Below are 55,155 nucleotides of genomic sequence, written 5' to 3'. Positions count from 1 at the left end.
AAGCAGCGGCAGGTTGGTTAAACAGCGATTCGAACTAGCGCATTGATAACAAGCAAGGGGCAGGTATGTATGCGAGGATAAAAAGCGCTGCCGGGGGAGCGTCGGCGATAGGGTTTTTGAGTATGCTAATGCTGCTCATACTTGCGATGGTCACTACTGCGCATGCCGACAACCCGCGCTATGCGGGTATTGTCGTTGATCTGGATAATGGCGAAGTGCTTTACGCCGAGAATATTGACGATCAGCGCTATCCTGCGTCGCTTACCAAAATGATGACGCTCTATCTAACCTTTGAAGCGTTAGAAGAGGGTACGCTGCGCTTGGACCAACCCTTGCCGGTTTCCCATTACGCTGCCGCCAAGCCTGCTGTCAAACTGTGGCTGGCGGCGGGCAGCTCAATTCCGGTGGATACCGCTATTCGCGCACTCGCGGTTCGCTCTGCCAATGATGTTGCCGCAGTGGTTGCCGAAGCCCTGGGCGGCAGCGAAGCCCACTTTGCCCAAATGATGACCACCAAGGCACGCGAGCTGGGCATGCATGCCACCACCTTTCGCAATGCCTCTGGCTTGCCGGATGACGGCCAAATCACCACCGCGCGGGATATGCTCACGCTTTCGGTACGCGTGATGCAGGACTTCCCCCAGTACTACCACTACTTCGGCCTGCAAGAGTTTACCTACCGCGGCACCCGGCACACCAGCCACAATCGATTGGTGCGTGACTACCCAGGTGCCGATGGCCTAAAAACGGGGTTCATTCGCGCCTCTGGCTTTAACGTGGCCACTACCGCAGTGCGCGGTGATCGGCGGCTGGTGGGCGTCGTCATGGGTGGTTTTTCATCCCAGTCCCGGGATACCCATATGGCCAATCTGCTGGATCGTAGCTTCTTGCGTGCGTCGCTACGCGACCAGCAAAGCTGGATGGGTGACACCAGCTTCTCGCGGGAATTTATGGCCTTTGCACCCCCTGCTCAGCCGGTGGCACCACAGCAGCCAGCGCCACGCCAACCCCTGCTGGCGGTGGTCGAAACGTCAACATTGTCACCATCGAGTAACTCTACCCCCTCAACGCCGGTTGTCGATCTTGAAGAACAGCTAGCCGATATCGTCACCATTCAGCGCCCCACGCCGGCAAGCGAAGATCCACAGCCCGACCCACTTCAAGCGTTCATTGAGCGTGAACGCAAGATGGCTTCTGTCACTGAAACGGGCGGTGGCTGGGGGGTGCAAGTGGGTGCTTTCAGTCGTGAAGCCCAGGCACGGCAATTGGCGCAGCAGGCGGCTCAGCGGATTGCTCAGACTTTAGGCGGACGCATTGCTGTAGACACGGTAGAGGGCCAAAACCCGGTTTATCGCGCCCGGCTAATGGCATTGGACGAGCAGCGCGCTCGCCAAGCGTGCCGTGAGCTGCACTCCCAAGGTATGGACTGTATGGTCGTTAACGCCAGCTTGTAAGGGGGGGGGGGCGTCATCACCCCGCCAATGGCTAATTGGCGGGGTTTTTCTTTTTTGGCACTTTGTATTGACCAGTGAACAGGGAGATCGCGGTGACAACCTCGCTGAAAGGCATACTCTGCATGTGTTTGGGCGTTCTTTTCCTCGCCCTAGGCGACGCTGTTTCCAAGTGGTTAGGTGAAGTGCACTCGCCACTGCAGATTATTTTCTTCCGTGCCTTGGTATCGCTACCGCTGATTGCGCTGCTTGCCCATTTTGCCGGTGGGTTACGCAAGCTGCGTACGAAACGGCCGGGTGTCCATTTGCTGCGCGGATTGATTTATACCGCCACCATGGTCTGTTTCGTATGGGGGCTAACGCTGCTCCCCCTGGCGGAGGCCACGGCGATTGCCTTTGTGGCGCCGCTGTTTGTGACCCTGCTTTCGGTGCCATTGTTGGGTGAGCGCATTGATCCACCGGTGCTGATCGCATCCTTGGTGGGGTTTGCGGGGGTGCTGATCGTGGTGCGGCCCAACGGCGATGCGTTTCAGATGGGCGCGCTGGTATTGGTGGGGGCGGCGCTATTCTATGCGCTGATGATGATTACCGCCCGGCGCTACGGCGCCCGCGAACACCTCTGGGCAATGCTGTTTTACATGACCTGTGTGCCGCTGGTGGTGACCGCGCTAACGCTGCCCTGGGTGTGGCAGACACCCCAGCCGTGGCACTGGGTAGGCTTTTTCGCCTCGGGAGTATTGGGCGTTGCGGCCACCGCTTTCATCACCTTGGCCTTTCGGTTTGCTCCTGCGGCCATCGCCGCCCCGTTTGATTACACCGCCATGCTCTGGGCGGTACTGCTGGGCTGGTGGTTCTGGGGTGAAATGCCGGATCTCTGGGTCTGGGTAGGCAGCGCCTTGATAATGGGCAGCGGGTTAGCGGTGGCGTATCACGACCGTAGGACAACCCTTAAACGTCGTCCTACCGCTTAACTGACGTCACTCTACCGCCACTTTTTGATCTAGGTCACGGAAGCGGTGAGCTTGCCAAAACGGCGGATTTGGGCTGGTTATAATCCTGGCCTTTCATCGCAGTCCGCTGCGAGCCATCGTCCTGATCACGGTGACTGTCTATGCAAGCCCCCGAACGACTGAAGCAAGCTCCCGAACTACTTTCCCCTGCGGGCACCTTCAAGAACATGCGTTACGCCTTTGCCTATGGGGCCGATGCGGTTTACGCGGGGCAGCCGCGCTACTCTCTCCGGGTGCGCAACAACGATTTTAAAATTGATAACTTACATCGTGGTATCGAGTATGCCCATGCCCGAGGCAAGCAGTTTTATGTTGCCTCCAACATTGCCCCTCACAACAGCAAACTGAAAACCTACCTCCAGGATATGGCGCCGGTGATCGAGGCAGGGCCCGATGCACTGATTATGTCGGATCCCGGTTTGATTATGATGGTTCGTGATCGCTGGCCGGATCAACCTATCCACCTCTCGGTGCAATCGAACGTCGTCAACTGGGCTGCCGCCCAATTCTGGCAGCGGCAGGGTATCAGCCGCATCATTTTGTCTAGGGAGCTATCACTGGAAGAGATCGGCGAAATACGCGAACAGTGCCCAGGCTTAGAGATCGAAACCTTTGTTCACGGCGCACTGTGTATCGCCTATTCAGGGCGTTGCCTACTGTCGGGTTATTTCAATCATCGCGACCCTAATCAAGGCACCTGTACCAACGCGTGTCGCTGGAAATACAACACCGTAGCAGCGACCCAGGATGACACGGGCGACTTAATAGCCGCCCAAGGAAGTGGCAGTGCAGCGGTCGGCAGCCCAGACGAGCTTTCGGCGCTGATTGAAGATGTTTCCCGCCCTGGCAAGCTGATGCCTGTGTATGAGGATGAACACGGCACCTACATCATGAACTCCAAGGATCTGCGCGCGGTGCAGCATGTCGCTCGGCTGACGCAAATGGGCGTGGCGTCACTAAAGATTGAAGGGCGCACCAAGTCCCATTATTACGTTGCGCGTACAGCGCAAGTCTATCGCCAAGCCATTGATGACGCAGTCGCTGGGCGCCCCTTCAATAAACGGCTAATGGATGAACTTGAGAACCTGGCGAATAGAGGGTACACCGAGGGCTTCTATCAACGCCATGTGCACGGTGAGTACCAAAGCTATGAGCAGGGGAACTCCATCGGCGTTCACCAGCAGTTCGTCGGTGAAGTGCTGGATTTCGATCCGGCTCGTGGCAGGTTGGAAGTCGAGGTTAAAAATCGCTTTGAAGTGGGGGATGGCATGGAGCTGATGCTGCCAGGTGGTAATCACCGCTTCGTGCTCGAGCATATCGAGAACTTGCGAGGTGAAGCGCAGAGCGCAGCACCTGGTTCTGGGCATCGCGTGCGAATCCCCGTTCCCAAGGTCAGCATTACCCCTGAACAGCTTGAGTTTGCGCTGTTAATGCGTGATCTCAAGCCTTCCAGAGCAGCACAACCTGAATCGTTAGGGGTAGCGATCAGCTAAACGCATAAACGTCCATCGCAAGCACACCGTGCTCTACGCTGTGGTGCAGCTGTTTTGCGTCGCCTCCTGCCCCCATGGCCACCAGCAATGGCTGAAAGTGTTCAGGGGTCGGGTGGTTCTCCTGCGCATAGGGTGCGCGCTCCCAGCTAAGCAGCGCTTCACGATCATTGGCGATAAGGCGCTCGCTTACCCAAGTGGCAAATTCATCTACCCAGGCGGGCACAGGGCTCTCCTGGGGCATGATTTCATACAGGTTATGGGTCAGGCTGCCCGAGCCGATCACCAAAATCCCCTCTTCCCGCAGAGCCGACAGGCGCTCGCCCAGCGTGGCCAGCTCCGCATTGCTCCAGCGCACCGGAAGCGACAGCGAGACAACCGGCACATTGGCGTCAGGAAACATCAGTGAAAGGGGCACCCAGGCGCCGTGATCCAGGCCGCGCTCTACCCGCTCGGCGCCCAGTAACACGGCCAGCCGTTCAGCCAGTTCCGGCTCACCCGGGGCAGGATACTGGCACTCGAAAAGCGCCTGTGGGAAGCCGCCAAAGTCGTGAATGGTTTCTGGTTTGGCGCTGATGCTGACCTTGAGCGCCAGGCTCTCCCAGTGCGCTGAGACTACCACCACCGCCTTGGGCGAAAGCTGCCTGCCCAGTTCGCGTAGAAAGGCATGAGCCGGGGTTTTATTGAGGGCCAGCATGGGCGAGCCATGGGAAATAAACAGACTAGGTAACATGAGTGAGTCTCCTCAGCAGCATGGCCAACGCTGGCGGTAAGCAAGCGCTGGCAATAGGGTTAGGCGATAGTTTTAGGCGATAGTTTTAGGCGATAGTTTTAGGCGATAGTTTTAGGTGTTAGGCGAATCGGTTGCTTAACACCCAGCGGCCGCTGCCCAGGCCCGCTTGCACGATTAACGCCAGCGTCCAGAACACCGGGAATTCCCAACCGCCGCCGGCATTTGAGAACATCCAGCCGTTGCCAAGATGCACCCAAGCAGCGCCGAGCAGTACCGGCACCAGTGCCAGGCTCACCCAGCGGGTGTAAACACCCAGAATCAGGGCGGCTCCACCGCCCACTTCCGCGGCAATGGTCAAGTAGGCCAGAAACCCTGGTAAACCCAGTGATTCAAAATAGCCGACGGTGCCCGGTAGGGTAAATACAAACACCTTGAGCAAACCGTGAGCAAGGGCCATCACACCCAGTGCGACGCGCAGTAGCGAGATGGCCTGGGGTTGTAAAGAGTGCTGTACAGAGGGCTGTAGAGAGGGGGCAGAGTGAGTATGCGTTGTCATCGTAGTAGCTTCCATCGAGTGGTTGATGACGCTACTTTACAGCCGGATCAGATCGAGATAATCAGCGAATTTTGCACATCACTGTTGCGTTATTGGCGATAATCCAATGTTTTGCTCCCAAATCGGCGGATCACCCCATGCCTCGGTGAGCAGGTCGATGAAGCGCTCCACCTTGGCGGGCAGGTAGCGCCGGGCGGGGTAGAGCGCGTGAACATCGAGCCGTACCGCTGGCTCATTAGTTAAGATGGGCACTAAATGCCCGCTGGCGATACTCTCTGTGACCAGAAAGCTGGGCTGCTGAGCGATGCCCAGGCCAGCTTCCGCGGCGTGGGTGAGTACATCGCCGTTATTGCTTTCCAGTGGGCCATTGACCGTCAATGACTGCGTGGCAATCTTCCAGTCAGCGCTCTGTTGGCCGCTGCGGTAGCGTAGGCAGTGGTGCTTGGCAAGGGCTTGAACGCTGTCGGGTTCACCGTGGTTGGCAAGATATTCAGGCGAGGCGCAAAACAGTAGGCGGCACCGCGTCAGTCGGCGCGCCACCAGGCTGGAGTCGGGCAGGCTGCCGATACGGATCGCTACGTCGTAACCCTCTTCCAGCAGGTCGACACGGCGGTCGTTCAAATCCAGGCGCACTTCCAGCGCCGGGTGAGTGTGCATAAATTGCGCGACGAGTGGCGCTAGGTAGCGGGTGCCAAAACTCATCGGCCCATTAACGCGCAGCCGCCCACGCACATCGCTGGTACCTTGGCCCACCTCGGCGGCGGCCTCATCGAGCGCTTGCAGTACCCCTTGGGCGCGTATCAGGTAGCGCTCCCCGGCCTCAGTGAGATGTAGCCGTCGTGTGGTGCGCTGTATCAGTCGCGCGCCCAATGTCTCTTCCAGTGCCATGACCTGGCGGGATACGCGAGTGCGGGAAATATCCAGCGCTTCAGCAGCACGGGTATAGCTACCCAACTCGGCTACCCGCACAAAAGCGACGATATGCTCTAACTGATTCATGACGCCGAATCGGCTTGGAAAATCTGAAAAGCGCGCGCTGCCTGGTAAGGGTCGGGCTGGCCACAAATGGCTGATATCACCGCTAAACCGTTCGCTCCCGCGCGCTGTACGCTAATCGCATGATCCGCTTTCAGCCCACCAATGGCCACGCTGGGCAGTGGGCACGCCTTGACCAGCGCCGCTAAACCGCCAAAGCCGATGGGCTGGGCGTGATCTTGTTTGCTCTCGGTGGCAAACACGGGGCCAATCCCGACATAATCGAGTAGCTCAAACGGAGAGACTTGCAGCTGGGCGATAGTATTGATCGACAGGCCGATAATCGCTTGATCACCTAGCACCCGGCGCGCTTGCTGAACGGCAGCGTCGCTCTGACCGACATGCAGGCCATCTGCCTGGCTTTCTAGTGCCACCTGCAAACGGTCGTTAATGATCAGCGGGACACCGGTGCCCGCCAGAAGCGCTTTTAACCGTTTGGCTTGGGCAATCATCTGTTCGTCGCTGGCATGCTTGTCACGCAACTGCACGATGGTGACGCCGCCTTTTACCGCTGCCTCAACCGTTTGTTCCAAACCATGCTCTCGGCAGAGCGTGGCATCGGTGACCAAGTAGAGCGATAGATCAAGCGGCATGGATTGCCTCCAGTTGGGCATAAGTAGTGAGGTCGTCAGGGGTGAGTTGATACAGCGCATCCAGTAGTGCCACTTGAAAACTACTAGGCCCGTTGGCGTGGCTTCCCGCACGCTCCCCTGTGACCGCAAAGCAGGCCAGCGCGGCTGCCGTTGCACCCAGTGGGGCGTCGCGGTTGGCAGCCACAAATCCCGCCACTAGCGCGCTCAGCCCACAGCCAAGCGTTGTTACGCGGGGCATCAAAGGATGGCCACCGTTAATGCGGTAGTGCTGTGTGCCGTCCGTCACCCAGTCGCTTTCACCGGTCATCGCGACAATACAGCCGTGTTTTTGCGCTAATGCTATTGCAGCGTCCACGGCTTGGTCGGTGGCGGCTGTGGCGTCCACGCCGCGGCCTTGGCTAGCTAAACCGTTAAGGGCAAGAATTTCAGACGCATTGCCACGGATCACGCTGGGTTTAGCGGCCAGCAGCTTCGCGCACAGCGTTTGGCGATAGCGCGTGGCGCCAACGGCGACGGGATCTAATACCCAGGGAATGGCATGCTGATCGGCAGTCGCTGTGGCGGTGAGCATAGCGTCAGCCCAGTGGGCAGAGATCGTACCGATATTAATCGACAGCCCCGCGGAGATAGCCGTGAATTCAGCCACTTCTTCAGGCGCATGCAGCATGGCGGGCGACGCGCCGGTGGCTAACAGCAGGTTGGCAGTGCTGTTCATGGCCACATAGTTGGTCATGCAGTGAACCAGCGGTGTCAATGAGCGCAGCGTCTCAAGGTAATCGCCAAGCGGGCGTAGGGTCATAGCATCCTCCCGGCAGGGAGGTGGTAAGCGTTACCACGACTCCCTACGCCGGTGTTATCCGGTTCAGGTTCAAAGGGTGCTTCTCAGCCCAACCGTAACGGAGGGCGCCCCTGTCGAGGGATTACTATCCTTGCCTGAAGTAGCCCTGTAAAGCCCCGGATGCGGACGATAGCAATCTAACGAAACGAAATACGCGTACCGTAGGTAAGCATTTCATCAGGTGTCATCGCTTTACCCTCGACCCCAATCATCTCGTCACCACACTGGTCGGCGAAGGTTAGCACGCCGTGGGTCAAGCCCAGTTGGCCCAGGGTATCGCGGATTTCGCCCGTGCCCAGAAAAGTACTGACGTGGCCCTTGTTATCGCTCAGCTCAGACACGCCGTTAGCATGGTGAAAACGCACTTTGTAGATTCCATCCATCGACTCGACTTCAACAATCGGCGAAAAACCGTTGTGAAGCGCATTGGAAAGCTGTTTTAGCGTCAGGTGGTCACCCAGCGTCATATCGATCGCACTCATGGAAAACTCCTGTGGACGCCTCAAAGGTGGGGCATCACTCATGTTGCGGGAACTGCTTTTTGTAAAGCTTATGAAGAATAAGTGTAGGGTTTTTGTTTAGTATTGCCAGTGCGCTTATCGGCACCTCGATACGACACTGCCTACGTGCTTGTAAGGGCTGTTATTATGGCCATAAAGCCCCCATGGTAAGCGGTACGTGAAGCTCAATGGATTCAATGATCAACATCAGCGATAGGAGAGCAAAATGAGTTTTCAAGGCGAGCAGCATCCCGGCGTCGTGGCTACGCCGCCCCAAACTCAAGGGTTTCGTTTAAACCACACCATGCTGCGGGTGAAAGACCCTGAGCAGGCATTGGCGTTCTACTCAAAAGTGTTTGGTATGCAGGTGATGCGGCGGCTGGATTTCGAAGAGATGCAGTTCTCGCTCTACTTCCTGGCCAACCTGGAACCCAGCGACAGCGTTCCGGACGATGCGCAAGCGCGTACCGCCTGGACGTTTAGCCAGAAAGGGCTGCTGGAGCTGACCCACAACTGGGGGACTGAAGACCAGGAAGATTTCGCCTATCACGATGGCAATGCCGAACCCCAGGGCTTTGGGCATATCTGCTTCAACGTACCGGATTTGGCAGCGGCCCAGGCGTGGTTCGACGAGCATGACGTCACCTTCGTCAAACGCTCCGATCAGGGCAAGATGAAAGATGTTATCTTCGTTAAAGACCCGGACGGCTACTGGATCGAAGTGATTCAGGCAGACCTGATGGTGGGGAAGAGCGACTCTTGAGGCACGCCAATGGCTGAACTACTGTTCCGGCTGCGCCATGTGACCGACGAAGAGGCCATGGAGGTGCGTGACCTGCTCGCTGCCCATGGCTTTGATACCTATGAAACCCAGGCGGGCTTTTTCCGCCTGGGCGTTGACGCGATTTGGCTGCGCAATCCACATCAGCACGACGCTGCCATCGCGGCGTTAGAGGCCTACCAGGCGGAGCGCCTTGAGCGCGCCCAACGCGAGCACCAGGCGGCGGTTGAGCGGGGTGACGCGGAGACGCTGTGGCGTCGTTTGGCCGCTCACCCGGTGCAGGTCGTGTTAGTACTGCTAGCAGTGGGGCTTATTGCCGCCCTTACGCTGCTGCCGTTCCTGGGTATGTCGCGAAGCTAAGCGGCTGGCAGATGGCCGCGTTTGAGGTACATCATGACGCCATCATCACCGGCGGTAAGTGCCGGAGCAGAACCGCTGGGGTAGCGGCACCAGGTGCCTGCCGTGTAACTCTGTTCGCTATCGCTCAGTGTGCCTTCCAGAATCAAAAACTCCAGCCCGCCCAGCAGCGTGGGGTAGGTAATGGAGGTGCCCGCCGACCAGCGCTCCAGGCTGGTGCGCTCCTGCTTGTAGGTGTGCAGCATTTTATAGGCAATGCGCGGGCGTCGATCAGGCTGCCAGGGCAGCCGATGCGCTGGCACTGCCAACTGTAGCGTGTCGTTGGGGTCAAACTGGTGCAGTTTGACAAATATCAGCGCGCCTTCCTCGCCAATTTGCGGGGTATGGCCGGTGCCAATGGGGTTTCTTAAGTAGCTGCCCGCCGCGTAGCGCCCATGCTCATCGGCGAACACGCCTTCCAATACCAGAATCTCTTCGCCGCCGCCGTGGGTATGCCGCTCAAACTTTGTATTGGGGGCGTAGCGCACAAGGCTGGTAGCGCGAGCAACTTCATCACCAATCCGGTCAAACATCATGCGCTCTACCCCCGCGCTGGGGGAATCGACCCACTGATACTCTTCCGGGGTAACACAGGCAAAGTGGCTAAAATCGGCGTTTAGACGCATGGGAAAGGGCTCTTCGCAGTGAAGGTAAGTGACGGGGGAGGGTGCTAGTCTCCTTATCGACAGCAAAAAATGCAACTTTCGGTTGTTTGATCTTCGTTATATCGCCATAAAAAACACCCCAACCATTGGACGAATATCCAACGATTGGGGTGCAGTTCACGAAGGCGGCATCAGGTTGTCTGGCTGCTTGCTTAGGGCGCTTCAGTCAGCTTGGTAAGAATATGGTGTGCAGCTTCGATGCGCGCCTGATTGGGGTAGTTGCGGTTAGCCAGCAGCACAATGCCGATTTGCTCGCTGGGTACAAAAGCCACGTAGCCGCCAAAGCCGTTGGTAGCGCCGGTTTTGTTATAGAGCGCTTCCTGCCTGGGGGCTAGCGGTGGGGTTAAGCGGTTGGCGGGGTTGGGCTGCAAAATCATCTCAAGCGAGTTGCCTACCAGCAACTGATCGAGCGCCACCGGGTAGGCATAGCTTTCCCACCCCAGTCCTTGGGTCATATTGCCGACCTCAAAGTACCCCGTGCGCGTAGCGGCCAAGGCTTGGCTTAGTGGTTCATTAAGCTCAGCACCACTCATATTGGCTTCCACCAGCGTTAGTACGTCTGCAGCAGTCGATTTCAATCCGTAGGCCTGGGCATCCAGCATGCCTGGGTTCACCCGAATGGGTTCATCCTCTTTAGAGTAACCGTAGGCATAGTTCGCCTGCTGCGCTTCAGGCACCTGAAAGTAGCTATGCTCAAGCCCTAACGGGGTAAACAGCGCTTCCTCCATCGCCATCTCGAAGGGCTGACCAAGGCTTTGTGCGGCGAGATAACCGAACAGGCCCAAGCTCGGGTTGGAGTAGAGCCGATGGCTGCCAGGGGCGGATTCAGGCTGCCACTGGCGGTAGTAGTCGATCATCGTCTCTTCGCTTTGAACCGACTCAGGGAACTGCAGCGGCAGCTCGCCCGCCGTGTAGGTTCCCAGTTCCAGCAGCGTGATCTCATCGAAGGCGCTGCCTTCAAGTTCAGGCAGGTAGCGGCTGGCCGGGTCGGAAAGCGAGAGGGCGCCACTAGTCTGGGCATAGCCAGCGAGTGCAGCCGTGAAAATCTTGCTGACAGAGCCGAGTTCGAACAGCGTCTCATCGGTGACTGGAATCCCCGCTTCTTGATTGGCGAGGCCATAATTAAAGTAGTGCTGTTGGCCGTTGAGGCTAAGCGCGACCGCCATGCCGGGGATACGGTGTTCGGCCATCAAAGGCGCGATAGTATCGTTCACCAGGGCCTCAATGTCGGCGCTTTCAGGCGTGCCGGAGGCCCAAGCAGAGCCGTTGAGTAGAAGCGAACCTGTCATGATAAGGCCGCAGTTTGCTGCTAACATCTTACGCATACCAAAATCCTGTTGTGAATAATGCCGAGAGAGGGCGGAGAGTTATTTCCAGTCGCAAAGCCCGTGACAGTGGTTAACTTACGGCGCGCTGCGGCAATTCACAAACAGCGATATTTTGCATAAGCCATTAGAAAAATTTGGGGGTCAAGGTGGTGCGTCCCTACCTGCCGTTGAAGGCGCTGCGCGCGTTTGAGGCGTCGGCCAGGCATTTAAGCTTTACCCGCGCGGCAGAAGAGCTTCATGTGACCCAAGCGGCGGTAAGCCATCAGGTTAAGCTGCTCGAAACGCTGTTGAAGGTGCCGCTGTTCAAGCGTTTGCCCAGGGGGCTAATGCTTACTCAGGAGGGCGAACTGCTGCTGCCGGTATTGAAGAGTTCATTCGACCAGATAGCCCACACGCTGGAGCGGGTGGGCGAGAGCAGCTATCGGGAGGTATTAAACGTCGGCGTGGTGGGGACTTTTGCCGTCGGCTGGTTGCTGCCGAGGCTGGGAGATTTTCAGCGCCAGTACCCTTACGTCGATTTACGGCTCTCCACCCATAACAACCGAGCGGATATTGCCGGCGAAGGGCTGGATTTTGCGATCCGCTTTGGCACGGGGGCCTGGCACGGTACCGCGGCACAGCCGCTACTACCGGCGTCACTCTCGGTAATGTGCATACCTGATATCGCCGCGCGGCTGAACACCCCAGCCGATGTGCTGGGGGAAACCTGGCTGCGCTCTTATCGCGCCGATGAGTGGACAGAGTGGCTATTGGCGGCAGGGCTACCACGCAGCTTTCCGATGACCAACAGCATTGTGTTTGACTCTTCCATCGCCATGGTGGAAGCAGCCCTACAAGGGGCAGGCGTGGCGCTGGCGCCACCGCTGATGTTTCCCCGCCAACTAAACAGCGGCGCACTGGTACAGCCTTTCGACACCGCTGTCAGTCTGGGCGGTTACTGGCTGACTCGCCTGCAGACACGCCCCGAAACCCACGCCATGGCGTCCTTCCGGGAGTGGCTGCTCACGGCCATTAATGCCTGAGCAGCACTATTGACGTTAACTGCTTAGTGGCTGTGACCATGATCATCGTGGTCGTTATGACCCGGCTGGGCCAACGCGTCGTGCAGCACATGGGCATTGTGGCGCATCATACCCAGATAAGTGCTCGCTTCACCCTCTGCTGCCAGCGCATCGGCGTAGAGCGTGCCCGCAATGGGCAGGCCGGTCTCTTCGGCGAGCTGGGTGATGATCGACTGGTTGGTCATGTTCTCGTGGAACAGCGCCTTCACGTTCTCCTGCTCAATCACATCCACTAGCGCCGCCATGCTGGCGCCACTGGGGTCGGCTTCCGTGGAAAGCCCTACTGGAGAGAGGAAGGTCACCCCGTAGGCGCTTGAGAAGTAGCCAAAGGAGTCGTGGCCGGTAATCACGCTGGTGGAGGCCGGGATCTCGTCAATCAGCGCACGAATCTCGTCGTCTACCTCGGCCATTTCCTGTAAATACTGCTCCGCATTGGCGCGGTAGGCATCGGCGTTATCGGCGTCGGCGGCGATTAAGCCATCGCGGATATTGGCGATATACACCTCGGCTTGATGCATATCCTGCCAAGCGTGAGGGTCTTGATTGCCATGGTCATGCCCCGCGTGCTCATCGGCATGCTCTTCGTGGTCATGGTCGTCGTGCCCATGGTCGTGCTCGTCATGATCATCATGGCCGTGCTCTTCATGTGCAGCGAAAGAGAGCGGTTCAATACCATCGGTCGCGGTGACCATCGGCCCGTTGTAGTCGCTGGCGCTAATCAGGCGCTCCATCCAGCCCTCAAACAGCAGACCGTTGAAAACGACTAAATCGGCATTGGCCAGGGAGCGTGCGTCGCCAGGGCTGGGGGAGTAAACGTGGGCATCGCCATCGGCAGCCACCAGCGGGGTCACCTCGACATGCTCGCCGCCTACGTTTTCCACCATATCCGCCAGGATAGAGAAACTGGTCACCACCTGAACGCGCTCATTAGCCATGGCAGCAGGCAGAGCCAGCATAGCGGAAACACCGACTAACCAGCGCGAAGGCCGAGATGATAAATAGGCAAGCGACATACAACACTCCTTACGATAAACATGAAGACTGATAATTAAGCCCCTTGCTCCACTTCAAGCGGCGTGGTTTTACGCCTCAGCTTGGCTGCCAAGCTGTGGTAGCGACCAAACAGGGCCGAAAAGAGATAACCGAACCCCGCCAGCAGAATAATGCTCGGGCCAGAGGGGATATCCAGATGAAAAGAGAGCAGCAGGCCACCGGTGCTCGCTACCATGGCCAGCACAATAGCGATGCCGATCAAGCCCTCCAGGCGTTTGCTCCAAAAGCGCGCCGAGGTGGCGGGCAGCATCATCAGTCCCACCGCCATTAGCGTACCCAGGGTTTGAAAGCCGGCGGTTAGGTTCAGCACCAGCAGGCCCAGGAAAACGCTGTGTACCCAACCGCTGCGGCGGCTTTGGCCACGTAAAAACAGCGGGTCCAAACACTCCACTACCAGGGCGCGAAACACCACTGCCAGGGTCAGCACAATCAACGTACTGATACCCGCGATTAGCAACAGCGCGGTGGAGTTGATCGCCAGAATCGAGCCGAACAGCACATGGGTAAGGTCAACGCTGCTACCGCCCAGCGAAATCAGCATCACGCCTGCGGCTAGCGAGATAATAAAAAAGCTCGCCATGGCGGCATCTTCGCGTTGGCCGCCCATTTTTGAGACCGCCCCCGCCAGCAGCGCGACCATTAAGCCAAATAGCACCCCGCCAATGCTCATAATCGGCAGCGAAAATCCCGCCAGCAGGAACCCCAGCGCGACACCGGGCAGAATCGCGTGGGCCATGGCATCGCCAATCAGGCTCATACCGCGTAGCACCAAAAACACACCCAGCGGCGGCGCGGCCAACGAAAGCGCCAAACCACCCACCACCGCGCGGCGCATAAAGCCGTAATCGAACGGGCTGACAAACCACGCATTAAGCAGATCCAGCATGGCGTCCTCCCATGGTAAACGGCACTACCTGAGCGGGTGCGTGTTGATGGGTCAGCGCACTGGGCGCGACCCAACGGCCATGGCCGCCGTTTAGCATCAGTACTTCATCGGCCAGGCGGCGCAGGTGATCCATATCGTGCAGCACGACAATGATCGTCGCGCCGTCGTCCGCCATTTGGCGCAGGATACGGATCAAAATATCCACGGTTTCGCTATCCACGTTGGCAAACGGCTCATCAAGCAGCAGTAGCTCGGCTTCCTGCATTAGCGTACGGCCGATCAGTGCACGCTGGCGCTGGCCACCGGAAAGTTCGCCCAGCGGGCGGTGGGCCAAGTGCGAAATACCCAGCCGCGCCATAATCTCGCGGCCTTTACGGTAGTGCCCTGCACAATAGCCGGTTAACGCGCCGTGGCTGGGCCAGCTGCCGGTCATGACTAACTCTTCCACACTCATCGGGAAGGTGAGATCCAGCGCCAACTGCTGTGGCAGCCACGCCCGGCGCTCTTTTGCGACGGTGCAGACCACTTCGCCGCTAATGGGCCGAAGTTCGCCCATAATGGCCTGAATCAGCGTGCTTTTACCGGCGCCGTTAGCGCCAATCAGCGCGGTAATCGCACCCGGCTTAAAGTCGCCCTCGATATGTTCCAGCACCGTGCGGCGCGCCTGGGCCAAATGCAGGTTGTGCAGCTGTAAGCGTGATAAAGAGCGTTGACTCATCCTAACCACCCGCTAGCCCAAACCACCAAACCCCACAGCGCCAATAGCGGCACGGCAACAAACAACAGCCGTTTAACAGCCGATAGCGACATCAAGGAGAAGTGACAAGGGCCCTCCTTGTTATGGCGGTGCGTATGCTCACTCATCAAGCGGCCTCGTATAATTTCAAATAGGTTATAACATAACGTTTGGCAAAGCCAAAAAATTGCTGAGTATTTTACTCGTTCACGCCGCGCTAGCAACGATAAAGCGCTAGCGGAAAACCGTCGCCAGCGCTTTAAGGGAATAACCGTAGGGTGTATCAATAGCGCCAGGTAGCACCTAGCTGCTGCGGCGCTACATGCAGCGCGTATTCACCGGGAATAGTGATCGGCCCCAGCGATAGATTAGCGGGTTGGAAGCGATTAATCGCAGAAGACGCCTGATTCGGCTGTGTCCAAATTTGTAGCTCATTCACCAGCATGCCGGTAGCAAAGTTGATAGCACCATCACTTTTTCTGCCATCGGCGGCAATCACTGCACCCGCCACGCCATTCACCACTAGCGAACTTATCTGGGCACCCCAGCCGCGGCGCTCACGCTCTGCCTGGGCGAGCTGCAAGCCTAGCGCCTGTACGCCGCTTAAATCGCCACTGGCTTTCAAACGCTCATATTCGGTCAGTGCCGCCGGGTGCGGCTGGCGGTCGGTCAGCATACCACCCAAGGCCAGCGCTGATTTCACCACACCCACCCGTGCATCAAAGCGGTCATCTGGATCGCTCGCCTCGCTGGATTGGTAAGCGTTCACCGCCAGGCTGGTGGCGTAAATGCCCGACCAACCCCATTGCCAAATATTAGCGTGGCGTGCGCCGTCCTCAAACACATCATCGTACTCACTCCACTGCTCGCTGGTTTGAGCTTGGGTCTGGGCTTGTGCTTGTAGCGAGACAGGCAGAGTGATTACCAAGGTGGTAACCAACGCGGCAACAAGACGAAAAGCATGCATGGTGAAGTGCCTATATAGGGGGAGCAGTCGCGCTAAGCGTAGCACGCAAAACAAATGAGACGTGGGGGGATTCAGGGGTGGCGAAGTATGACTAAGGTCAATGGTGCTGCAGGGTGAAGGATGGTTAGATGGGGGAAGACGATAATCAGGAGCACCGCATGGATGACTTTTCGCCCAGTGACCTAAAAACCATTCTTCATTCCAAGCGTGCCAACCTCTATTACCTGCAGCATTGTCGGGTGTTGGTGAACGGTGGCCGAGTGGAGTATGTCACCGATGAGGGCAGTAAATCCCGATACTGGAATATTCCCATTGCCAACACCACCTCGATACTGTTGGGTACTGGCACCTCGATTACCCAAGCGGCTATGCGCGAATTGGCGAAAGCTGGGGTGCTGGTGGGGTTTTGTGGTGGGGGCGGTACGCCGTTATTTGCCGCCAATGAGGTTGATGTGGATGTCGCCTGGCTGACCCCGCAAAGTGAGTATCGACCCACGGAGTATCTCCAATACTGGGTGCGCTTCTGGTTTGATGATGTAAAACGCCTAGATGCCGCCCGTGCATTTCAGCAGGCACGCTTGGCGTGTATTGAATCGCTGTGGACAAGCCGCGTGATGAAAGACGCTGGTTTTACTATTGCCACCGATCACCTGCATAGCGCGCTGAACCACCACCGTGAAGCAATCAACAAAGCCCCCAGCACCGTTGACCTACTGACCCTGGAAGCGCGTTTAACCAAAACGCTGTTTAAGCTGGCGGTTAATGCGGTCGACTACGGCGACTTCACCCGTGCCAAACGCGGTACCGGCACCGATCCTGCCAACCGCTTTCTCGATCACGGCAACTATCTTGCCTATGGTCTGGCGGCGACCGCCACTTGGGTGTTGGGAATACCCCATGGGCTTGCGGTGCTCCACGGTAAAACCCGCCGGGGCGGCCTAGTCTTTGATGTGGCGGACTTAGTGAAAGACGCGGTGATTCTGCCTCAGGCGTTTATTTCCGCCATGCGCGGTGATGAAGAGCAGGAGTTTCGTCAGGCCTGTATTGAGCGATTAACCCGCACCGAATCCCTCGATTTTATGATCGATACCCTCAAGGACGTCGCCCAAGCGCTGGGGAGTGGCGAAGCATGAACGTGCTGCTGATTTCCCAATGCAACAAAAACGCCCTGAAAGAGACGCGCCGCATCCTCGACCAGTTTGCCGAACGCCGCGGCGACCGCACCTGGCAAACACCGATCACCCAAGCCGGGCTGGATACACTGCGCAAACTGCTGCGTAAAAAAGCCCGCAAAAATACCGCCGTTGCTTGCCACTGGATTCGTGGCCACGACCACAGCGAGCTTGTGTGGGTGGTGGGGGATGCCTCGCGGTTTAATATCAATGGCGCGGTGCCCACCAATACCACTGCCCGAGATATCCTGCGCCGCCGTGATGAAAATGATTGGCACAACGGTGAAGATATTCTTTTGCTCACTGCCTTTGCTGCGTTACTACACGACCTGGGCAAAGCCTGCGACGCCTTTCAGCAGCGGCTTAAAGGCAAGTTGGAAGGGCGCAACTTATACCGCCATGAGTGGATATCGCTTCGTCTGTTCCAAGCGTTTGTAGGCAGTGACGACGACGCTACTTGGCTGGCGCGTCTGGCCGAAGGCAGCTATCAAGAGCAGGACTGGCTAGATGGATTAGAGCGCGACGGGATAGATGCCCCCACCTCATTGGTGTTTAGTCGCTTACCGCCGCTGGCTGCAGCGCTGGGTTGGCTGGTGCTTAGCCACCACCGGCTACCTTTAAAACCGCCGGAAAAAGTTGGCGAAAATGAAAGGCGCTGGGGCAGAGGAAACGCACCACTTCAGGCGGAACAACTGGGAGGATTGTTTGCTTCCATTCATGCCGAGTGGAACGAGATTCCTGAAACGCAAGACTCTAAACGCATCGCGCCCTACTGGCAGTTCAAGGCCGGATTGCCCGTTAGCACCCCACGTTGGCGTGATCGTGCTAAAAAGCTTGCCACGCGGTTACAGGCGCGACTGCAAAATGGCGGGCACTGGTTGGAAAGCCGTTACGTTATGCACTTAGCCCGGCTTAGCTTAATGCTGGCCGATCACCACTACTCCAGCCTTGAAGACCTTCAGCATCGCGTTCGCGGCGAGCCCAATTACCCGCTAATTGCCAATACCGTGCGCAAAACCGGCAAGCCCAATCAGCCGTTGGATGAGCATATTCTGGGGGTTGAAAAACATGCCGCCGCGGTCGCCCGTGCGCTGCCCAGTGTAGACAGTCACTTACCCCGTCTAGCGCGCCATAAAGGCTTCCGAAAACGCAGCAGCCACCCACGGTTTCGCTGGCAGGATAAAGCCTTTGATCTGGCACAGTCGCTTAGGGAACGTAGCCAGCGACAAGGCTTTTTTGGCATTAATATGGCGTCCACGGGCTGCGGTAAAACCCTAGCGAATGGGCGCATTATGTACGCTTTGGCCGACCCCCAGCAGGGCGCGCGCTTTAGCATAGCCCTAGGGCTGCGCACGCTCACTCTGCAAACTGGCCAAGCATTACGTGACCGTCTGCATCTGGGCGACGATGAGCTCGCCGTGCGGGTAGGTGGCAGTGCCAATAAAGCCCTATTTGAACACTACGAGCAGGAAGCCGAAGGCAGCGGCTCGGCATCCAAACAGGCACTGATTGAAGAAGATGCCCACGTGGTGTTTGACGGCAATTTTGATAGCCACCCGGTACTGCGCCGTTTGAGCGATGAGCCGGGCACCCGCGCGCTGATCGCCGCCCCCATTTTGGTATGTACCGTTGATCATCTTGTGCCTGCCACGGAGAGCACCCGTGGCGGGCGTCAAATCGTGCCCATGCTGCGCCTAATGAGCAGTGACCTGGTGCTGGATGAGATCGACGATTTCGATATCAACGACCTGCCTGCGCTTACCCGGCTCGTCAATTGGGCTGGGCTGCTAGGGTCACGGGTACTGCTTTCATCGGCCACCTTGCCGCCTGCGCTGGTGGAGGGTTTGTATGAAGCCTATCGCAGCGGTCGCGAAGCTTTTCAGCGTCACCGCGGCGAGCCGGGGTTAGCGACCGATATTTGCTGCGCCTGGTTCGACGAGCACGACCGACAGCATGAAAACTGCGCCAGTAGCGAGACCTTCAAGGCCGCGCATCACGCCTTTGCCAAGCGCCGGTTAGAGCGCCTATCTACTAGCCCGGTGCGCCGCCGTGGCGATATTTTGTCGTTGCCATCGCTGGGTAAGCGACCAGAAGAAATTAGGCCCGCGGTTTCAGCGCTGCTACGCGAGCATGCGCTGGCGCTTCACCAGCAGCACCACTCCGTTGATCCTCACACCAGCAAACGCGTCAGCTTTGGCCTTATTCGTATGGCCAATATCGACCCCTTAGTAGATGTGGCCAGGGCACTGTTTCAGCAGGGCGCCCCTGACGGAGTGCGTATTCATCTCTGCGTTTACCACTCCCGCCACCCGTTGGTCATGCGCTCTGAAATTGAGCGCCGGTTAGACAAAACGTTGCAACGGGCCGAACCCGAGCGCGTGTTTCAGCAGCCGGATATCCGCCGTCTGCTGGATAGCAGCGAAGAGAACGACCACCTGTTTATCGTGCTGGGTTCGCCGGTCACCGAAGTTGGCCGCGACCACGATTACGACTGGGCTATAGTAGAGCCTTCTTCCATGCGCTCAATTATCCAGCTAGCGGGCAGGGTGCGCCGCCACCGCGAACAAGCCTGCGAAGTGGCCAATATTTTGCTCTTAGAGACCAATCTAAAAGACCTTGAACGGCCGGGCGAACCTGCTTTTTATAGGCCAGGCTTTGAAACAAACGCTACTTGGCGTCTCAAAAACCACTCACTTAACACCTTGTTAACGCCGGATGAGTACCAGGTGATCGATGCCCGCCCCCGCGTGCTGGCGCGGGAAACGCTGCACGCCAAAGACAGCCTTGTCGATCTGGAGCATGAGCGGCTGCACCAGTTAATGATTGAACAGCCCGCCGAGCCGTTAACTAAAAAAGAGATAAGAATTGGTAAAACCCCCAAGCCGCCGCCCTTGGGAGCCTATAGCTGGCATGTGATGCCGCAACTGCATTTAACAGGTGTATTGATTCAGCGTGACCCATTTCGCAAGCAGTTTGAGCCTGAAATAACGCTCGCGCTGCTGCCCGATGAGGGCGGCGAAACCTGGACGCTGCACCGCGTAGACGACGGCGCAAGGCGAGGTGAAAAGCTCCACGTTCCGGTGGAGGAGAGCCTGCTGGTGCGGGTAGATCTAGCAAAAGAGCAGGGCGAGCGGATTCAACCCTGGGGAGCCAGCGACTATTTAACAGCGCTCGCCGACTTGGCGGAAGACTTGGATATCTCTCTTGATCGCGCCGCCCGTACCTTCGGCACGGTGACCGCCTCGGCTAGAAATCAGCGTTGGGGGTATCACCCGGTGTTGGGGTTTTGGCGGAGCAAATGAAGGCCGGTGATAGACACCGGCCCGCTGCCTGGGCGGCAGCGCACATTACTCTAATGAAGAAACTTTTCTAAGCTGCCTGGGCGGCAACGTAGATAGGGTAGCGATACAGACAGTCAAAGTCATTTTATCTTATAATTACTATAATGAATAAACTGGTTGATGATTTTAAAATGATGACCTAGTATCAAATTAGCCAAGGGGTGGTAGCACACCACCTTGGCTGGCTTGAAACATATTTATGCGTCGTTGTTACCCAAATCTGCAGGGTCAGAGCAGATAGGAGGGTTCTGAGCATGATTGGCTATCATGTAAACATAATATTTTGAGGCCGACTTTTAGATCGGCCTGCCAGATGCCCCGAGGCGTATTGCCTCGGGGCTTATTTTGGCACGAATTTCAGTGATTCCCAAATTCGTAAGGATAAATAATGCCTACCATTCCTAGCGGAAGTTGGCAGCAACTCCGAGCATTGATCGAAGTCTTTTTAAAAGAGCGCTTCGATACAAAAGCGGAAAAGCTAGCTCCCGACGATCCAAAATACCAGGCATTGGTTGAGCAATTTCAATTCGATACCTGGGTCAACGATGCGGCAAGGCGCGTTGGTCAACTGCAAGTCGTCACCCACTCGCTAAAACCTATCCACCCCGATGCCAAAGGCTCCAATCTTTACGCCCCACCCGAATCGCTACATGCCCACAACCTAGTGGGTAGTCATGTGCTACCCGCTGATTTTGCGGGCGATGTCGTGGGGAACGCCGCAGCCTTGGATGTATATAAGTTCTTGAAGCTGCAGTTCGAAGGAAAATCGCTGCTTGAGCATGCACTAGAAAACGATAGCGAGTTTGCCAAAGCTTTAAGCGATAATCCCGAACAAGCCCAGGCGTGGATCAATGCCTTTGCCGCGATTACCGAACCGCGTGGCGAGCACGCCTCACATACCCGCGGCAAACAGCTCTACTGGCTGGTGGGTGATGATGCCGCAGAGCTAGAAAATGACGCCGATAACTTCCGTTTGCTAGCCCCGCTCTATGCCACCTCGTTGGCCCATCGTGTATTTCAAACCATTAACCATGACCGCTTTAGCGAAGAGGCCAAAGACTCACGCAAAGCCAAGCGGGAAGGTAAATACGCTGAGCAACCTGTGCACAGCTACCCCAACCTAGCCGTACAAAAAATGGGCGGCACCAAGCCGCAAAATATCTCGCAACTTAATAGTGAGCGGGGTGGTAACAATTATTTATTGGCATCGCTTCCGCCTAGCTGGAATGTGAGTGATATTCGCCCGCCGCTAAAAGTAGCCTCTGTGTTTTCTCACCCTGGTGTATTTGGCAGCCGGTCAGAAGTGCGCTCCCTTGTTAAAGACTTCAAGCGCTTTCTGGAGACCGATCCCTCCACAGATATGCACACCCGAGACCTGCGCGATGATTACACGGCCATGCTGATGGACGAGCTAGCGCTGTTTGCCATGCAGATGCATAGCCTACCTGCGGGTTGGAGCGACGATGAAAAATGTGAATTGGTCGCCGAAGAAGCCTTCTGGCTAGATCCTGGCCGCGCTGAAGAGGATGTTCCTTTTCGTGAAGCTCGAAACAGCGTGGAGTGGGCAGAAGAGATTCGCCACCGTTTTGCTAACTGGCTCAATGCGGCGTTGGGTGAAAAGCTTCCATTAGGCGATGTGGAATTTCGCCACTGGCAGAAAACATTGGCGAAAGATGCTACCCATCAACGCCTGCAGGATCGTGACCGTCGATGGATGGAAAGCCTAATGGAAGACTTACACAACCTGCCAGGAGGTGATGACGATGAGTGAAGTGAAAAACCTCCTGGTTCTACCGCGCTTGCGGGTACAAAACGCCAACGCGATTTCCAGCCCAATGACCTGGGGCTTTCCTGCCATGAGTGCTTTTGTAGGTTTGATGCATGCTCTGGAGCGGAAGTTAGCAGAGGCGAGTCTTCCCGTTTCGTTAGGTCGCGTTGGGGTTATTTGCCACGACTTTGAAGCCCAGGCCACTGAAGGTGGTTACATTCGTGGCTTTCACCTGACGCGCAACCCGGTGGACAAAACCGGTGGTACGGCAGCGATTGTAGAAGAAGGGCGTATCCATCTGGATATCACGCTGATCTTCGCGATTGATACCGGCACTGCAGAAAGCGAGCATGAGGATATCGCCCACCAAATCAGTGAGACTGTATCGGGCATGCGTATTGCCGGTGGCAGTGTGGTGCCCAATCGCAACGTGCCGAGCCATAAGCAGCGCCCGCAATGGGTCATGCTTGATGACAACGAAGATGAACGCTACAAGCAGTTCGCTCGACTGAAGCGCCGCTGGCTGCCGGGCTTTGCGCTGACCCTGCGCGATGACTACCTCACCGAACACCTCACAACGCTGCAAAAACACAACCCTGAGGCCAGTTTGCTGGATGCGTGGTTAGACCTCTCTCGTCTTAACCATGTTTGCACGTTAGAGAATGAAGGTGAACCCAACAAGAAGCCCGTTTGGCAGGCGCAGCGGCCCTATCGCGGCTGGCTTGTGCCGATTCCAGTTGGTTATGGCGCTATTTCCGACCTTTTCCAGCCCGGAGAAGTGGCTAACGCCCGCGATACCATGACCCAGTTTCGCTTTGTCGAAAGCCTCTACTCCATTGGTGAATGGGTCAGCCCGCACCGCATGAAGCAACCTGAAGACCTGCTTTGGTACGTTGATAACGACGAAGAAGCGGGGCTTTACCGTCTCAATAACGATTACCACCTTCGCGCCTCAGCACAGTAAACAAGGAGCTTTATCATGGCTAAAAACGATACCCTTAAAACCGCTTCCGTCCTCGCTTTTGAGCGCAAGCTCGACCCTTCCGATGCGCTGCTATACGCCAGCAACTGGGATAAGCGGCAAGATGAACAGCAATGGCAGCCGGTCGTGGTGCGTGAAAAATCGGTTCGCGGCACTATTTCCAACCGCTTAAAAGCGAAAGACCAAGATCCCGCCAAGCTGGATGCACAGATTGAAACCCCCAACCTGCAAACGGTGGATGTCGCCACACTTCCCCACGATGCTGACACCCTGGTAGCTCGTTTCACCCTTCGAGTGCTAGCCGGTGCCGGGATGCCCTCCGCCTGCAATAACGCCGAATACCAAGCCAAGCTGGAACAAGCCGTCGCCGCATATAAGCAAGCGCAAGGCTTCGGCGAGCTGGCCCAGCGGTACGCCAATAATCTCGCCAATGGGCGTTTTTTGTGGCGCAACCGTATGGGGGCAGAGCAAGTAGAGGTAAGTATTCGCCAACTGGCACAGGGCAAAGCCACTAAAGAGTGGAACTTTGATGCACTGTCGCTCTCGTTGCGGGCTTTCGAGGACACTGCTGAGCTTAAAGAGCTTGCCAGTGTTATCGCAGCAGCGCTGGCGGGTGAACAGCACTTACTGCTTGAGGTGGTTGCCTATGTGCGTATGGGTAGCGGCCAAGAGGTGTTTCCGTCCCAAGAGCTGATTCTTGATCGGGGTCGTGGCGATAAGAGCAAAACGCTTTATCACGTCAGCGATATTGCCGGTATTCACTCGCAAAAGCTGGGTAATGCCATTCGCACCATCGACACTTGGTACCCCAATGAAAACGATGATGACCTCGGGCCTATTGCTGTCGAGCCTTATGGCTCAGTGACCACCCAGGGCAAAGCGTACCGCCAGCCCAAGCAGAAGGCCGATTTCTACTCACTGCTGGATAACTGGATGATCAAGGATCAAGTGCCTACGAAGGAAGATCAGCACTTTGTGATGGCAACACTGATCCGTGGCGGTGTCTTCGGCGAAGCGGGGTAAGCCATGGATCACTATATTGATATTCGGCTTAGGCCTGACCCTGACTTTGCCCCGGCGATGCTGATGGGTGCGCTTTACAACAAGTTGCACCGGGCGCTATTCGACCTACAGGCAACGGATTTAGGCGTTAGCTTTCCAGGCCATAAGCATGGAGTCCGTGCTCGTACATTAGGTGATCACCTGCGTTTGCATGGCACTCAGGCACGGCTGGGGCAATTGATGGGCGCTGACTGGCTAACCGGCATGCGTGATCACACCCAAGTCAGCGAGGTGCTTGCCGTGCCCGCCAATTCTCAGCACTTCAACGTGGCGCGCAAGCAGTTCAATACGGGCAGCCCAAGCCGTGCCAAACGCTATGCCAAGCGGCATGACATTTCGGAAGATGAAGCGCAGCAGATTTATGCCAAGCTAGCGGCGCGGCGCATTGAGCTACCCTTCGTGCAAATAAACAGCCGCTCCACCCAGCAGCGCTTTAGCCTGTTTATTGAACACGGCAAGCCTCAGGAAAAACCGGTGGCGGGTTCGTTTAATCACTATGGCTTAAGCCCTGACGCCACAGTGCCGTGGTTTTGACCCTTTTTTCTAACATGAAAATAGGCGACCAATAATCAATCACTTAGCGGTGTCGCTCGAAAAAGGGTGATACCGCTTTTTTTGGCTAAAGCTCTTTAACAATCAGCACATTAATTTTGATATGCTCTAGTGCGCTGCCGCCCAGGCAGCTCAGAAACAGAACCACGCCACCCAAACCGAGCGCATCCGGTGCGCTGCCGCCCAGGCAGCTCAGAAAAGCTACCGCAAAGCCAACGCCGCCCTGCGCACGTGCGCTGCCGCCCAGGCAGCTCAGAAATTAGTGGGTAGAGTTGCCATATGGCCTCCTGAGTGCGCTGCCGCCCAGGCAGCTCAGAAATAAAGAGGACGCAGAGTTTACCCGCATTCAGTGTGCGCTGCCGCCCAGGCAGCTCAGAAACTAAATCAAAGCCCTTTTTATAGATCGACTGGAGTGCGCTGCCGCCCAGGCAGCTCAGAAAAAGAACAACTTGGGCGAGTACCTGCAATTGGTGTGCGCTGCCGCCCAGGCAGCTCAGAAATATACTATCGGCACAGATCAAGCCAGTTAGATGTGCGCTGCCGCCCAGGCAGCTCAGAAAAGTCTGCCTCGGTTATAGGATATTCCCATGACGTGCGCTGCCGCCCAGGCAGCTCAGAAATTCATTGCGCGGGTGAAGCGCGATACGTCCGTGTGCGCTGCCGCCCAGGCAGCTCAGAAAACTAGCACGGTGTCGCCCTTGCGAACTACGTCGTTCGCTGCCGTGCAGGCAGCTCAGAAACAAAAACAAACCCTCGCTATAGCGCTTCCCATGTTCGCTGCCGTGCAGGCAGCTCAGAAAAGTTTGCAGTATGCACGCCGGAGGAAGAGGAGGTTAGCTGCCGCCCAGGCAGCTCAGAAAAGCCAATGCGGCGGGCGTCAGCATTGCCCAGGGTTCGCTGCCGTGCAGGCAGCTCAGAAAGTCGATCTCGCCGCTGGCGTCGTCACATGCACGCGCGCTGCCGCTCAGGCAGCTCAGAAATACGCAACGGCCGCCGCGCGGTATGATGAAAAGTTAGCTGCCGCCTAGGCAGCTCAGAAAAGGAGGCGGGATGTCTGAAGAAAATCCCGATAGTTTAGCTGCCGCCCAGGCGGCTCAGAAAGCCACACACCCTAAAGCCCTGCCGGTCACCCGGTTAGCTGCTGCCCAGGCAGCTCAGAAATCTAGCGCAGCAACTCGTGCGGTCAACTTTGCGTGCGCTGCCGCCCAGGCAGTATGGCTATAGATTTATTTAGTGTGCCCTTGGCACCGCTGCGCTTGAGGCTTATCACGCCTACTCGAAATGTGCATGAACCGTCATAAGTGGCGAGCATTGAGTCCTTCTGCCGGTTTCTGGTTATCTAATTGCAATTAATGGCAAAGATTACTTAGTTTTTGTGCAGCGTTGAGATATACTTATTTAGCTAGACGTCAAATTAAGCTATATCACTAACGTTAAAAGACATGGATCTTTCCCGCATGGACACTCATCACTTAGCGTCTGAACCGAAAAGCGTGGCCGCTCGTCAAGAGCCCGATAGTCTCTCGCTTTTCTTTCTGGTTTTTAAGACCGGCTTACTCACTATCCTTACTTTGGGGATTTACCGTTTCTGGCAAACGACTCGCATCCGTCAGTATCTTTGGGGCTCTACAAGCGCCAATGATTCTGCCTTGGAGTACACGGGAACAGGGCTTGAGAAGTTTATTGGCTTTCTCATTGCCCTGGTTATCCTGGCGTTGTATCTCGGCGTTTTTCAGATGTTGCTCTTCTACTTCGGCCTTTCGATGTTTAACGTCTCGTCGAGTGCTACTAATCCAACTGAGCAAGCTCGTTATCTGGTTGTTGTGTATATACACATTCTTGCTGTTTTGCCTCTTCTTTTTTATGCCAGTTATCAGAAACGCCGATACATGATGAGTCGAACGCGGTGGTGCGGCATTCGTTTTAGTATGGAAAAAGGCGCTTGGGGGTATGTGATCCGTGCCATCGGCTACAGGTTGCTGACGGTCGTAACATTGGGTGCGCTGGCCCCGCTGGCTACGTTCAAGTTAGAGCAGTATATGGCCGAGCGGAGTTACTATGGTGATGCTCGTATCAAGCAGGGTGGATCTTGGCCGCGTCTCTACTCGTCGCTAACGCATTTGTTTATTGGTATCGTCATTCTCTTGGTATGTTTAGGTATTTTTACATGGGGGTATAACGGTCTCGCGACAGCCCTGCTTTGTGTTGGCGGCGTCTGGGTGGCTATCGGTGTTGTGTATTACCAGGTTAAGAGTTTTGCTTATATGACTTCTCACAAGACGCTAGGCGAGGAGGTTAGCTTTAAGGCTGAGCCGCGCACGGGGGCTATTATCAGGATTTACTTTATTGCAGCTGTCGGGATGGGGGTAATGTCGTTATTTATAATATTTATAATAAGTGTTATGACGGCCATTTTTGATTTTGGTATCTCGTCAGTCACGGTTGGATTCATTGGTGCTGCGCTGAGCTATATCTTTTTATTCTTGCTGTTTCAGGCAATGAAAATGGTGATGATTACTCAGCCTATACTGGGGCATTATGTTCAGACGTTTAGTATCATAAATCCCGAGCCTTTACATCAAATCCAGCAGCGTCAGGCAGATGATGCCGTTGGTGCTGAGGGCGTGGCGGATGCACTCGATGTCGCTGGCGCATTTTAATGTTGCAGGCGCAATTCTTTGACGGCGTGACGGCCTATCGTCATGAGGTGTGCATTTCGGTGTTAGATGACCAGCAGGCGCTGGTCATCCACGCAGAATCGCTAGCTGACCCCGTTCGCTGGGAACTCGCCGATCTTCGTGCTCTTCGTGATAGCTCGAGTACAAAACAGCTGACCTTGACCCGTTATGTCTCGTCTGTTGACGAGAGAGATCCTGCACGGCTTATTGTCACTGATAACGACTTTATTGCTTGGTTGCGTGCCACACAGCCTGATCTTTTCCGCCGTGATGTCCGTAAAAGAACCTGGTTGCGCATGGCAGGATGGGGAACGGGCGCGGTGGTGGCCATTGCGCTGATGCTTTTCGTTATTTTGCCGGGCATGGCCAATATCCTGGCTCAGGCCATTCCTATCGAGCGCGAAGTTGCGTTTGGTAAAGCCGTTACCCAGCAAATCGAATGGGTGCTAAGTAGTTCAAACGCAGGCATGCAGCGCTGCGATTCTCCTGAGGGGGTGGCGGCGCTAGATACGATGCTGGAGAGGCTGACTGCAGGGCGTGATATGCACTACGCCATAGACATTCAGGTTTTCGGTCATTCTGAAGTCAATGCGTTTGCCGCTCCCGGCGGGCAGGTGGTTATTCTGAGTGCATTGCTGGAAGAGGCTGAGTCCCCCGAAGAGGTGGCGGGGGTACTGGCTCATGAAATTGGCCATGTGGAGCGGCGAGACCCAATGCGGCAAGCATTACGGGCGGCGGGGGCTGCGGGGCTGCTTAGCATGGTTTTTGGCGATCTTGCGGGTGCCGCGGTGGTGGGTGAGCATTTGCTTACTGCTTCTTATAGCCGGGAGGCTGAAGTCGAGGCAGACCGTTTTGCTCTCGAAATGCTCGCTACGGCGGAAGTTGATGCAGCTGGGTTTGCAAACTTTTTTACGCGGATCGAGGGGCTGGAGGACGGTGATATTGCTACCCCCGAGCATTTATCTACACACCCTGATTCCAGCTGGCGCGGTACCCAGGCCCAGCAATTAGCTGAAAGCCAAGGCGGTACTACTGCGATTCTAACGCCAGCTGAATGGGCTGCCTTGCAAGCGATCTGCGATTAAAGGCTGTTAACGCTGTATCGCGAACCGCGCCACTCTGCATGCTTATGTTTCGTTGTCACCCCATTTTTCCATGGCGCGTTTGCCATCGGGTACCCGGACGATATGGCCGACTTCCAGCTTGTTGTGGCTTTGATGGCGGCTGCCGTCGGTGTCGATGATGGCGGCGACTTCACCGATGCTGACGGCGTCATCTTCTCGGTAGGCTTCTACTTTAACGCGCACCATGGCGCCTTGGTAGCGTGCGGAAATGATGTCGCCCGGGTCGGGTTGGCTGCTTTGATCCGGGTGTTTTTTAAAGTACTGCATAACACTGGCGCTGCCGGGTTCGTCCCATTCGATATGCTGATGCATCGCTGTCTTCCTTGTCTTGTTGAATGACGTGATGAGTGTAGTTTCAGTGTAGTGCCTTCAATGGGGTTATGTATGCTGTTCATCCTCCGCCCTGTTGGTCTCCACCTCTGGGCTGTTTTCTTGTCCCACGTATTGAAAGAGAAAGTTTAGCGCTGCCGGTAGGCTGGCGCGCCATACTTTCCATGTATGGCCACCGGGGTAGAGGTCGAGGCGCACATCGTTGGGCTGGATGCGTTCCATGGCTTGGCGCAGTATGCGGGCGTGAAATTCTGCATCATAAACGTCGCTACGCCCGGCGCTGATATACAGCGGTACGGGGGAAAGGTCGCCCTCATCTTCGGTACCGCGGGGGGTTACGCGCAGGCGATACTCTTCCAAGTAGTTGGTGTAGTTAAGGTTTTGCCACAGCTCGCGATCAAATCGACCCTGGTCATTGATAAATGAGGGGTGGCGCCAGGCGGTGGAGTTACGCGGCGGCAGGGGGGCGTAGCTGGCGGGGCTTAGCGCGGCTACCGCGGCAAACAGTTCAGGCCGTTCCAGGGCAAAGTTGAGTGCGCCGTAACCGCCAGCGGAATAGCCTGCCACGCCACGCAGGTGGCGCTCTTGTCCCACGCGATAGGTTGCTTCCACATGTGGCATTAGGTCGTTAAAAAATGCGCTGCGGGCGGGTTCGTTGTGGCCATCTACCCACCAACTGCGACTGCCGGGCATAATGAAAACGGCCGGAGGAATATGCCCGGCAGCGATTAACCTATCCGCCACCTGCTGCAAGTTGCCGCGAGAAACCCAGTCGCGGTCAGTGTTAAATGAGCCGTGCAGCATATAAACGACCGGATACGCGTCTGTCGCTTGGGCGTCATAATTGTCGGGTAAATAAATACTGTAGGGGTAGTCGTAACCTAGCGTGGGCGAGAAAAACTGATGGTGTTCAACCTCGCTGGCTAGACTATGGCCACTGAACGTTAGCCAGCCAATAAATGCCGTAAGTAGGGAGTGAAATCGGTACGAGAATACTGGTGGCTTAGGGATGAACACGTTTCCTCCGGGAATTAAAACTGTTCAATGGGGTCGGACAGCGCGAAGGCTTTTATTGTTCATCATAGCCATATAAGACAGTCAGTTAGCATAGTCATTCATCATCGCCATGCAAAATGCCAGGGTAGGAGTAGGTCGAGGCGGGAGGCCCAATGCGCAAAATTGAAGAGATCTATTGGTTGCGTGCTTACGGCTGTATAGCCGTTTTTTTGTTTCACTTACTAGATCATGTCAATCAGCGCCTCGATAATGTTGCCACCGATTTGATGCGCATACCGCTGGTGTTGGGTACCCCGATTTTCCTGTTTATTGCGGTCTTTGTGTTTGCCGTTCGCTACGATAAATCCGTGCCGGAAGGATTCCTTGCCCAGCGCGTGAAGTATGTAATGGTGCCCTATTTTGTGTATGGCTTTATTTATTCGACGGCTGAATGGCTAAGCCAACAGCCATCGGATGAACCGGTGGGGTTCGTGGCCAACGCCATTGAGTATTATGTGTACGCGGGCTGGCATGGCTATTTTTTGATTATTGCGATGCAGTTTTATGTGGCCTATTGGCTGTTTACCCGTTGGCAGCTGTGGCGTTTGAACCCGGTGCCGTGGCTGTGGGGCGCTTGTGTGATCAGCATGGCGTATTGGGGGTTGGCTTACTGGTTTGAGGTTGACCTGCCCGGCTATCTGCTGTGGATTGCTCCACTGGGTTGGATCTATGTGTTTTTTCTTGCCCTGGTGCTGGTGCGCTACTACCCGCTACCCCCTGAGAGCGTGATGCTGGCGCGGCCTGCCTGGATGCAGCAAATGGCCCGCCCGGTCTGGTTGGTGCTAATGGTGGCGCTGATTATTGCCGCGACCTTTGCAGGTTGGCTGGCCTTCTCTTCCAAAGAGGTGTGGGTCATTCCTTTCTTCGTGCTGTTCACGCTGTGTGCCATGCGCTACTTGGCCGGGCGTCCTGCGCCTTTGTGGGTGCGCCACATTAATGCGTATTCGTTTGGCATTTACTTGGCTCACCCCATGTTCTTTGTGCTCGCTGATCTGGCTGTCGAGCCGTTGTCGTTGCCCATTGGCGTGTATGCACTGGCGCTTATGGCGGTTGGTGTGGTGGGGTCAGTGGGGCTTAATAAGCTCGCCAATACCACGACACTGGGCGCCATGCTGTTCGGCAAGCGATTAAAGGTAAGCTAGTCAGAGAGTGGCGGTGGATGGTATCTGTGGATAGCGGCAGAAAACGCATTATAGGCGTGGAGTGAAAGCCGTAGCCGGGGGGTTAGGTAGAAAAGGGTTTTCTGGCTCTTTCGTTAGTCTAAGCAGGTTTCCGTTGTAGGTTTTTAAACGCGTAGGGCAGGCGTGTAAACGTTGCAGAAAATCGTCGATCGCGCTGTTATCGTCCAGCTCAGGGTCAAACCCACCCAAGCGTTCTAGCCAGGCTCGCCTCACGGCAATGTAGGGCGGCAAAAGTAAAGCACTGGCCAATAAGCGCCGCAGGATGCGTTCCGACAGCGATGGCCGGGTGAGGCCAATAATCAAGGCGTCAAGGGTGTAAGTGTTGAGCTGTGAATAGAGTGCACACCAAAGCTCCGCAGGCAGTGGTTTTTTCTGTAGCGCAATGATGAGCCACTCTGCTTGGCTGGTAAACGCGGCTTTATTCAAGCGAGCCCCCAGCGGCCTTGATGGTGTAATCAGCGAATGAGCATGGTAGCGCTGTTCAATAGCACTCAGGCGTGCTTGCGCTTGAGTGGCTGTCACCAAAATGGGCAGCAAGTGGTCGGCGACACCGGATTCACGTATGGATTTTAAGTGGCGTGGCAACATTTCACCCGTCACCATGGCATCAACGATAAAGCAGACCGATCCCATTTGCCGACTCCGATTGTGAGCAAATCTATCAAATTGTAATTTATTGTAGTATCTGGTTTATTTGCGTAGCAAGTAAAAAAATTTGCGAGCTAAAAAACAGCGCTAAGTATGACTTGTGCACTTTGATGGGGCGCGCGGCATTATTTTTGTTCTATTTTGGTGCATAAGAGGTTTTTTAGACGGTTCAGAATAGCCTGTTGCGCCGTTATGCGTCATCAAGAGGCATTTGAAGCCATTTTTTAATGTTTATAAAACAGATAGTTGTTGTTTTTTTATGCCATATTGGTGCAGTGTTGGCATGTTCTCTGCATTGTATTTGCAAGCGGCTAGCGGGCCGTAGGCATAAGCCCTGCGGCGTGCTAAAACGATAGCCGGTCTGAAATGCTCGCTGAGCGATTTGTTAACCAATGTCAGGCAAACGTTGAGCGAACAAGAATGACAAACGTGCGGTTTAGCACGTATTTTGTCGAACAACACTTTTATCGGTAGCTTACTGTCGTTAGCTTTAAGCCACGCTCATACCGGAGGACACTATGTCAGCCAAGACTCTCGCGCTAATTGAAGAACACGATGTTAAATGGGTAGACCTGCGTTTCACCGACACTCGCGGTAAAGAACAGCACGTGACCGTGCCTGCGCGCGATGTAGACGAAGAATTCTTCGAGAATGGCCAAATGTTCGATGGCTCTTCTATTGAAGGTTGGAAGGGCATTAACGAATCCGACATGATTCTGCGCCCGGAAGATGGTACGGGCTACCTTGACCCCTTCACCGAAGATGCGACGCTGGTGCTGCGCTGTGACATCATCGAGCCGGCCACTATGCAGGGCTATGATCGTGACCCGCGCTCTATCGCTAAGCGCGCAGAAGCTTACCTGCAGTCTACTGGCCTGGGCGACACCGCGTTCTTCGGTCCTGAGCCTGAATTCTTTATCTTTGACGAAGTGCATTGGAAGTCTGATATCCAGGGCTCCATGTACAAAATCACCTCCGACGAAGGCGCTTGGGCAACCGACAGTGTCGTGGAAGGCGGCAACCTTGGCCACCGTCCGCGCGTTAAAGGCGGCTACTTCCCGGTTCCTCCGGTCGATAGCTTCCACGATATTCGTGGCGCAATGTGTAATACCCTGGAAGCGATTGGTCAGACCGTCGAGGTACACCACCACGAGGTTTCCAACGCAGGTCAGAACGAAATCGGCGTTAAGTTCAACACGCTGGTGAAGAAAGCTGACGAAGTTCAGGAAATGAAGTACGTGATCCACAACGTGGCCCACGCGTATGGCAAAACGGCCACCTTTATGCCGAAGCCGCTGGTCGGTGATAACGGTTCGGGTATGCACGTTCACCAGTCGTTCTGGAAAGATGGCAACAACCAGTTCGCCGGTGACGAGTACGCTGGTCTGTCTGAAATGGCGCTTTTCTACATCGGCGGCATCATCAAGCACGCCCGTGCCCTGAACGCCTTTACTAACGCTTCTACCAACTCGTACAAGCGTCTGGTGCCTGGCTTTGAAGCGCCGGTCATGCTGGCCTACAGTGCCCGCAACCGTTCGGCTTCAATCCGTATTCCTTACACCGCCAGCCCGAAAGGCAAGCGTGTGGAAGCGCGCTTCCCTGATCCGACTGCCAACCCTTACCTGGCGTTCTCTGCCATGTTGATGGCGGGTATCGACGGTATCAAAAACAAGATCCACCCTGGCGATGCCATGGACAAAAACCTGTACGACCTGCCGCCAGAAGAAGGCAAGTCAGTACCGACTGTGGCGCACAGCCTGGATCAAGCACTGGAAGCCCTCGACGCTGACCGTGCGTTCTTGACCGAAGGTGGCGTATTCACCGACGAAATGATCGATGCCTACATTGACCTCAAGATGGAAGAAGTGGAGCGTATTCGTATGACCACTCACCCCATCGAGTTTGATATGTACTATAGCTGTTAAGTACAGCTGCGAATCAGCGTTACTCGCCCTTGGCTGTTACTATCAGCCAGGCGGTGGTAACAATGATTGCCAATAGAACCCCGCTACGGCGGGGTTTTTTTATTGCTGGGAGGCTGAGAAGCGTGCCAGAGGGGCGATGAGCAGTGTGCTGGTAGCTCTCTTGGGCGTGGGGGAGTGGGTGGCACGGCGTTCGGGCAGGCGGTGTATCGGGTGACCGATCAGCACGGCAACGTTACCTTTACCGATAACCCAAGCAGCCCTTTATGCCCTGCGACCACTTTTCCATCGCTCTGCCCCAGCAAGGCACACAGGGGAAGAGGGGATGACCGTGGTGGAGGTGGTTATTGCGCCACCGTTGCGCGACGACAATCAGGTACGGCTGTTGGTGAATGGCGAGATTAGCCAGAAAGCGCTGCACAGCGATGTCTTCTGGTTAACGGGCCTGCCGCAAGGGGGCACGAGATCCAGGCAGAATGCTGGAGAGCAGCCAGCGTTTACAGCACCGCACGGCAGCGGTGACGATTACGGTTCCTTAAGAGCGCTTTAATAAACGCGATCAAAAAAACAGCCCTAAGTATTACCTACCAAAACCTGGGCGCACTAAAGTGGTGCATGAGCAGGAGCATTTGGCACGGCAAGTGCGCTAAAACGATTCGCGCTCTTTCGCTGCGATGCCCGCAAGCCGTGAAAATGGACATAAACGTATAGTTGGCGCGCTTTTTGCAGCTCCCTCATTGATCATCCACCTGTAGGTCTGTATCGGCGATGGAAGACGCGATTTTTCAGGACACCACCATGCATCAGCGTTTGCTTGAGCATCTCACCACAGCGGTATTGCTGCTAGACGGCGAACTGCGTGTGCGATGGATGAACCCTGCCGCTGAAGCGTTGTTAGCGGTCAGCCTTAGCCGTGTTCACGGCATCAGCCTGGATACGCTACTTGGCGGGGATGTAAGCATTGACGAAGTATTGGCCAAGGCGCGGGATGCGTTTCACCCCTATACCCAGCGTGAAGCACGCATTACCCCGTTGAATAGCGAACCGCTCACGGTGGACTACACGGTGACGCCCTTATCCGACGATGAGCTGCTACTGGAAGTAGAGCCGCGGGATCGGCTGATGCAGATCTCCCGGGAAGAGGCGCTAACCACACGCCAGGAGACCATCAAGGTGCTCGCCCGCGGGCTCGCCCATGAAGTCAAAAACCCGCTGGGTGGCATTCGCGGGGCAGCACAGCTACTAGAGCGTGATCTAGACGACCCGGCGCTGCGCGAATATACCCATATCATTGTTGAAGAGGTGGATCGGCTGCGCGACCTGGTCGACTCCATGCTCGGCCCTAACCGGATGCTTAAACACGAGCCAGTCAACATCCACAAGGTGCTGGAGCGAGTGCGGGCGCTGCTGATTGCCGAACACCCTAGTGTGACAATCAGCCGTGATTACGACCCCAGTTTGCCCGACCTTTCCGGCGATGAATCGCAAATGATTCAGGCGGTGCTCAATGTGGCGCGCAATGCGGTACAGGCCATGAGCGATGCACAAACGCCGGAGCCCACTTTAATACTACGCACCCGCGCCCGTCGCCAGTTTACGCTTGGCGCCGAACGTCACCGGCTGGTCAGTGAAGTCGCCGTGATCGATAACGGCCCCGGCATTCCCGATACGCTGCAGGAAACACTGTTTTACCCCATGGTGTCGGGACGCGCGGAAGGCAGCGGCCTTGGGCTCTCTATTGCCCAGTCGATTTTGCACCAGCATCAAGGATTGATTGAATGCGATTCACGTCCTGGACACACCGAATTTCGTTTACTGATTCCCATGGTTATTAATTTCACCGGAGAAGCGTCATGACTGAGGCTGCACGTAATGATGTTGCGCGGGTGGTCATTGTCGATGATGACCGCGCTATCCGCTGGGTGTTGGAGCGCGCCTTGGCGCAACCCGACCTTGACGTTGAGTGTATCGAGCGCGCCGACGTTGCCCTGACACGCTTGTTGGAAAACCCACCCGACGTGCTGGTCACCGATATTCGTATGCCGGGTATCGACGGGCTGGATCTAATGTCCCGGGTACGCGAAGCGCATCCTGACCTGCCGGTGATCGTGATGACCGCGCACTCCGACCTGGACAGCGCCGTGGCCTCGTACCAGGGCGGGGCATTTGAATACCTGCCCAAGCCGTTCGATGTTGACGAGGCCCTGGCGCTGGTGCGCCGCGCCGTGGCCCACGCCCGTGAACGCCAGCGTCCGGTGACTGTGCCGGAAGGCTTGAACGCCGAAATTATCGGCGAAGCCCCCGCCATGCAGGAGGTGTTCCGCGCCATTGGTCGCCTCTCTCACTCCCACATCACGGTGTTGATTAATGGGGAGTCGGGTACCGGCAAAGAGCGCGTTGCCCAGGCGCTCCATCAGCACAGCCCTCGTGAGGGCAAGCCGTTTATTGCCCTCAATATGGCGGCGATTCCCCGTGATTTGATTGAGTCTGAGCTGTTTGGTCACGAGAAGGGTGCGTTTACAGGGGCGACCCAGCAGCGCCAGGGGCGGTTTGAGCAAGCCAACGGCGGTACGCTATTTTTAGACGAAATAGGCGATATGCCCGCTGAAACCCAAACGCGGCTACTGCGCGTGCTGGCCGATGGAGAGTTCTATCGCGTTGGCGGGCATACGCCGGTCAAAGTGGATGTGCGCATTATTGCTGCCACCCACCAAAACCTAGAAGTGTTGGTGGATGACGGCCGCTTCCGGGAGGATTTGTTCCACCGCCTGAACGTGATCCGTATTCACCTGCCCAAGCTTGCCGAGCGCCGCGAAGATATCCCTCGTTTAACGCGGCACTTTTTAGCTGAAGCGGCGAAAGAGCTGACGACCGATATCAAGGTGCTGACCAGTGAAGCGGAAGCCCACCTAACGCGCTTGCCGTGGCCCGGTAACGTGCGGCAGTTAGAAAATATCTGCCGTTGGCTCACCGTGATGGCATCAGGGCGTGAAATTCTGGTTGAAGATCTACCGCCGGAGCTGCGTTCACCCAGCGCTTCTGAAAGCAGCGCCCACGGCGATTGGCGCACGGCGTTTCGTGACTGGGCGGATCATGCCCTGGCCGAAGGCCATACCCATCTACTGGAAGAAGCGGTGCCCGATTTTGAGCGGATTCTGATTGAGACAGCGCTAAAACATACTGGCGGGCGCAAAGGTGAAGCCGCCGAGCTGCTGGGCTGGGGGCGCAATACGCTCACGCGTAAACTGAAAACACTGCTACCGGCACTCGCTGACGAGTAAACGTTAGGAGCCTGTCTGGCTTAACACTGATCTACTGCGAATCCCGGTATTTTGGCCAACTTTATTCGATCGATTTCGTTAAATAGCACGCTATTCGCCTCAATCGATCGATAAATTTGGCTCAAAATTCGTGCTTCTCGCGACGATCGGCCAAGCCAGACAGGCTCCTAGTCGCCAGCGAGTATATATACCGCATCGGCTAGGGTGGTGGGGTTGGGCAAAGTGCAGTCGCTACTGGTGAGTGGCTGCTCATCCTGCCACCACTACCCTGGGCTTGGGTAGGCTGCCGAAGTGACGCTGGGCAGCAACAGCGTTGTCTATGGCAGTTATTGTGTCGCTTCAATGCGCCTGATCTCGGCAAGTAACGCTTCTGCTTCTTCAGTAAGCGTGGCATTGGCACGCATATCGCCATTGCGTGAAGCCTCCATAGCGGCTTGTAGTTTGCGCTCATACTCTTGTTGAAGCTTCTTTTTGGGGTCGCGCTTAAACATACCTAACATGAGCAATCTCCTCGCTATCGATGTTTTTTGTACACTATTTGTATAGGATTGAGGTGCTCGTGTCGAATGTTTGCTTTAACTAGCCTTGCTAATCGTAGGGATTAGGCGCGGCGCACTGGCATAAGAAGCGCTCAAAATCACATAAAATAGTTTCCAGGCTCGCGTGCAGGCGGTGATCGTCGTCAACCATCCGCAGCGATAGGCGCTGAAGACGAGCACGTTCGATCACCGATTCAGGGGCAACCACATCATCCCGCCAGCCGTGAATAATATGGGTGTGCTGCGCCTGAATAACCGGTGACGTTTCCGGGTAGTCGGCAAGCCCCAATGCAGGCGCCAGCAGAAAGCATCCCAACACCGGCTGCTGAGCGCTAACCGTCGCGCTTAACCAGCCTCCCAAGCTTGAGCCTGCCAGCACACACTGGGCAGGGTCGTCACCGCGCTCGGCTAATACTCCCAGCAGATGTTGAAGGCGCTGCTGTGGCTCTGCTATGCCTCGGTAGTCCATGACCACGGGCTCACAGTCATCCAGCTTTTGCGCAACACCTTTCATTGCCTGGGTTTTCAGTGCGCCTGGCCCGCTCTCAAGGCCATGGGATAGATAAACAGTCATCATAACGGTTAGCTCGCTGCACGCTGGATAGCTTCGCCACCCTGTTGAAGGTCTTCACCCGCACCGCGAATGGTATTACAGCCACTGACCAGCATCAGGGTCACCACCATCACGAAGCCGAGGGCGATAGTGCGTTTCATAAAAGCCTCCTTCGAAGGCATACCGTTAGTGAAAGGAGTAGAAAGCAAAAATACCCTCTGTCGTGACGATACGCTACGGTTTTCAATACGTTTAAACACAAGGAAGCATAGCAGTGTGCCTCGAAACCGTATGTTTATGTCGCATGTGCCACTTCTATACATGAAAAATAGAGGTGGAGAGTGCTTTGCCATTCACTTTTTATTGTTTTAAGTAGTTGTTTTTTAATGTTTATATTCGTTATTGGCATGGTTTGGCTCATTGCCTGCAGTTACTAAGTAGAATCCAGCAAGAAACCAAGTAAATACTCGCAAATGAATAAAGTAAGTCATTTTTAAATTCAGTCACTTAACGCTAGTCGAGTTAACATTTTTCACCAGTAACTGAGTGAGTGGGCTAACAGCAAAATGGAAGGCAGGAAGCCGAAAAATGAACAGGATGTTTAAGGGACAATTAGCCCACTCACTGGTTGCAGCGTAAGGAGGCGCTGTTCATCAAACCAGGGAGCGGACCGATGCGAATCAACCATCTCATGCAAGTGAGGTGGTTTTTTCGCATGTGTGATTTAAATAATCATTTGATAGATAAGTACTTTCTATAAGGCTCTGGTTTTTGCACAGCTTTTGTACAGAAAAAAGTGTGATTTTGGTCTATCCTTCGATGAAACCAAAATGCAGCGGTTAGAAAACGTCAACGTAACGACCGCGCACGATCAGGGACAAGATTATGGCGATGGCATTGATGTTATGCATGTTTGTTTTGTTCTTAGGGTTTTCAGGCGTGGGCGTGTATATGATGCTTAAGACATCGTTTACGGCCAGTATTGATGAACGCGATGACATGCCGCCCGACGTTTAACTATCTGCCTTGAAAGTAAAACGCCCGCTTATGCGGGCGTTTTTGCGCTGGTGTCTATCACGCGGCTGTCCATCAAAGGGTTGTCCATTGGGGGGGGCAGGACGCGCTTTACCCCATCCAATACAGGCTGGCCAAGGCAAAAGCGTAGCCCATCGCTGCCCCTGCCAGTACATCGCTGACATAGTGCAGCCCTAAGCCTACCCGTGAGACCGCTATTAGAAGCGTTAATGGCAATACCACCGGTAGTAGCCAGGGCGTGTGGGCGGCGACCAAGACGCTAAACATCACCGCGTGCATGGTGTGGCCGCTGGGAAAACTGTAACGGTCGCGGGCAGGTTCACAGCACTCGATGCCTTCACTATAGGTAATGAAGGGTCGTTCACGGCATAAGCGAGTTTTCACCAGTCGATAAACCGCCACGGCAAATAGAGCGATAACGCTGTACTGCAGTACGCGCCAGGCGCCATTGGGTTGAAGCCAGGGCTGGGCGAGAATCAGCAGCACCCAAATAGGCCAATCGCCTAAGCGGCTGGCGGCCTGAAGCGTGATTCGCCAGGGGCGGTAGATCGATAGCCGCGCAATGCGCTGGCAGAACTGCCACTCCAGCAGGTCAAGACGATCGAATACGACAAGCGGACGCGGGCGCATGATGAGCCTCCTGGGCTTGGTGTAAGTAACGCAAAAACTGCTCGGCAATACCTGTCCAACTCTGCTCAAGGGCGCGTAAACGCGCTACTCGGCCTAAACGAGCGTAGTCAGCTGGGTGTTGGCACAACTCAACTGCTGCCTGTTGAAAAGCGGTGCTATTGCCAGCGGGTACGGTGACACCGTTGTGGCCGCTGCTAATGAGCTCAGCGCTGGCTGCATGATCATAGGCCACCACGGCTAAGCCGCTGGCCATGGCTTCCGCCACCACATTGCCCCAGGTTTCTGAAAGCGAGGGGAAAATAAACAGGTCGGCGCTGGCATAGTGGCGAGCAAGCGATCCCTGCCCCACAAAGCCGGTGAAGTGGGCGTCGGGCAGCGCCTTTTCCAACTGTGCCCGTGCGGGGCCATCGCCGACGATCACTTGGGCGATATCGGGCCGCACCTCACGCATGGCTTGAAGGCTTTCATGGAGCAAGGTGAGATTTTTTTCTGCGGCTAGTCGGCCAACGTAAAGGGCCACCGGCTGATGCTCGCTAACTCCCCAGCGTTCGCGTAATGAAGGGTCACGGTGGGCAGGTGAAAAGCGCTCGCCATCCAGCCCGCGTGACAGCACATGAACCCCCCGAATCCCTTGACGCTGCAGTGCTTTAGCCTGCTGATGAGTAGGCACTAACGTTAGGTCACAGCCGTTATGGAAGTAGCGCAGGTAGCGGCGTGTGGTCGAGGCCAGCCAATTGACGCCATAATCTTCACAGTAGTGGTCAAAGTTGGTGTGCCAGCCCGCTACCAGGGGGATATTGAGTTGCCGTGCCGCTTGGCGTGCCGCCCAGCCGAGAGGGCCTTGGGTCGCTACATAGATGATATCGGGGCGATGTTGGCGCCAAAAGCGGCGCAGTGTAACGGGCCTAACCAGCCCTACCTGCACATCGGTGTAGCCAGGTAGGGCAAGGCGCTGCACCTGTAGCTCGCGGTTAATACCGGTTGCATTACCCGCAGATCGTGGCCGAGGGCGGATCACATCCACCGGCACTCCTTGCCGGTTAAGTTCATAGCTTAACCGGCTCAGCGTATGGGCAACGCCATTGATGTCCGGTGACCATGTCTCACTAACGATGCAGAGCCGCATGAGCGATTCATCCCTTTATCACGTTTTCGTACAGTGTGGGTGGGGTGAATGACACTGCCGAGACAAACAGGTGAATAAGTGATGACACGCTTAAATAAATAGGCTAGTAGACAAAGTGCTACAGCCATCTGTTCTAATATCAGTTCAATGTTAAATTTGGATGGCAGTTTTATTTAATAGCGCATAAAAAAATAAGTTCCCAAAAAATAAAACTTTAAGATTAATGAAACATAACTCCTTTAAGGTTCCCTGTGTTGAGGCGTTATTCGTCCTTCATTGTGCCTTCGCAAGCGCAAGCATTAACTACTTCAATGGGAACGATCATGTTTAAAAAAACGACACTGGCCCTAGCCGTTAGCGGTTTATTGGCAGCCTCTGCAGCACAAGCAGCAACCGTTTATGACCAAGACGGTACCGATCTCGAAATCTATGGTCGCATCGCTATGGGTCTTGAAGGCGGTGGTGTTGACAACGGTGTTGATAACGGCGAAGAGTTCCGTAATTTCGGCTCGCGTTTACGGATTACCGCTGGCCACCAGATTTCCTCTGACCTGCGTGCATTCGCCCGTGTAGAGTGGCGTTTTACGGGTGATGAGCGTAATACATCCTCTGGTTTCGATGAGGTACGTAACAGCTACCTAGGCCTGGAAAGCCAGCAGTTCGGTACCTTTATGGCCGGGAACTACAACAGTTTCTACGATAACTACGTGATGACGCCGTTCGATGTTTACGTTGAGCGCGGCTACGAGTTTGCGGGTGGTGGTACCCAGGCACGCGGCGACTCTATTGGCTATAAAACGCCTAAAATGAGTGGTTTTCAGGCGGTTATTTCTGCCAAGCACTTCTCTGAGCGTGGTTTGACTGAAGCCGAGCAGACTTCCGAAGGATCCGTTATCGCCACTCAGGGTGGTGTTGTCTACGAAACAGGCCCAGCTCGTTTAGCGCTTGGCTATGTGGAAGATACGGTACGTGGTGGCGGTAACGGTGAAGTGCGTTATGGCGCTACGGGCGAGTTTGCTGTTACAGATGCTTTCGCTGCTCGTGTAGGTTATGAAACCCGCGGTGATGACGATGTTAACGGTGGTGGTTTCGATAAAATCGGCGTTGGTGCTACGTACGCCATCGATTCCTGGAAGTTCTTCGCCGATTACTACAACATCGACGTAGACGGCGCTAGCGATGAGCGTAACGCTTGGGCGCTAGGGTCAATGTACAAGCTGTCTAGCAATTTCGATATGTTCCTTGAGCTGAACGATCGTAACCTGGATGCTGTTAATGACTTCGAAGAAGATATGTACTACGCATTAGGCGCTCGCTATCACTTCTAATTAATAGAGTGATGTTAGCGGTAGTGTTGCATTAGTTTTTTGCATTAGTTCTTTAGCTTTTAGTTAGCTCGCATGTTTCGATCTTTACCGGTGTGGATAATTCCACACCGGTTTTTAGCGTTTTTATATTTTATGCTTTACTTGCCTGCCTTAAAAGAGGCGCTCTTTTTCTCGGTGAGTTATTCCTCTCAATATAAATTTAGGGAGAGGGGGGTAAGGCAATACTTTTACCATGGAGACGAAATGTCGCTGGTAGGCTATCTTTGCTGCTAAAGTGTCTGAACACTGTTATGAAAGGAGTCATTTAAATGCGTTTTCACCGCTATGGCTTGGCGCTAGGGACAGCGCTATTTGCCACCGTTCCTCCTGCCTTTGCTGATAACTACACCCTGACGCTATTTCACACCAACGATCTACATGGGCGTACCGATCAGTACCCCTATCTAATTACCACGCTGAACGAGGCGCAGGAGCGCTTTGGCGAAGGGTTGCTGCTGGATGCCGGTGATATCTTTACAGGCACGCTCTACTTCACAGAGTTTCAAGGCCAGGATGCCCTCGAATTTATGAATTTAATGGGCTACGACGCCTTTGTGCCCGGCAACCATGAGTTCGATTTGGGTGACCCGGAACAGGGGCACCAAGCGCTAGCGGCGTTTTTCGCAGGCGCCGAGTTTCCTATTTTAGGGGCGAATCTGGACTTCTCCGCAGGCCCGGAGTTTGCTGACATGTTGGGTGATTCAGTCAGCGCTGAGCCGCAGGCGGGGACGCTTTATGACGGCATGATCGTTGAGCATAACGGCGAGCCAATCGGCATCTTTGGGTTAAACACTCAGGACAGTGAGACGATTTCCAGCCCTGGCCACGTCACCATCAGCGATTATCGCCAAGCGGCTGAAGCCATGGTGGCAAGCTTTGAAGAGCAGGGCGTTAACAAGATTATTGCCCTTACCCACTTGGGCTACGACAGTGACCCCAGCGTAGGTAATGACCTGCTGCTGGCAGAGCATGTCGAAGGCATCGACATTATTATTGGTGGCCACAGCCATACTCAAGTGTCGCCCCCCAGGCTGCTGAGCGAGAGCCGCACTGGTGAGAAGCTCCCATCACCGACGGTGATTGGCCAGGCAGGCGAGTATGGCCAGCACCTGGGCGTTATGCAGGTCACCTTCGACGAGAACGGTGTGGTGGTGGATGCCAGCGGTGAACTGCTCGCTGCCGACGATCGCGAAGCGGACGCTGATGCCGCCAAGCGGCTTGAATCCTACACCGCTGAGATTGAGACACTGCGCGATACCCAGGTCGGCGCCAAGGTAATCTCCACGCTACCCAACCCGCGCCATGGGCGTGGCGATGAACGGAGCGTGCGTGCCAATGAAACAGCGCTGGGCAATTTAATCGCCGATGCCCAGTTGCATGCTGCGCAGCAGGTGGCACCCGACACGGTTATGGCGATTCAGAATAGCGGCGGCATCCGTGAAGCGATTGAGAGTGGGGATGTGTCTGTGGGTGATTTGATCGCCGTGCAGCCATTTGGCAATCGCCTGACGCTGCTTGATGTCACCGGCGCCGAGCTGCTGGAAACCTTCGAGATCGCCCTGGCTAATGCACCCGGCGAAGACGGCGGTTTTCTGCAGGTGTCGGCAGGCGTAGAGTTGATATACGACAGCGGTGAGCCGTCGGGCGAGCGGCTGGTTAGCCTAAGCGTTGCCCAGGAAGGCGCAATGCAGGCGATTGACCCCGAGCGTACTTACACCATCGCCACCAATAACTTTACCGCTGCTGGCGGCGACGGTCATACGGTACTTGGCGCTGCCTATGAAGATGGGCGCAACACCATCGTCGGCAATACGGATTGGGAGATGCTGCGCGACTATATGGTGGAACGTAAAGAGGTGTTCTACCAGGTGGAAGGGCGGATTACTGATGTAGCTCAAGAAGGTGTGGTGCCAGAGGATGTGGCCCAGGAAGCGTCGTAGTGAGTTCCGGGCCACGGGTAGCGCTTACTCATCAATGATGCTTTCAAAGCCGCCAAAGATGAGCCGCTTGCCATCAAAGGGCATCGGGTTAACGTCCATCTGCAAGCGCGGGTCTTGCATGACTTTCGGCATGGCCTCATCGCGCACGCTGCGCGATGGCCACTCTATCCAGGAAAAGATGATGCTTTCGTCATCCTTGCGCTTGACCGCCATGGTGAAGGAGGTCACTTCCCCTTCGGGGACATCGTCTCCCCAGCACTCCACGACCCGCAGTGCGCCGTGTTCCTTGAAAACAACGGCCGCGGCACGGGCATGCTCAATAAACTCATCTTTATTAGCGCTGGGCACGGCAGCGACGAAACCATCTACATAAGGGTGTGTAAGCTTGCTCATGGCTGTTCTCCTATTACTGTTTTATTCTGCTTTAGGGGGGAGTTCTCGAACGGGGCGTATCTCAATGCTGCCCAGCCGGGCTGGTGGAATACGGCTAGCCAGCTGCAGTGCTTCATTCAAGTCGTGGGCTTCGAGCATGTAGAAACCGGCCAACTGCTCCTTGGTTTCCGCAAAGGGGCCATCGGAGATTAACGTCTCGCCATCGCGTACGCGCACGGTGGTGGCGGTCTCCGTCGGTTGTAACGGCTGCCCGGCCAGGTAGTGGCCGCTGGCGCTCAGGCGCTCAACCCCAGCAATACACTCCTGGTTGAGGTCGTGCCACTCCTGTTCGCTCATGGCGTTGATAATCTGTTCCTGGTAATAGACCAGCGCAACGTACTTCATGGGGAGTCTCCTTCTGTGGCCAAGGGGCAGTTGTCTGACGGAACGTTTACCATCCAGCCGACGCCAAAACGATCTACCGTCATGCCGAACCCTGGTGACCAGAAGGTCGCTTCGAACGGCATGATCATCTTTCCACCTTCCGCTAGTTGAGCAAAGGTTCGTGCGGCCTGCTCGATATCCTGATACTCCAATTGAACCTCTATCCCTTGCGGTGGTGTATAGCAGTCAGCCGCCATATCGGCACCCATCAAGCGGCGTCCACGCAGGTTCAGTGAGGCATGGATGATGCGGTCATGAAGGTCGGGCGGCGTGTGTTCAGCGGCGGGTGTGTCAGCATAGGTCAACAGGCACTCCAAATGCCCTCCGGTGACATCGGCATAGAACTGCATGGCCTCCCGACAGGTGCCGGGAAAGGCAACGTGCACGTTCATGGCATCCGGTATACGAGCAAGGTTACGGTGCTGCTCAATTCCGGCACCGGGCTCAAAATCCTCCAGCGAGAAGTAGCGCCGTAATTCAAGGGTCACGTTGCCATCGGCATCCTGGGTGGGCCACTGCTGGGCCCACTCAATGGCCGCCTGCAGGGAAGGGGCTTCGAGCACACTATAGCCAGCAATACGCTCACTGGCTGGAGACAAAGGCCCGGGGATGATGGTGGGCTCACCGTTTTTGAAACGGATCAGACACCCGTCACTGGTCGGATGTAAGCCATCGCCGCTCAAAAACACGCCTGCCTCGGTCATGCGCTGGTTATAAGCAGCCATGGCGGCAAACATTTCTTGGGATGGCATAGCACCATTCTCGGTGTTGGCATCGGCACGGCGTATCAGCATGAATTTCATTGAGAGCCTCCTGGTTGTTCAGGGTAGTGACTCTCTGTAGTCGTTTGACGTGCTCACGGATCGACACAGCCTAGATATTATTTTTGGTAATCGGAATATCTGGTTGATTTCCTTCTGCTATCGGATGCAGGTTAAATGATCTTATTACGTAGCAACGACTTTCCGACGGCGCGCCATGACATGATCGAGAAACGCCCGAAGTTGCGGAGTGACTAGTCGGTTGCCTGGGTAGTAGAGGTAGAACCCTGGCTCCCTTGGACACCAAGACTCCAGCACCTCAACGGCATCGCCGGCCGATAGCAAGCCCCTCACCTCCGGCTCAAGGAAATAACCAATACCAAGTCCATCCTTGACCGCACGCAGTCGCGTTGCCACATCGTTGGTACACAGCGGGCCGGTCACAGCCACCCGAACGGACTGACCTTCGCACTCGAATTCCCAATGGAACAGATGTCCTCCGCTGGGCCAGCGCATATTGATACAGGTGTGTTCCTTCAAAGCAGCGGGATGCTCCGGTGTCCCTGCCCGAGCCAGATAGAGCGGCGATGCCACCGCAATCCAACGTAGCGGCTCGCTCATTGGCACTCCCACCATATCCTGTTCCAGGCTCTCACCGAGCCGCAGTCCGGCATCACACTCACTAGCCACCACATTTTCCAAACGATCAGAGACGACGATCTCGACTTCAATTCCAGGGTAAGTCTCGGCAAAGCTAGCCAGATGTGGTGCCAGCGCATAAGCAGCCCCAGCGCGCGACGCATTGATCCGCAACCGTCCGCCAAGCTCGTCCTGTTGCTCCAGCAACTGCGCTTGAGCCGCTGAAATCTCCTTCAGAGCGGGCCGAACTCGCTCATACAACTGTTGGCCCGCCTCCGTTGGCCGCGTGGTTCGAGTGGTTCGGTTCAAAAGGCGCTGTCCTAAGCGTGCCTCTAACCGCTGGATCGTCTGGCTGAGTGCCGAGGGCGAAACACCGAGCCATCCCGCCGCTCGTGCGAAATTGCCATGTTCAACGATTGCCACGAAGGCACCCAATTCCGCCACATCGCTACCTTTCATTGTTCATTTCAGCTTCATAGTCCATGAATATATCGGTGTATTCTGTCAGTTTAAGAACAAGCCCACCATTGCGGAAACCAACAGCTTAGGGAGAATCCCATGCAGCTCGACCATTACCGCTTGCTGGGCCGTTCTGGCCTGAAAATATCGCCTATGGCGCTAGGCACCATGACTTTCGGCACGAAATGGAGCTTCGGCGCCGACGAGTCGACCTCCCGCGCGCTCTTTGATCGCTACGTCGATCACGGCGGCAACTTCATTGATACGGCGAATTACTATACGGGTGGCACTTCCGAGTCCTTTGTCGGCCGTTTCGCCCAGGGGAAACGGGATCGCCTGGTCATTGCCACAAAATACACCTTGCCGATGCGCGGTGATGACCCCAACTCTGGAGGCAACAGCCGACGTAGCATGGTTCGTTCGGTAGAAGACAGCCTGACGCGCCTGGGCAGCGACTATATCGACCTGCTGTATCTGCACGCCTGGGATTTCACCACTCCCGTGGAAGAGATTCTGCGCGCCATGGATGATTTGGTGGCAGCAGGAAAGGTCGTTTATCTGGGGCTGTCGGATATCCCTTCCTGGCAGGCTTCACGGATGCAGGCTATCGCCGATCTCCGGGGCTGGTCGCCAATGGTTGCAATGCAGCTGGAATACAATCTGATTGAGCGCAGCGTGGAAGGTGACTTGGTTCCGATGGCGCGTGAAATGGGGATGGGTATCATGCCCTGGTCACCGCTGGCGAGTGGACTCCTGACGGGGAAGTACAATCGTGCTGCACTCGTACCCGAAAACGTGGTCAGCGGCAGCCGTGCCGCCATCGTGACCGAGGCGGGGCCCGTCCCCGAACGCAGCTTTCGCATTATTGACGAAGTGAAACAGGTCGCTACGGAACAAAATACATCACCTGCCACTGTGGCTTTAGCATGGCTGCTCACCCGTCCTGGTATGGCTGCACCGCTCATTGGAGCGCGATCGATAAGTCAGCTTGAAGCCAATCTGGCTGCACTCGAACTGGAACTGACAGGTGACCAATTGGCACGGCTCGACGAGGTCAGCGCGGTGCCTTTAGGATTTCCCCATGAGTACCTGCGGCGCCCGACGGTTCAGGCAAATATCTATGGCGACATGTCGATCTCTATGCGGGGCTAACGAATGTTTATGGAGCTGGCTCTAGTTCGTTTAACCGCTTTAGCAAAAAGCGTTTTTCTGGATCCAGGGTGACCAATAGTAGCGCCTGTTGATAGGCGCTGCGCGCGGCCTCATGCTGGCCTTGGCGACGCAGTAAATCCGCTTTGGCGGCATGAAATAGATAATAGCGGTTGATTTGCGGGTGTTGAGCGATGTCGTCGAGTAACTTCAGGCCGGTATCGGGTGCACCATTCATGGCAATGGCGACCGCACGGTTCAGCGCCAGGATGGGTGATGGAAAACGTCGGCAGAGGGCGTCGTAGAGCCTGACGATGCGCCCCCAATCAGTCAGCTCGGCGCGGCTAGCCTGGGCATGTACGGCGGCAATCGACGCCTGAAGGGTGTAGTACCCGGTGGGGGTGAGCGCCAGCGCCTGTTCCAGCCATGCAATGCCGGTCTGGATATCCTCTTGGCGCCATAGGCGTCTGTCCTGAGCATCCAGGGTGACCAGTTCCCCGTCGCTATCCTGACGCGCATCCCGGCGGGCATCATTAAGCAGCATTAAGGCCATCAGCCCAAATACCTCCCCCTGGGGCAGTAGCCGTGCCAGCTCATTGCCCAGTCGCATGGCTTCTTTTGTTAGGCTGATATCGACCACGCTGGCGCCCGTGCTGCGCGAGTAGCCTTCGTTGAAGACCAGATAGATGACTTGGAGCACATCGGGTAAACGCTCGGGCAGCTCTTCCTGGGTAGGCACGGCATAAGGGATATGCGCATCGCGAATTTTGCGTTTGGCTCGTACGATACGCTGTGCCAGCGTCGTAGGCTTCATCAGTAGCGCGCTGGCTACTTGCTCAGTGGTCAAACCGCACATCTCGCGAAGCGTCAGGGCAATCCGTGCTTCCATGCTCAAACTTGGGTGGCAGCAGGTGAATAGCAGCCGCAAGGCGTCATCTTCGATGGTGGTGGGCTCAAGATCCAGCGCTTCATCTGTGGGTAATAGCAAGTGAGCCCGACGGCGAGCAGTACTGCGTTGGCGAATTTGGTCTATTCCGCAGTGGTAGCCGGTGCGAATTAGCCATGCCGTGGGGTTGTCAGGTTTGCCGTTAACCGGCCACTGTTGAACCGCCGCCACAAAGGCATCCTGCATGGCTTCTTCGGCTAGTTCAAAATCCCCCAGCAGGCGTATCAGCGTCGCCTGCACGCGCCGGGAGTGCTCACGATACAGGTCATCGACGTATGAAGGTTCAGTACTCATCAAGGGAGATCCGTAAGCTTTATCTCAAACGTAGCGCATGGTTTCTCCGTTGACTTGTTTTTCTTGTTTTTCTTGTTTTGTCTTTCGGGGGATAGGTATTCAATCCCCGGTGCGTTTTCCCGTGGCGCTGTTGAAAGGATGCAGAGCGTCGCGGGTCACAAAAAATCGCAGGGTTTCGCCTTCGGCAACGGGCGGCTGCCCCGAAACGCGGATGACTGTAGGCTGGTCGCTATCGGCGAGGGTCACATATAGGTGGCTTTCGGCCCCCGCGGCTTCAAACAGCGCCAGCGTTGAGTCGACAATTAGGTGAGGCGCGGTCGGCGGCGTTAGATGCATATCATCCGGTCGAATGCCGACGACATCGGTGCCGTCGGGCAGGTTATCCAGCAGGCCATTGGCGCCTTGTTCGTTCAAGTAATCCACCGGCAGCATGTTCATGGCGGGGGAGCCGATAAACCCGGCGACAAACATGCTGGCGGGGCGGGCGTAGATATCCATGGGTGTGCCCACTTGCTCAATCTGCCCGGCGTTAAGAACCACTAAACGGTCACCCAGTGTCATGGCTTCCAGCTGGTCGTGGGTCACATACAGGCTGGTAGTCTTCAGGCGCCGCTGCAGCTGTTTGATCTCCACGCGCATCTGCACGCGCAGTTTGGCATCCAGGTTGGAAAGTGGCTCATCGAATAGAAAGGCTGCCGGGTCGCGCACCAACGCGCGGCCCATGGCGACGCGCTGGCGCTGACCACCAGAGAGCTTGCGCGGTTTGCGCTCCAGAAACTCTTCGATCTCGAGCATTTTGGCGGCAATTCGCACGCGCTTTTCAATGTCTTCTTTGTTAAACCCGCGGTTCTTGAGGCCGTAAGCTAGGTTGTTGTACACCGTCATATGCGGGTAGAGCGCGTAGTTCTGGAACACCATGGCGATATCGCGCTCGGCGGGCTCTAGCTTATTGACCACCCGGTCACCGATTTTGAGCGTGCCTTCGGTAATGGTTTCAAGCCCCGCCACCATGCGGAGTAGGGTAGATTTGCCGCAGCCGGAAGGCCCCACCAGCACCACAAACTCGCCATCTTCAATCTGTAAGTCGATGCCTTTGACGGCATGAACATCGCCGCTATAGGTTTTCTTTAGCCCTTCCAAGGTAATGCTGGCCATCTTATTTCTCCGTCTCGGTCAGGCCTTTCACAAATAGGCGTTGCATAAACAGAATCACTAATACAGGCGGCAGCGCTGCCATGACCACCGCGGCCATCACTAATTGCCACTGTGGGTTCTCTTCAGAAGTCATGCGCTGAATGCCCATTACGATGGTGTAATAATCAGGGTCGGTAGTGATAATTAACGGCCAGAGGTACTGGTTCCAGCCGTAGATAAACATGATCACAAACAGCGCGGCGATATTGGTCACCGACAGCGGCATTAAGATGTCTTTAAAAAACTTCAGTGGCCCGGCGCCATCGACTCGGGCGGCTTCGAGCATCTCTTCGGGAATGGTCATAAAGAACTGGCGGAACAAGAAGGTTGCGGTAGCCGAGGCAATCAGCGGGATCGATAGCCCGGCAAAGCTATTGAGCATTTTAAGATCCGCAACGACCTTAAAAGTCGGAATAATGCGCACTTCCACCGGCAGCATCAACGTGACGAAGATCACCCAGAAGAAGAACATCCGGAAGCGGAAACGGAAGTAGACGATGGCAAAGGCGGAAAGCAGCGAAATAGACAGCTTACCCACCGTGATCGCCATGGCCATGATAAAACTGTTCCACAGCATCAGGGCGGCCGGCGGTGCGCCGGCATTGGAGACGCCCGACTGCCACATGCGCGTGTAGTTTTCGATCCCGTGACCACCGGGCAGCAGTGGCAGCGTACCCTGCAGCAAACCCGATAGGGAATGGGTAGAGGCGATGATCGCGACATACACCGGAAAAACCACCAGCGCGACACCAGAGATCAAAACAATATGGGCTATCAGGTTAGCCCAAGGGCGGTTTTCAACCATTAACGTTCTCCCAAAGGCTTAGTAATTGACGCGGCGCTCAATAAAGCGGAACTGAATCATCGTTAATGCCACCACAATCACCATCAGAATCACCGACTGAGCAGCAGATGAACCAAGGTTGAGCCCTACAAAACCGTCGGCATACACTTTGTAAACCAAGATGTTGGTCGCCTGGGCCGGGCCGCCTGCGGTGGTGGCGTGGATGATCGCGAAGGTGTCGAACATGGCATACACCACATTAACCACCAGCAAGAAGAAAGTGGTCGGCGTGAGCAGCGGGAAAATAATCGTCCAGAAGCGCTTAGTCGGGCTGGCGCCGTCAATGGAGGCGGCTTCAATCAGCGATTGCGGGATTGACTGTAAGCCCGCCAGGAAAAACAAAAAGTTATAGGATATCTGCTTCCAGGCGGCGGCAAAAATCACCAGCAGCATGGCGTCACTGCCCGAGTTACGGTGGTTCCACTGGTAACCCACCATTTCCAGCATATAGGGCACAATGCCGATAGAGGGGTTGAAGATAAACCACCACAACACGCCCGCAAGCGCGGGGGCGATGGCGTAGGGCCACACCAGTAGCGTGGTGTAGGTGCTGCGTGAGCGAATCATCCGGTTGACGGTACTGGCCAATAAAAGCGCCACTGTCATCGATAGCAGGGTAGTGCCCACGGCGAATACCACCGTCACCGATAGCGAATTGACATAACTGCCGTCACGAAATAGACGGGCAAAGTTCTCAAGACCCACAAACGTTGAGCGCAGCCCAAAGGCGTCTTCGCGCAACAGCGACTGATACAGCGCCTGGCCCGCAGGCCAGATAAAGAAAATCAGTGTCACAATCACCTGGGGCGCCAGCAGCGCGTAGGGCAAAAAGCGACCAGGGTAGGTCATGCGTTTGGTTTGCATGGGCAGCTCTGCAAATGGTTAGTAAATATAAGCATCAACAAACAAAATCGCCGCCTACCCCATAGGGAAGGCGGCGAAGTGAGAGCTTATTTACTGGTTGGCAGCTTCAAAATCACGGAGCAGATCATTGCCGCGTGCTACTGCTTCATCCGCTGCTTCCTGACCCGATTTGTCACCGGTCATCACCGCTTCCATCTCTTCGGAGATGATGTCGCGAATCTGCACGAAGTTACCAAAGCGTAGGCCTTTGGAGTTCTCGGTCGGCTCGTTGAGAGTCATCTGTTTCAGCGAAATATCCGCGCCTGGATTCTCTTCGTAGTAGCCCTGTTCTTGGCTCAGATCCCAAGCGGCCTGAGTGATGGGCAGGTAGCCAGTTTGCTGGTGCCACTGTGCCTGTACTTCGGGCTGGGAGAGGTACTCAAAGAACGCCGCAACGGCTTCGTATTCGTCATCGCTATGGCCCTGCAGTGCCCACAGAGTGGCGCCACCGATAATTGAGTTCTGCGGTGCGCCTTCTACGTCGTCGTAGTAGGGCTGCATGCCAAAGCCAACTTCAAATTCTGAATTGGCGGCGACATCCGCACGTGAAGCAGAAGAGCCGAAGAAAATCGCGCAGTCCTGGGAGTAGAACATCGGCTCAGAGTCGGGGCCGGAGCCGGGGCCACCCCATTTAAAGACACCTTCTTCCTGCCAGTCGTGGAGGTTGTCCCAGTGGCGAGCGACCAGCTCATTGTTGAAGGTAAACTCGGTTTCCATACCGCCAAAGCCGTTTTCCAGTGTACCTAGCGGCACGTTATGCCAAGCGGAGAAGTTTTCCAGCATGACCCAGCTAGGCCAGGAGGTGGTAAAGCCACAGCTGGCCGCACCAGAGTCGACAATTTGGCGTGAAAAATCGGCCACTTCGTCCCATGTTTGTGGGGGTTGCTCGGGATCCAGGCCTGCTTCTTCAAACATGTCCCGGTTGTAGTACATGATTGGCGTAGAGGAGTTAAACGGGAAAGAAAGCATATTGCCGTTGGTGTCGGTGTAATAACCCACGACGGCGGGCAGGAAGACTTCTTTATCGAAAGCGCGGCCATGCTCTTCCATCAGCTCGTACACTGGGTAGATGGCGCCTTTGGCGTTCATCATGGTGCCAGTGCCGACTTCAAACACCTGCAGGATATGCGGCTGCTCGTTGGCACGGAAGGCGGCGATCGCGCCCGTCATCGTTTCGGTATAGGTGCCGCGATAGCTGGGGGTAACGTGGTAGTCGTCTTGAGACTCGTTGAAGTCTTGGGTCATCTCTTCGAGAATTTCGCCCAGTTGGCCGCCCATGGCGTGCCACCAGCTAATCTCTGTTGTCGCCTGAGCAGACAGGCTTAGGCTGGCCGTCGCCACCCCTACGGCAAGCGCGTGCAGTGTGAAACGAGACATAACAAGCTCCTTATAGGCCTGAACTTAGTCAGGCGTGCAATGCGTTTGTTGAGATTTTTAGATGCACTGAACATTAAGAAGTGTAGATGACGTTTTAGTGAATGCACGATGAACCTGCCGTGACAGTCAACATTGCGCTGCCAGCAGGCCTACTGAGTAGGAAAAGGAAGAGGGCGATGATAGTGTGATAGGAAGAGTCCAACTAACGAGAGCAGTATGACTGACGTGACCACTTTACTGACGAAGCTGGTGTCATTCGATACCACTTCCAGTGAATCCAATCTGGCGCTGATTGAGTATGTGGAAGGCTATTTGGCAGAGTATGGCGTTAGCGCCGAGCGGGTGATGAGCCCCTGCGGTACCAAAGCCAACCTGATCGCAAGAATTGGCCCAGAGGCGCCGGGCGGTGTGATGCTTTCCGGGCATACCGATGTGGTACCGGTGGCGGGGCAGCCCTGGTCGAGCGATCCGTTCACCCTGCGTGATGGTGGCGGTGGGCGCCTTTATGGGCGTGGCACCTGCGATATGAAAGGTTTTATCGCCTGCGTATTGTCGATGGTGCCCACTTGGACGAAAGCGCCTCTGCAGCAGCCGATTTATCTGGGTTTCTCCTATGACGAAGAGATCGGCTGCGTGGGTGCGCCAAGCCTCATTAAGCGCTTTTACGAACACTACTCCACCACCGCCCATGTGATTGTCGGCGAGCCCACCAGCATGCAGCCAGTGGTAGCGCAGAAAGGGGCGACCAATCTGCGTACCACCGTGATTGGTCAGGAAGCTCACAGCAGCCAGGTCAATCAAGGCACCTCAGCCATCCACGTAGCGGCAAGGTTGGTGACCTTTATTGAGGACACCATGGCGGCGTTGGTGGAAGAGGGCCGCATCGATGAGGCCTTTAACGTGCCGCACACCAGCCTGCACGTTGGCAAAATAAAAGGCGGTACGGCGATCAATATCATGGCCAGGGAGTGCCAGTTCGAATGGGAGATTCGCCATCTGCCCACGGACACTTTCGACGAAATATACGCGCGCTTTGAGACCTATTGCGCCCAGCTAAGCGCTGAGCTGCAGGCCAAAGGCAAGCACGTTGAAATCACCACTGAGCCGCTAAACGTGACAGTGCCAGGCTTGGCCGACCGCGAAAACGACCAGGTACTTCGCTTAGCCAAAGACCATTTGCCCGCAGGGTGCTGCAACCACGCGGTGGCCTATGCAACCGAGGCTGGGCAGTTCCAGGGCCAGGGCCTGCAAACCATTATTCTGGGCCCCGGCAGCATCGCCCAGGCGCATCAGCCCGATGAATATATTGATATTGAGCAGCTTGAAGCGTGTGAGGATTTCCTAACGAAGATGGGTAAAGCGTTAGAGAAGACTGTCTAACTAGCTAATAACTGCCCAAAAAANACT

General features: G+C 55.6%; 56 protein-coding genes and 1 riboswitch. Of the genes, 25 read left to right on the top strand and 31 right to left on the bottom strand.

The window, feature by feature from the left end; genetic code table 11:
* The first annotated feature begins 122 nt into the window (after positions 1-122).
* The 3 genes from HALTITAN_RS19630 to trhP all read left to right on the top strand — a co-directional run bounded on the left by HALTITAN_RS19630 (position 123) and on the right by trhP (position 3,954).
* A complete protein-coding gene (locus HALTITAN_RS19630) occupies positions 123-1,454 on the top strand; it encodes a D-alanyl-D-alanine carboxypeptidase family protein (RefSeq protein ID WP_039860215.1) in 1,332 nt (443 codons plus the stop codon).
* Between the two features lie 92 nt (positions 1,455-1,546).
* Positions 1,547-2,422: a DMT family transporter gene (locus HALTITAN_RS19625; RefSeq protein ID WP_027958798.1), complete on the top strand. Its 876-nt coding sequence runs from the start codon at positions 1,547-1,549 to the stop codon at positions 2,420-2,422.
* Positions 2,423-2,562: 140 nt separating this feature from the next.
* Entirely contained in the window at positions 2,563-3,954 is a 1,392-nt protein-coding gene (trhP, locus tag HALTITAN_RS19620) for a prephenate-dependent tRNA uridine(34) hydroxylase TrhP (protein WP_009288135.1), read from the top strand.
* Here the strand turns inward: trhP and HALTITAN_RS19615 are convergent.
* The 6 genes from HALTITAN_RS19615 to HALTITAN_RS19590 all read right to left on the bottom strand — a co-directional run bounded on the left by HALTITAN_RS19615 (position 3,947) and on the right by HALTITAN_RS19590 (position 8,188).
* Positions 3,947-4,684: a DODA-type extradiol aromatic ring-opening family dioxygenase gene (locus tag HALTITAN_RS19615; RefSeq protein ID WP_009288134.1), complete on the bottom strand. Its 738-nt coding sequence runs from the start codon at positions 4,682-4,684 to the stop codon at positions 3,947-3,949. The two genes, trhP and HALTITAN_RS19615, sit on opposite strands and share 8 nt — an antisense overlap.
* Before the next feature lie 118 nt (positions 4,685-4,802).
* Positions 4,803-5,240, bottom strand: a complete 438-nt coding sequence (locus HALTITAN_RS19610; protein WP_051052153.1) for a DoxX family protein — start codon at positions 5,238-5,240, stop codon at positions 4,803-4,805.
* 78 nt (positions 5,241-5,318) lie between these two features.
* Positions 5,319-6,239 carry a LysR family transcriptional regulator gene (locus HALTITAN_RS19605; RefSeq protein ID WP_039860214.1) on the bottom strand — a complete coding sequence of 307 codons (921 nt, stop codon included), beginning with the start codon at positions 6,237-6,239 and terminating at the stop codon, positions 5,319-5,321.
* Entirely contained in the window at positions 6,236-6,868 is a 633-nt protein-coding gene (gene thiE, locus HALTITAN_RS19600; protein WP_039860212.1) for a thiamine phosphate synthase, read from the bottom strand. The genes HALTITAN_RS19605 and thiE overlap by 4 nt, the downstream gene beginning before the upstream one ends.
* Complete coding sequence (gene thiM / locus HALTITAN_RS19595; RefSeq protein WP_039860211.1) at positions 6,858-7,667, bottom strand: hydroxyethylthiazole kinase; 810 nt, start codon at positions 7,665-7,667, stop codon at positions 6,858-6,860. Before thiM ends, thiE begins: the two co-directional genes overlap by 11 nt.
* Before the next feature lie 23 nt (positions 7,668-7,690).
* Positions 7,691-7,789, bottom strand: a riboswitch (TPP riboswitch).
* A gap of 54 nt (positions 7,790-7,843) precedes the next feature.
* Positions 7,844-8,188 (bottom strand): hypothetical protein, encoded by a 345-nt coding sequence (locus HALTITAN_RS19590; RefSeq protein WP_022520854.1) that lies wholly within the window; start codon positions 8,186-8,188, stop codon positions 7,844-7,846.
* 244 nt (positions 8,189-8,432) lie between these two features.
* Between HALTITAN_RS19590 and gloA the strand changes: the two genes are divergently transcribed.
* Complete coding sequence (gene gloA / locus HALTITAN_RS19585; protein WP_009288132.1) at positions 8,433-8,969, top strand: lactoylglutathione lyase; 537 nt, start codon at positions 8,433-8,435, stop codon at positions 8,967-8,969.
* Between the two features lie 9 nt (positions 8,970-8,978).
* Positions 8,979-9,347: a DUF6164 family protein gene (locus HALTITAN_RS19580; protein WP_022520853.1), complete on the top strand. Its 369-nt coding sequence runs from the start codon at positions 8,979-8,981 to the stop codon at positions 9,345-9,347.
* Here the strand turns inward: HALTITAN_RS19580 and HALTITAN_RS19575 are convergent.
* Positions 9,344-10,009, bottom strand: a complete 666-nt coding sequence (locus HALTITAN_RS19575; protein ID WP_022520852.1) for a cupin domain-containing protein — start codon at positions 10,007-10,009, stop codon at positions 9,344-9,346. The two genes, HALTITAN_RS19580 and HALTITAN_RS19575, sit on opposite strands and share 4 nt — an antisense overlap.
* Before the next feature lie 191 nt (positions 10,010-10,200).
* A complete protein-coding gene (ampC, locus tag HALTITAN_RS19570) occupies positions 10,201-11,373 on the bottom strand; it encodes a class C beta-lactamase (RefSeq protein WP_039860210.1) in 1,173 nt (390 codons plus the stop codon).
* A 149-nt stretch (positions 11,374-11,522) separates the two neighbouring features.
* Here ampC and HALTITAN_RS19565 point away from each other — a divergent pair, with 149 nt between their 5' ends.
* Positions 11,523-12,398 (top strand): LysR family transcriptional regulator, encoded by an 876-nt coding sequence (locus HALTITAN_RS19565; protein ID WP_039860208.1) that lies wholly within the window; start codon positions 11,523-11,525, stop codon positions 12,396-12,398.
* Positions 12,399-12,421: 23 nt separating this feature from the next.
* Here the strand turns inward: HALTITAN_RS19565 and HALTITAN_RS19560 are convergent, their stop codons facing one another.
* The 5 genes from HALTITAN_RS19560 to HALTITAN_RS19545 all read right to left on the bottom strand — a co-directional run bounded on the left by HALTITAN_RS19560 (position 12,422) and on the right by HALTITAN_RS19545 (position 16,079).
* On the bottom strand, positions 12,422-13,450 hold the full coding sequence (locus HALTITAN_RS19560) for a metal ABC transporter solute-binding protein, Zn/Mn family (RefSeq protein WP_009288131.1): 1,029 nt from the start codon (positions 13,448-13,450) through the stop codon (positions 12,422-12,424).
* Positions 13,451-13,485: 35 nt separating this feature from the next.
* The gene (locus tag HALTITAN_RS19555) at positions 13,486-14,376 is read right to left on the bottom strand and encodes a metal ABC transporter permease (protein WP_009288130.1); all 891 of its coding nucleotides are present in this window, start codon (positions 14,374-14,376) and stop codon (positions 13,486-13,488) included.
* Complete coding sequence (locus HALTITAN_RS19550; protein WP_035539377.1) at positions 14,360-15,094, bottom strand: metal ABC transporter ATP-binding protein; 735 nt, start codon at positions 15,092-15,094, stop codon at positions 14,360-14,362. Before HALTITAN_RS19550 ends, HALTITAN_RS19555 begins: the two co-directional genes overlap by 17 nt.
* A complete protein-coding gene (locus tag HALTITAN_RS25775) occupies positions 15,091-15,240 on the bottom strand; it encodes a hypothetical protein (RefSeq protein ID WP_162836274.1) in 150 nt (49 codons plus the stop codon). The genes HALTITAN_RS19550 and HALTITAN_RS25775 overlap by 4 nt, the downstream gene beginning before the upstream one ends.
* 155 nt (positions 15,241-15,395) lie before the next feature.
* Positions 15,396-16,079 carry a hypothetical protein gene (locus HALTITAN_RS19545; protein ID WP_039860207.1) on the bottom strand — a complete coding sequence of 228 codons (684 nt, stop codon included), beginning with the start codon at positions 16,077-16,079 and terminating at the stop codon, positions 15,396-15,398.
* 158 nt (positions 16,080-16,237) lie between these two features.
* Here HALTITAN_RS19545 and cas1f point away from each other — a divergent pair, with 158 nt between their 5' ends.
* The 9 genes from cas1f to HALTITAN_RS19505 all read left to right on the top strand — a co-directional run bounded on the left by cas1f (position 16,238) and on the right by HALTITAN_RS19505 (position 28,719).
* Positions 16,238-17,212 (top strand): type I-F CRISPR-associated endonuclease Cas1f, encoded by a 975-nt coding sequence (cas1f, locus tag HALTITAN_RS19540; protein ID WP_039860232.1) that lies wholly within the window; start codon positions 16,238-16,240, stop codon positions 17,210-17,212.
* The gene (cas3f, locus tag HALTITAN_RS19535) at positions 17,209-20,553 is read left to right on the top strand and encodes a type I-F CRISPR-associated helicase Cas3f (protein WP_009288127.1); all 3,345 of its coding nucleotides are present in this window, start codon (positions 17,209-17,211) and stop codon (positions 20,551-20,553) included. Before cas1f ends, cas3f begins: the two co-directional genes overlap by 4 nt.
* A 427-nt stretch (positions 20,554-20,980) precedes the next feature.
* Positions 20,981-22,363, top strand: coding sequence for a type I-F CRISPR-associated protein Csy1 (gene csy1 / locus HALTITAN_RS19530; protein WP_009288126.1), 1,383 nt, complete (start codon positions 20,981-20,983; stop codon positions 22,361-22,363).
* Positions 22,356-23,324: a type I-F CRISPR-associated protein Csy2 gene (gene csy2 / locus HALTITAN_RS19525; RefSeq protein ID WP_039860206.1), complete on the top strand. Its 969-nt coding sequence runs from the start codon at positions 22,356-22,358 to the stop codon at positions 23,322-23,324. Before csy1 ends, csy2 begins: the two co-directional genes overlap by 8 nt.
* A gap of 15 nt (positions 23,325-23,339) precedes the next feature.
* Entirely contained in the window at positions 23,340-24,365 is a 1,026-nt protein-coding gene (csy3, locus tag HALTITAN_RS19520; protein ID WP_039860204.1) for a type I-F CRISPR-associated protein Csy3, read from the top strand.
* A gap of 3 nt (positions 24,366-24,368) precedes the next feature.
* Positions 24,369-24,938, top strand: a complete 570-nt coding sequence (gene cas6f, locus HALTITAN_RS19515) for a type I-F CRISPR-associated endoribonuclease Cas6/Csy4 (RefSeq protein ID WP_009288124.1) — start codon at positions 24,369-24,371, stop codon at positions 24,936-24,938.
* Between the two features lie 1,068 nt (positions 24,939-26,006).
* The gene (locus HALTITAN_RS26405; protein WP_411572278.1) at positions 26,007-26,180 is read left to right on the top strand and encodes a hypothetical protein; all 174 of its coding nucleotides are present in this window, start codon (positions 26,007-26,009) and stop codon (positions 26,178-26,180) included.
* 233 nt (positions 26,181-26,413) lie between these two features.
* The gene (locus HALTITAN_RS19510; protein WP_051052152.1) at positions 26,414-27,616 is read left to right on the top strand and encodes a DUF898 family protein; all 1,203 of its coding nucleotides are present in this window, start codon (positions 26,414-26,416) and stop codon (positions 27,614-27,616) included.
* Positions 27,616-28,719, top strand: a complete 1,104-nt coding sequence (locus HALTITAN_RS19505) for a M48 family metallopeptidase (RefSeq protein WP_009288120.1) — start codon at positions 27,616-27,618, stop codon at positions 28,717-28,719. The genes HALTITAN_RS19510 and HALTITAN_RS19505 overlap by 1 nt, the downstream gene beginning before the upstream one ends.
* A gap of 42 nt (positions 28,720-28,761) precedes the next feature.
* Here the strand turns inward: HALTITAN_RS19505 and HALTITAN_RS19500 are convergent, their stop codons facing one another.
* Positions 28,762-29,070, bottom strand: a complete 309-nt coding sequence (locus tag HALTITAN_RS19500) for a hypothetical protein (RefSeq protein WP_027958153.1) — start codon at positions 29,068-29,070, stop codon at positions 28,762-28,764.
* Between the two features lie 66 nt (positions 29,071-29,136).
* Positions 29,137-30,105 carry an alpha/beta hydrolase gene (locus HALTITAN_RS19495; protein WP_009288119.1) on the bottom strand — a complete coding sequence of 323 codons (969 nt, stop codon included), beginning with the start codon at positions 30,103-30,105 and terminating at the stop codon, positions 29,137-29,139.
* A gap of 152 nt (positions 30,106-30,257) precedes the next feature.
* Here HALTITAN_RS19495 and HALTITAN_RS19490 point away from each other — a divergent pair, with 152 nt between their 5' ends.
* Positions 30,258-31,286: an acyltransferase family protein gene (locus tag HALTITAN_RS19490; protein ID WP_009288118.1), complete on the top strand. Its 1,029-nt coding sequence runs from the start codon at positions 30,258-30,260 to the stop codon at positions 31,284-31,286.
* Between the two features lie 48 nt (positions 31,287-31,334).
* On the opposite strand, the gene HALTITAN_RS19485 is transcribed toward HALTITAN_RS19490, so the two are convergent.
* Positions 31,335-31,958 (bottom strand): hypothetical protein, encoded by a 624-nt coding sequence (locus tag HALTITAN_RS19485; protein WP_009288117.1) that lies wholly within the window; start codon positions 31,956-31,958, stop codon positions 31,335-31,337.
* 533 nt (positions 31,959-32,491) lie between these two features.
* Here HALTITAN_RS19485 and glnA point away from each other — a divergent pair.
* Positions 32,492-33,898 carry a glutamate--ammonia ligase gene (gene glnA / locus HALTITAN_RS19480; RefSeq protein WP_022520804.1) on the top strand — a complete coding sequence of 469 codons (1,407 nt, stop codon included), beginning with the start codon at positions 32,492-32,494 and terminating at the stop codon, positions 33,896-33,898.
* Positions 33,899-33,997: 99 nt separating this feature from the next.
* Here glnA and HALTITAN_RS26235 read toward each other — a convergent pair whose 3' ends face one another.
* Positions 33,998-34,123 carry a hypothetical protein gene (locus tag HALTITAN_RS26235; RefSeq protein ID WP_255200397.1) on the bottom strand — a complete coding sequence of 42 codons (126 nt, stop codon included), beginning with the start codon at positions 34,121-34,123 and terminating at the stop codon, positions 33,998-34,000.
* Between HALTITAN_RS26235 and HALTITAN_RS26110 the strand changes: the two genes are divergently transcribed.
* The 4 genes from HALTITAN_RS26110 (at position 34,073) to ntrC (ending at position 37,176) form a co-directional block, all read left to right on the top strand.
* Positions 34,073-34,300, top strand: a complete 228-nt coding sequence (locus tag HALTITAN_RS26110; RefSeq protein ID WP_338074269.1) for a DUF4124 domain-containing protein — start codon at positions 34,073-34,075, stop codon at positions 34,298-34,300. The two genes, HALTITAN_RS26235 and HALTITAN_RS26110, sit on opposite strands and share 51 nt — an antisense overlap.
* The gene (locus HALTITAN_RS26105) at positions 34,221-34,445 is read left to right on the top strand and encodes a hypothetical protein (protein ID WP_051052149.1); all 225 of its coding nucleotides are present in this window, start codon (positions 34,221-34,223) and stop codon (positions 34,443-34,445) included. The genes HALTITAN_RS26110 and HALTITAN_RS26105 overlap by 80 nt, the downstream gene beginning before the upstream one ends.
* A gap of 248 nt (positions 34,446-34,693) precedes the next feature.
* Positions 34,694-35,752, top strand: a complete 1,059-nt coding sequence (glnL, locus tag HALTITAN_RS19470) for a nitrogen regulation protein NR(II) (RefSeq protein ID WP_027958155.1) — start codon at positions 34,694-34,696, stop codon at positions 35,750-35,752.
* Positions 35,749-37,176 carry a nitrogen regulation protein NR(I) gene (gene ntrC / locus HALTITAN_RS19465; protein WP_039860203.1) on the top strand — a complete coding sequence of 476 codons (1,428 nt, stop codon included), beginning with the start codon at positions 35,749-35,751 and terminating at the stop codon, positions 37,174-37,176. The genes glnL and ntrC overlap by 4 nt, the downstream gene beginning before the upstream one ends.
* Positions 37,177-37,502: 326 nt before the next feature.
* Here ntrC and HALTITAN_RS25475 read toward each other — a convergent pair whose 3' ends face one another.
* From HALTITAN_RS25475 to HALTITAN_RS19445, 5 genes are all read right to left on the bottom strand, one after another.
* Positions 37,503-37,676 (bottom strand): DUF6435 family protein, encoded by a 174-nt coding sequence (locus tag HALTITAN_RS25475; protein WP_007111925.1) that lies wholly within the window; start codon positions 37,674-37,676, stop codon positions 37,503-37,505.
* A gap of 88 nt (positions 37,677-37,764) precedes the next feature.
* Positions 37,765-38,292, bottom strand: coding sequence for a YqiA/YcfP family alpha/beta fold hydrolase (locus HALTITAN_RS19460; protein WP_009288115.1), 528 nt, complete (start codon positions 38,290-38,292; stop codon positions 37,765-37,767).
* 5 nt (positions 38,293-38,297) lie between these two features.
* A complete protein-coding gene (locus HALTITAN_RS19455) occupies positions 38,298-38,429 on the bottom strand; it encodes an entericidin A/B family lipoprotein (protein ID WP_027958157.1) in 132 nt (43 codons plus the stop codon).
* Between the two features lie 964 nt (positions 38,430-39,393).
* Entirely contained in the window at positions 39,394-39,933 is a 540-nt protein-coding gene (locus HALTITAN_RS19450) for a phosphatase PAP2 family protein (RefSeq protein WP_022520798.1), read from the bottom strand.
* Positions 39,896-41,059 (bottom strand): glycosyltransferase family 4 protein, encoded by a 1,164-nt coding sequence (locus tag HALTITAN_RS19445; protein ID WP_022520797.1) that lies wholly within the window; start codon positions 41,057-41,059, stop codon positions 39,896-39,898. Before HALTITAN_RS19445 ends, HALTITAN_RS19450 begins: the two co-directional genes overlap by 38 nt.
* Positions 41,060-41,382: 323 nt before the next feature.
* Here HALTITAN_RS19445 and HALTITAN_RS19440 point away from each other — a divergent pair, with 323 nt between their 5' ends.
* A complete protein-coding gene (locus HALTITAN_RS19440) occupies positions 41,383-42,387 on the top strand; it encodes a porin (protein ID WP_022520796.1) in 1,005 nt (334 codons plus the stop codon).
* Positions 42,388-42,695: 308 nt separating this feature from the next.
* A complete protein-coding gene (locus tag HALTITAN_RS19435; protein ID WP_009288113.1) occupies positions 42,696-44,366 on the top strand; it encodes a bifunctional metallophosphatase/5'-nucleotidase in 1,671 nt (556 codons plus the stop codon).
* A 24-nt stretch (positions 44,367-44,390) separates the two neighbouring features.
* Here the strand turns inward: HALTITAN_RS19435 and HALTITAN_RS19430 are convergent, their stop codons facing one another.
* From HALTITAN_RS19430 to HALTITAN_RS19415, 4 genes are all read right to left on the bottom strand, one after another.
* A complete protein-coding gene (locus HALTITAN_RS19430) occupies positions 44,391-44,759 on the bottom strand; it encodes a DUF1428 domain-containing protein (protein ID WP_022520789.1) in 369 nt (122 codons plus the stop codon).
* Positions 44,760-44,780: 21 nt separating this feature from the next.
* A complete protein-coding gene (locus HALTITAN_RS19425; RefSeq protein ID WP_039860201.1) occupies positions 44,781-45,143 on the bottom strand; it encodes a YciI family protein in 363 nt (120 codons plus the stop codon).
* Complete coding sequence (locus HALTITAN_RS19420; RefSeq protein ID WP_009288112.1) at positions 45,140-45,985, bottom strand: YciI family protein; 846 nt, start codon at positions 45,983-45,985, stop codon at positions 45,140-45,142. Before HALTITAN_RS19420 ends, HALTITAN_RS19425 begins: the two co-directional genes overlap by 4 nt.
* A 144-nt stretch (positions 45,986-46,129) precedes the next feature.
* Positions 46,130-47,041 (bottom strand): LysR family transcriptional regulator, encoded by a 912-nt coding sequence (locus HALTITAN_RS19415; protein ID WP_009288111.1) that lies wholly within the window; start codon positions 47,039-47,041, stop codon positions 46,130-46,132.
* Between the two features lie 99 nt (positions 47,042-47,140).
* Between HALTITAN_RS19415 and HALTITAN_RS19410 the strand changes: the two genes are divergently transcribed.
* Positions 47,141-48,193, top strand: a complete 1,053-nt coding sequence (locus tag HALTITAN_RS19410; protein WP_009288110.1) for an aldo/keto reductase — start codon at positions 47,141-47,143, stop codon at positions 48,191-48,193.
* A 7-nt stretch (positions 48,194-48,200) separates the two neighbouring features.
* On the opposite strand, the gene HALTITAN_RS19405 is transcribed toward HALTITAN_RS19410, so the two are convergent.
* The 5 genes from HALTITAN_RS19405 to ugpB form a co-directional block, all read right to left on the bottom strand.
* Entirely contained in the window at positions 48,201-49,430 is a 1,230-nt protein-coding gene (locus tag HALTITAN_RS19405) for an RNA polymerase sigma factor (protein ID WP_039860200.1), read from the bottom strand.
* 99 nt (positions 49,431-49,529) lie between these two features.
* A complete protein-coding gene (locus HALTITAN_RS19400; RefSeq protein WP_039860199.1) occupies positions 49,530-50,585 on the bottom strand; it encodes a sn-glycerol-3-phosphate import ATP-binding protein UgpC in 1,056 nt (351 codons plus the stop codon).
* Between the two features lies 1 nt (position 50,586).
* Positions 50,587-51,429 carry a sn-glycerol-3-phosphate ABC transporter permease UgpE gene (ugpE, locus tag HALTITAN_RS19395; protein WP_009288108.1) on the bottom strand — a complete coding sequence of 281 codons (843 nt, stop codon included), beginning with the start codon at positions 51,427-51,429 and terminating at the stop codon, positions 50,587-50,589.
* Positions 51,430-51,447: 18 nt separating this feature from the next.
* The gene (gene ugpA, locus HALTITAN_RS19390; protein ID WP_009288107.1) at positions 51,448-52,332 is read right to left on the bottom strand and encodes a sn-glycerol-3-phosphate ABC transporter permease UgpA; all 885 of its coding nucleotides are present in this window, start codon (positions 52,330-52,332) and stop codon (positions 51,448-51,450) included.
* A 90-nt stretch (positions 52,333-52,422) separates the two neighbouring features.
* Positions 52,423-53,748, bottom strand: a complete 1,326-nt coding sequence (gene ugpB / locus HALTITAN_RS19385; RefSeq protein ID WP_009288106.1) for a sn-glycerol-3-phosphate ABC transporter substrate-binding protein UgpB — start codon at positions 53,746-53,748, stop codon at positions 52,423-52,425.
* 216 nt (positions 53,749-53,964) lie between these two features.
* On the opposite strand from ugpB, the gene argE reads away from it, so the two are divergent.
* Positions 53,965-55,128, top strand: coding sequence for an acetylornithine deacetylase (argE, locus tag HALTITAN_RS19380; RefSeq protein ID WP_009288105.1), 1,164 nt, complete (start codon positions 53,965-53,967; stop codon positions 55,126-55,128).
* The last annotated feature ends 27 nt before the right edge of the window (positions 55,129-55,155 follow it).

The sequence above is a fragment of the Vreelandella titanicae BH1 genome (assembly GCF_000336575.1).
GTDB classification, from domain to species: domain Bacteria; phylum Pseudomonadota; class Gammaproteobacteria; order Pseudomonadales; family Halomonadaceae; genus Vreelandella; species Vreelandella titanicae.
Note: the sequence above shows the minus strand (reverse complement) of the source record. Positions and strands in the feature narration are given on the sequence as shown.

Excerpts from the sequence above, each read along its gene's own strand:
- HALTITAN_RS19555 (WP_009288130.1), bottom strand. The coding sequence starts at position 14,376 with ATGCTGGATCTGCTTAATGCGTGGTTTGTCAGCCCGTTCGATTACGGC.
- glnL (WP_027958155.1), top strand. The coding sequence starts at position 34,694 with ATGCATCAGCGTTTGCTTGAGCATCTCACCACAGCGGTATTGCTGCTA.
- HALTITAN_RS19560 (WP_009288131.1), bottom strand. The coding sequence starts at position 13,450 with ATGTCGCTTGCCTATTTATCATCTCGGCCTTCGCGCTGGTTAGTCGGT.
- HALTITAN_RS26105 (WP_051052149.1), top strand. The coding sequence starts at position 34,221 with ATGACCGTGGTGGAGGTGGTTATTGCGCCACCGTTGCGCGACGACAAT.
- HALTITAN_RS19415 (WP_009288111.1), bottom strand. The coding sequence starts at position 47,041 with ATGAAAGGTAGCGATGTGGCGGAATTGGGTGCCTTCGTGGCAATCGTT.
- HALTITAN_RS19615 (WP_009288134.1), bottom strand. The coding sequence starts at position 4,684 with ATGTTACCTAGTCTGTTTATTTCCCATGGCTCGCCCATGCTGGCCCTC.
- HALTITAN_RS19420 (WP_009288112.1), bottom strand. The coding sequence starts at position 45,985 with ATGAAATTCATGCTGATACGCCGTGCCGATGCCAACACCGAGAATGGT.
- ugpB (WP_009288106.1), bottom strand. The coding sequence starts at position 53,748 with ATGTCTCGTTTCACACTGCACGCGCTTGCCGTAGGGGTGGCGACGGCC.
- thiM (WP_039860211.1), bottom strand. The coding sequence starts at position 7,667 with ATGACCCTACGCCCGCTTGGCGATTACCTTGAGACGCTGCGCTCATTG.
- trhP (WP_009288135.1), top strand. The coding sequence starts at position 2,563 with ATGCAAGCCCCCGAACGACTGAAGCAAGCTCCCGAACTACTTTCCCCT.
- cas1f (WP_039860232.1), top strand. The coding sequence starts at position 16,238 with ATGGATGACTTTTCGCCCAGTGACCTAAAAACCATTCTTCATTCCAAG.
- csy3 (WP_039860204.1), top strand. The coding sequence starts at position 23,340 with ATGGCTAAAAACGATACCCTTAAAACCGCTTCCGTCCTCGCTTTTGAG.
- HALTITAN_RS19610 (WP_051052153.1), bottom strand. The coding sequence starts at position 5,240 with ATGACAACGCATACTCACTCTGCCCCCTCTCTACAGCCCTCTGTACAG.
- HALTITAN_RS19580 (WP_022520853.1), top strand. The coding sequence starts at position 8,979 with ATGGCTGAACTACTGTTCCGGCTGCGCCATGTGACCGACGAAGAGGCC.
- HALTITAN_RS19590 (WP_022520854.1), bottom strand. The coding sequence starts at position 8,188 with ATGAGTGCGATCGATATGACGCTGGGTGACCACCTGACGCTAAAACAG.
- HALTITAN_RS19445 (WP_022520797.1), bottom strand. The coding sequence starts at position 41,059 with ATGCGGCTCTGCATCGTTAGTGAGACATGGTCACCGGACATCAATGGC.
- HALTITAN_RS19550 (WP_035539377.1), bottom strand. The coding sequence starts at position 15,094 with ATGAGTCAACGCTCTTTATCACGCTTACAGCTGCACAACCTGCATTTG.
- HALTITAN_RS19435 (WP_009288113.1), top strand. The coding sequence starts at position 42,696 with ATGCGTTTTCACCGCTATGGCTTGGCGCTAGGGACAGCGCTATTTGCC.
- HALTITAN_RS19605 (WP_039860214.1), bottom strand. The coding sequence starts at position 6,239 with ATGAATCAGTTAGAGCATATCGTCGCTTTTGTGCGGGTAGCCGAGTTG.
- HALTITAN_RS19405 (WP_039860200.1), bottom strand. The coding sequence starts at position 49,430 with ATGAGTACTGAACCTTCATACGTCGATGACCTGTATCGTGAGCACTCC.
- csy2 (WP_039860206.1), top strand. The coding sequence starts at position 22,356 with ATGAGTGAAGTGAAAAACCTCCTGGTTCTACCGCGCTTGCGGGTACAA.
- ugpA (WP_009288107.1), bottom strand. The coding sequence starts at position 52,332 with ATGCAAACCAAACGCATGACCTACCCTGGTCGCTTTTTGCCCTACGCG.
- HALTITAN_RS19510 (WP_051052152.1), top strand. The coding sequence starts at position 26,414 with ATGGACACTCATCACTTAGCGTCTGAACCGAAAAGCGTGGCCGCTCGT.
- csy1 (WP_009288126.1), top strand. The coding sequence starts at position 20,981 with ATGCCTACCATTCCTAGCGGAAGTTGGCAGCAACTCCGAGCATTGATC.
- HALTITAN_RS19430 (WP_022520789.1), bottom strand. The coding sequence starts at position 44,759 with ATGAGCAAGCTTACACACCCTTATGTAGATGGTTTCGTCGCTGCCGTG.
- HALTITAN_RS19450 (WP_022520798.1), bottom strand. The coding sequence starts at position 39,933 with ATGCGCCCGCGTCCGCTTGTCGTATTCGATCGTCTTGACCTGCTGGAG.
- gloA (WP_009288132.1), top strand. The coding sequence starts at position 8,433 with ATGAGTTTTCAAGGCGAGCAGCATCCCGGCGTCGTGGCTACGCCGCCC.
- HALTITAN_RS19400 (WP_039860199.1), bottom strand. The coding sequence starts at position 50,585 with ATGGCCAGCATTACCTTGGAAGGGCTAAAGAAAACCTATAGCGGCGAT.
- HALTITAN_RS25775 (WP_162836274.1), bottom strand. The coding sequence starts at position 15,240 with ATGAGTGAGCATACGCACCGCCATAACAAGGAGGGCCCTTGTCACTTC.
- glnA (WP_022520804.1), top strand. The coding sequence starts at position 32,492 with ATGTCAGCCAAGACTCTCGCGCTAATTGAAGAACACGATGTTAAATGG.
- HALTITAN_RS19545 (WP_039860207.1), bottom strand. The coding sequence starts at position 16,079 with ATGCATGCTTTTCGTCTTGTTGCCGCGTTGGTTACCACCTTGGTAATC.
- HALTITAN_RS19505 (WP_009288120.1), top strand. The coding sequence starts at position 27,616 with ATGTTGCAGGCGCAATTCTTTGACGGCGTGACGGCCTATCGTCATGAG.
- cas3f (WP_009288127.1), top strand. The coding sequence starts at position 17,209 with ATGAACGTGCTGCTGATTTCCCAATGCAACAAAAACGCCCTGAAAGAG.
- HALTITAN_RS19455 (WP_027958157.1), bottom strand. The coding sequence starts at position 38,429 with ATGAAACGCACTATCGCCCTCGGCTTCGTGATGGTGGTGACCCTGATG.
- ntrC (WP_039860203.1), top strand. The coding sequence starts at position 35,749 with ATGACTGAGGCTGCACGTAATGATGTTGCGCGGGTGGTCATTGTCGAT.
- HALTITAN_RS19630 (WP_039860215.1), top strand. The coding sequence starts at position 123 with ATGCTAATGCTGCTCATACTTGCGATGGTCACTACTGCGCATGCCGAC.
- HALTITAN_RS19490 (WP_009288118.1), top strand. The coding sequence starts at position 30,258 with ATGCGCAAAATTGAAGAGATCTATTGGTTGCGTGCTTACGGCTGTATA.
- HALTITAN_RS19410 (WP_009288110.1), top strand. The coding sequence starts at position 47,141 with ATGCAGCTCGACCATTACCGCTTGCTGGGCCGTTCTGGCCTGAAAATA.
- HALTITAN_RS19575 (WP_022520852.1), bottom strand. The coding sequence starts at position 10,009 with ATGCGTCTAAACGCCGATTTTAGCCACTTTGCCTGTGTTACCCCGGAA.
- HALTITAN_RS19425 (WP_039860201.1), bottom strand. The coding sequence starts at position 45,143 with ATGAAGTACGTTGCGCTGGTCTATTACCAGGAACAGATTATCAACGCC.
- HALTITAN_RS19500 (WP_027958153.1), bottom strand. The coding sequence starts at position 29,070 with ATGCATCAGCATATCGAATGGGACGAACCCGGCAGCGCCAGTGTTATG.
- HALTITAN_RS19460 (WP_009288115.1), bottom strand. The coding sequence starts at position 38,292 with ATGATGACTGTTTATCTATCCCATGGCCTTGAGAGCGGGCCAGGCGCA.
- HALTITAN_RS25475 (WP_007111925.1), bottom strand. The coding sequence starts at position 37,676 with ATGTTAGGTATGTTTAAGCGCGACCCCAAAAAGAAGCTTCAACAAGAG.
- ugpE (WP_009288108.1), bottom strand. The coding sequence starts at position 51,429 with ATGGTTGAAAACCGCCCTTGGGCTAACCTGATAGCCCATATTGTTTTG.
- HALTITAN_RS19440 (WP_022520796.1), top strand. The coding sequence starts at position 41,383 with ATGTTTAAAAAAACGACACTGGCCCTAGCCGTTAGCGGTTTATTGGCA.
- HALTITAN_RS26405 (WP_411572278.1), top strand. The coding sequence starts at position 26,007 with ATGTCTGAAGAAAATCCCGATAGTTTAGCTGCCGCCCAGGCGGCTCAG.
- ampC (WP_039860210.1), bottom strand. The coding sequence starts at position 11,373 with ATGCGTAAGATGTTAGCAGCAAACTGCGGCCTTATCATGACAGGTTCG.
- HALTITAN_RS19485 (WP_009288117.1), bottom strand. The coding sequence starts at position 31,958 with ATGGGATCGGTCTGCTTTATCGTTGATGCCATGGTGACGGGTGAAATG.
- argE (WP_009288105.1), top strand. The coding sequence starts at position 53,965 with ATGACTGACGTGACCACTTTACTGACGAAGCTGGTGTCATTCGATACC.
- cas6f (WP_009288124.1), top strand. The coding sequence starts at position 24,369 with ATGGATCACTATATTGATATTCGGCTTAGGCCTGACCCTGACTTTGCC.
- thiE (WP_039860212.1), bottom strand. The coding sequence starts at position 6,868 with ATGCCGCTTGATCTATCGCTCTACTTGGTCACCGATGCCACGCTCTGC.